74 protein-coding genes and 2 tRNA genes (1 of these 76 only partly in view) are annotated in these 53,064 nt (G+C 40.9%); 68 read left to right on the top strand and 8 right to left on the bottom strand.

The features are described from left to right. The 3 genes in view from tuf to M1575_02530 are tightly spaced (at most 52 nt apart) and all read left to right on the top strand, a layout consistent with a single transcriptional unit that may run on beyond the window. Positions 1-930, top strand: the 3' portion of a protein-coding gene (gene tuf / locus M1575_02540) for an elongation factor Tu (GenBank protein MCL5095581.1). The gene continues 264 nt to the left of window position 1, outside the view; the window shows 930 of its 1,194 coding nt (coding positions 265-1,194); its start codon lies beyond the left edge, outside the window; it ends in the stop codon at positions 928-930. A gap of 32 nt (positions 931-962) precedes the next feature. Next, positions 963-1,271: a 30S ribosomal protein S10 gene (rpsJ, locus tag M1575_02535; protein ID MCL5095580.1), complete on the top strand. Its 309-nt coding sequence runs from the start codon at positions 963-965 to the stop codon at positions 1,269-1,271. 52 nt (positions 1,272-1,323) lie between these two features. Continuing rightward, positions 1,324-1,671, top strand: a complete 348-nt coding sequence (locus M1575_02530; GenBank protein MCL5095579.1) for a nucleotide pyrophosphohydrolase — start codon at positions 1,324-1,326, stop codon at positions 1,669-1,671. Positions 1,672-1,689: 18 nt separating this feature from the next. On the opposite strand, the gene M1575_02525 is transcribed toward M1575_02530, so the two are convergent. Next, the gene (locus M1575_02525; protein MCL5095578.1) at positions 1,690-2,730 is read right to left on the bottom strand and encodes an LCP family protein; all 1,041 of its coding nucleotides are present in this window, start codon (positions 2,728-2,730) and stop codon (positions 1,690-1,692) included. Positions 2,731-2,814: 84 nt separating this feature from the next. Between M1575_02525 and M1575_02520 the strand changes: the two genes are divergently transcribed. From M1575_02520 to rpsI, 35 genes are all read left to right on the top strand, one after another. Then, positions 2,815-3,522 (top strand): hypothetical protein, encoded by a 708-nt coding sequence (locus M1575_02520; protein ID MCL5095577.1) that lies wholly within the window; start codon positions 2,815-2,817, stop codon positions 3,520-3,522. Positions 3,523-3,590: 68 nt separating this feature from the next. Next, positions 3,591-4,274: a hypothetical protein gene (locus M1575_02515; GenBank protein MCL5095576.1), complete on the top strand. Its 684-nt coding sequence runs from the start codon at positions 3,591-3,593 to the stop codon at positions 4,272-4,274. A gap of 42 nt (positions 4,275-4,316) precedes the next feature. Next, positions 4,317-5,714 (top strand): hypothetical protein, encoded by a 1,398-nt coding sequence (locus tag M1575_02510; GenBank protein MCL5095575.1) that lies wholly within the window; start codon positions 4,317-4,319, stop codon positions 5,712-5,714. Between the two features lie 163 nt (positions 5,715-5,877). Continuing rightward, complete coding sequence (gene rplC / locus M1575_02505; GenBank protein ID MCL5095574.1) at positions 5,878-6,315, top strand: 50S ribosomal protein L3; 438 nt, start codon at positions 5,878-5,880, stop codon at positions 6,313-6,315. Then, on the top strand, positions 6,312-7,043 hold the full coding sequence (gene rplD, locus M1575_02500; GenBank protein MCL5095573.1) for a 50S ribosomal protein L4: 732 nt from the start codon (positions 6,312-6,314) through the stop codon (positions 7,041-7,043). The genes rplC and rplD overlap by 4 nt, the downstream gene beginning before the upstream one ends. Then, complete coding sequence (gene rplW / locus M1575_02495) at positions 7,022-7,366, top strand: 50S ribosomal protein L23 (protein ID MCL5095572.1); 345 nt, start codon at positions 7,022-7,024, stop codon at positions 7,364-7,366. Before rplD ends, rplW begins: the two co-directional genes overlap by 22 nt. Next, positions 7,366-8,103: a 50S ribosomal protein L2 gene (gene rplB, locus M1575_02490; protein ID MCL5095571.1), complete on the top strand. Its 738-nt coding sequence runs from the start codon at positions 7,366-7,368 to the stop codon at positions 8,101-8,103. The genes rplW and rplB overlap by 1 nt, the downstream gene beginning before the upstream one ends. Before the next feature lie 3 nt (positions 8,104-8,106). Then, complete coding sequence (rpsS, locus tag M1575_02485) at positions 8,107-8,391, top strand: 30S ribosomal protein S19 (GenBank protein MCL5095570.1); 285 nt, start codon at positions 8,107-8,109, stop codon at positions 8,389-8,391. A gap of 7 nt (positions 8,392-8,398) precedes the next feature. After that, complete coding sequence (gene rplV, locus M1575_02480) at positions 8,399-8,779, top strand: 50S ribosomal protein L22 (GenBank protein MCL5095569.1); 381 nt, start codon at positions 8,399-8,401, stop codon at positions 8,777-8,779. Continuing rightward, on the top strand, positions 8,757-9,419 hold the full coding sequence (gene rpsC, locus M1575_02475) for a 30S ribosomal protein S3 (protein ID MCL5095568.1): 663 nt from the start codon (positions 8,757-8,759) through the stop codon (positions 9,417-9,419). Before rplV ends, rpsC begins: the two co-directional genes overlap by 23 nt. Positions 9,420-9,422: 3 nt before the next feature. After that, on the top strand, positions 9,423-9,830 hold the full coding sequence (rplP, locus tag M1575_02470) for a 50S ribosomal protein L16 (protein MCL5095567.1): 408 nt from the start codon (positions 9,423-9,425) through the stop codon (positions 9,828-9,830). Then, positions 9,817-10,029: a 50S ribosomal protein L29 gene (gene rpmC, locus M1575_02465; GenBank protein MCL5095566.1), complete on the top strand. Its 213-nt coding sequence runs from the start codon at positions 9,817-9,819 to the stop codon at positions 10,027-10,029. The genes rplP and rpmC overlap by 14 nt, the downstream gene beginning before the upstream one ends. Further along, on the top strand, positions 10,026-10,262 hold the full coding sequence (gene rpsQ, locus M1575_02460; GenBank protein ID MCL5095565.1) for a 30S ribosomal protein S17: 237 nt from the start codon (positions 10,026-10,028) through the stop codon (positions 10,260-10,262). The genes rpmC and rpsQ overlap by 4 nt, the downstream gene beginning before the upstream one ends. After that, entirely contained in the window at positions 10,259-10,630 is a 372-nt protein-coding gene (gene rplN / locus M1575_02455) for a 50S ribosomal protein L14 (GenBank protein MCL5095564.1), read from the top strand. Before rpsQ ends, rplN begins: the two co-directional genes overlap by 4 nt. Positions 10,631-10,632: 2 nt before the next feature. After that, the gene (rplX, locus tag M1575_02450) at positions 10,633-10,959 is read left to right on the top strand and encodes a 50S ribosomal protein L24 (GenBank protein ID MCL5095563.1); all 327 of its coding nucleotides are present in this window, start codon (positions 10,633-10,635) and stop codon (positions 10,957-10,959) included. Further along, on the top strand, positions 10,959-11,459 hold the full coding sequence (rplE, locus tag M1575_02445; protein MCL5095562.1) for a 50S ribosomal protein L5: 501 nt from the start codon (positions 10,959-10,961) through the stop codon (positions 11,457-11,459). Before rplX ends, rplE begins: the two co-directional genes overlap by 1 nt. 45 nt (positions 11,460-11,504) lie before the next feature. Then, positions 11,505-11,690, top strand: coding sequence for a type Z 30S ribosomal protein S14 (locus M1575_02440; GenBank protein MCL5095561.1), 186 nt, complete (start codon positions 11,505-11,507; stop codon positions 11,688-11,690). Positions 11,691-11,696: 6 nt separating this feature from the next. Further along, positions 11,697-12,095 (top strand): 30S ribosomal protein S8, encoded by a 399-nt coding sequence (gene rpsH, locus M1575_02435; GenBank protein MCL5095560.1) that lies wholly within the window; start codon positions 11,697-11,699, stop codon positions 12,093-12,095. Positions 12,096-12,100: 5 nt separating this feature from the next. Next, positions 12,101-12,658 carry a 50S ribosomal protein L6 gene (gene rplF, locus M1575_02430; protein MCL5095559.1) on the top strand — a complete coding sequence of 186 codons (558 nt, stop codon included), beginning with the start codon at positions 12,101-12,103 and terminating at the stop codon, positions 12,656-12,658. A gap of 3 nt (positions 12,659-12,661) precedes the next feature. Beyond that, entirely contained in the window at positions 12,662-12,946 is a 285-nt protein-coding gene (gene rplR, locus M1575_02425) for a 50S ribosomal protein L18 (GenBank protein MCL5095558.1), read from the top strand. A gap of 47 nt (positions 12,947-12,993) precedes the next feature. Next, positions 12,994-13,440 carry a 30S ribosomal protein S5 gene (gene rpsE / locus M1575_02420; protein MCL5095557.1) on the top strand — a complete coding sequence of 149 codons (447 nt, stop codon included), beginning with the start codon at positions 12,994-12,996 and terminating at the stop codon, positions 13,438-13,440. After that, positions 13,427-13,867 (top strand): 50S ribosomal protein L15, encoded by a 441-nt coding sequence (gene rplO, locus M1575_02415; GenBank protein ID MCL5095556.1) that lies wholly within the window; start codon positions 13,427-13,429, stop codon positions 13,865-13,867. Before rpsE ends, rplO begins: the two co-directional genes overlap by 14 nt. Next, positions 13,864-15,153, top strand: a complete 1,290-nt coding sequence (secY, locus tag M1575_02410) for a preprotein translocase subunit SecY (GenBank protein ID MCL5095555.1) — start codon at positions 13,864-13,866, stop codon at positions 15,151-15,153. Before rplO ends, secY begins: the two co-directional genes overlap by 4 nt. Before the next feature lie 4 nt (positions 15,154-15,157). Beyond that, positions 15,158-15,730, top strand: coding sequence for a nucleoside monophosphate kinase (locus M1575_02405; GenBank protein ID MCL5095554.1), 573 nt, complete (start codon positions 15,158-15,160; stop codon positions 15,728-15,730). Beyond that, positions 15,727-16,386 (top strand): (d)CMP kinase, encoded by a 660-nt coding sequence (gene cmk, locus M1575_02400; GenBank protein MCL5095553.1) that lies wholly within the window; start codon positions 15,727-15,729, stop codon positions 16,384-16,386. The genes M1575_02405 and cmk overlap by 4 nt, the downstream gene beginning before the upstream one ends. After that, positions 16,383-17,141 carry a type I methionyl aminopeptidase gene (gene map, locus M1575_02395; GenBank protein MCL5095552.1) on the top strand — a complete coding sequence of 253 codons (759 nt, stop codon included), beginning with the start codon at positions 16,383-16,385 and terminating at the stop codon, positions 17,139-17,141. Before cmk ends, map begins: the two co-directional genes overlap by 4 nt. Before the next feature lie 31 nt (positions 17,142-17,172). Continuing rightward, entirely contained in the window at positions 17,173-17,391 is a 219-nt protein-coding gene (infA, locus tag M1575_02390) for a translation initiation factor IF-1 (GenBank protein MCL5095551.1), read from the top strand. A gap of 2 nt (positions 17,392-17,393) precedes the next feature. Continuing rightward, positions 17,394-17,507, top strand: a complete 114-nt coding sequence (gene rpmJ, locus M1575_02385; GenBank protein MCL5095550.1) for a 50S ribosomal protein L36 — start codon at positions 17,394-17,396, stop codon at positions 17,505-17,507. 2 nt (positions 17,508-17,509) lie between these two features. Further along, on the top strand, positions 17,510-17,935 hold the full coding sequence (gene rpsM / locus M1575_02380; GenBank protein MCL5095549.1) for a 30S ribosomal protein S13: 426 nt from the start codon (positions 17,510-17,512) through the stop codon (positions 17,933-17,935). Next, positions 17,936-18,307, top strand: coding sequence for a 30S ribosomal protein S11 (gene rpsK, locus M1575_02375; GenBank protein ID MCL5095548.1), 372 nt, complete (start codon positions 17,936-17,938; stop codon positions 18,305-18,307). Between the two features lie 4 nt (positions 18,308-18,311). After that, the gene (gene rpsD, locus M1575_02370; protein ID MCL5095547.1) at positions 18,312-18,935 is read left to right on the top strand and encodes a 30S ribosomal protein S4; all 624 of its coding nucleotides are present in this window, start codon (positions 18,312-18,314) and stop codon (positions 18,933-18,935) included. An 18-nt stretch (positions 18,936-18,953) separates the two neighbouring features. Then, the gene (locus M1575_02365) at positions 18,954-19,871 is read left to right on the top strand and encodes a DNA-directed RNA polymerase subunit alpha (protein ID MCL5095546.1); all 918 of its coding nucleotides are present in this window, start codon (positions 18,954-18,956) and stop codon (positions 19,869-19,871) included. 12 nt (positions 19,872-19,883) lie between these two features. Next, the gene (rplQ, locus tag M1575_02360) at positions 19,884-20,300 is read left to right on the top strand and encodes a 50S ribosomal protein L17 (protein MCL5095545.1); all 417 of its coding nucleotides are present in this window, start codon (positions 19,884-19,886) and stop codon (positions 20,298-20,300) included. After that, on the top strand, positions 20,297-20,710 hold the full coding sequence (rplM, locus tag M1575_02355) for a 50S ribosomal protein L13 (protein MCL5095544.1): 414 nt from the start codon (positions 20,297-20,299) through the stop codon (positions 20,708-20,710). Before rplQ ends, rplM begins: the two co-directional genes overlap by 4 nt. 3 nt (positions 20,711-20,713) lie before the next feature. Continuing rightward, entirely contained in the window at positions 20,714-21,178 is a 465-nt protein-coding gene (gene rpsI / locus M1575_02350) for a 30S ribosomal protein S9 (protein MCL5095543.1), read from the top strand. A gap of 184 nt (positions 21,179-21,362) precedes the next feature. Here the strand turns inward: rpsI and M1575_02345 are convergent. After that, positions 21,363-21,433 (bottom strand) — tRNA-Pro (locus M1575_02345). A gap of 45 nt (positions 21,434-21,478) precedes the next feature. On the opposite strand from M1575_02345, the gene recA reads away from it, so the two are divergent. The 8 genes from recA to M1575_02305 all read left to right on the top strand — a co-directional run bounded on the left by recA (position 21,479) and on the right by M1575_02305 (position 28,897). After that, positions 21,479-22,510 carry a recombinase RecA gene (gene recA / locus M1575_02340; protein ID MCL5095542.1) on the top strand — a complete coding sequence of 344 codons (1,032 nt, stop codon included), beginning with the start codon at positions 21,479-21,481 and terminating at the stop codon, positions 22,508-22,510. A 6-nt stretch (positions 22,511-22,516) separates the two neighbouring features. Next, entirely contained in the window at positions 22,517-23,167 is a 651-nt protein-coding gene (locus M1575_02335) for a RecX family transcriptional regulator (protein ID MCL5095541.1), read from the top strand. A 163-nt stretch (positions 23,168-23,330) separates the two neighbouring features. Then, positions 23,331-24,776: a ribonuclease Y gene (gene rny / locus M1575_02330; GenBank protein MCL5095540.1), complete on the top strand. Its 1,446-nt coding sequence runs from the start codon at positions 23,331-23,333 to the stop codon at positions 24,774-24,776. Positions 24,777-24,933: 157 nt separating this feature from the next. Then, positions 24,934-25,206 (top strand): HU family DNA-binding protein, encoded by a 273-nt coding sequence (locus tag M1575_02325; GenBank protein MCL5095539.1) that lies wholly within the window; start codon positions 24,934-24,936, stop codon positions 25,204-25,206. A gap of 89 nt (positions 25,207-25,295) precedes the next feature. Then, positions 25,296-26,267: an ABC transporter ATP-binding protein gene (locus M1575_02320; protein ID MCL5095538.1), complete on the top strand. Its 972-nt coding sequence runs from the start codon at positions 25,296-25,298 to the stop codon at positions 26,265-26,267. Between the two features lie 7 nt (positions 26,268-26,274). Continuing rightward, a complete protein-coding gene (locus M1575_02315) occupies positions 26,275-27,081 on the top strand; it encodes an ABC-2 family transporter protein (GenBank protein ID MCL5095537.1) in 807 nt (268 codons plus the stop codon). Between the two features lie 3 nt (positions 27,082-27,084). After that, complete coding sequence (locus tag M1575_02310) at positions 27,085-27,876, top strand: ABC-2 family transporter protein (protein MCL5095536.1); 792 nt, start codon at positions 27,085-27,087, stop codon at positions 27,874-27,876. 4 nt (positions 27,877-27,880) lie between these two features. Continuing rightward, the gene (locus tag M1575_02305; protein ID MCL5095535.1) at positions 27,881-28,897 is read left to right on the top strand and encodes a MiaB/RimO family radical SAM methylthiotransferase; all 1,017 of its coding nucleotides are present in this window, start codon (positions 27,881-27,883) and stop codon (positions 28,895-28,897) included. A gap of 1 nt (position 28,898) precedes the next feature. Here the strand turns inward: M1575_02305 and M1575_02300 are convergent, their stop codons facing one another. Continuing rightward, positions 28,899-29,273, bottom strand: coding sequence for a desulfoferrodoxin (locus M1575_02300; GenBank protein ID MCL5095534.1), 375 nt, complete (start codon positions 29,271-29,273; stop codon positions 28,899-28,901). 43 nt (positions 29,274-29,316) lie between these two features. On the opposite strand from M1575_02300, the gene M1575_02295 reads away from it, so the two are divergent. The 5 genes from M1575_02295 to M1575_02275 all read left to right on the top strand — a co-directional run bounded on the left by M1575_02295 (position 29,317) and on the right by M1575_02275 (position 34,604). Continuing rightward, on the top strand, positions 29,317-29,826 hold the full coding sequence (locus M1575_02295) for a hypothetical protein (protein ID MCL5095533.1): 510 nt from the start codon (positions 29,317-29,319) through the stop codon (positions 29,824-29,826). Beyond that, a complete protein-coding gene (locus tag M1575_02290) occupies positions 29,811-30,779 on the top strand; it encodes a tRNA (adenosine(37)-N6)-dimethylallyltransferase MiaA (protein ID MCL5095532.1) in 969 nt (322 codons plus the stop codon). Before M1575_02295 ends, M1575_02290 begins: the two co-directional genes overlap by 16 nt. A gap of 5 nt (positions 30,780-30,784) precedes the next feature. Then, positions 30,785-31,753 (top strand): AI-2E family transporter, encoded by a 969-nt coding sequence (locus M1575_02285; protein ID MCL5095531.1) that lies wholly within the window; start codon positions 30,785-30,787, stop codon positions 31,751-31,753. Between the two features lie 638 nt (positions 31,754-32,391). Next, positions 32,392-33,021 carry a class I SAM-dependent methyltransferase gene (locus M1575_02280; protein ID MCL5095530.1) on the top strand — a complete coding sequence of 210 codons (630 nt, stop codon included), beginning with the start codon at positions 32,392-32,394 and terminating at the stop codon, positions 33,019-33,021. A gap of 50 nt (positions 33,022-33,071) precedes the next feature. Next, positions 33,072-34,604 carry a YifB family Mg chelatase-like AAA ATPase gene (locus M1575_02275; protein MCL5095529.1) on the top strand — a complete coding sequence of 511 codons (1,533 nt, stop codon included), beginning with the start codon at positions 33,072-33,074 and terminating at the stop codon, positions 34,602-34,604. Between the two features lie 79 nt (positions 34,605-34,683). Here the strand turns inward: M1575_02275 and M1575_02270 are convergent, their stop codons facing one another. Both M1575_02270 and M1575_02265 read right to left on the bottom strand, forming a co-directional pair. Further along, a complete protein-coding gene (locus M1575_02270; protein ID MCL5095528.1) occupies positions 34,684-34,827 on the bottom strand; it encodes a DUF5679 domain-containing protein in 144 nt (47 codons plus the stop codon). Between the two features lie 131 nt (positions 34,828-34,958). Continuing rightward, positions 34,959-35,276, bottom strand: coding sequence for a hypothetical protein (locus tag M1575_02265; protein MCL5095527.1), 318 nt, complete (start codon positions 35,274-35,276; stop codon positions 34,959-34,961). Positions 35,277-35,376: 100 nt separating this feature from the next. Here M1575_02265 and M1575_02260 point away from each other — a divergent pair, with 100 nt between their 5' ends. Genes M1575_02260 through secF form a run of 6 tightly spaced genes read left to right on the top strand, consistent with a single transcriptional unit; the run spans position 35,377 to position 40,164 of the window. Then, positions 35,377-35,853 carry a DUF4446 family protein gene (locus M1575_02260; GenBank protein ID MCL5095526.1) on the top strand — a complete coding sequence of 159 codons (477 nt, stop codon included), beginning with the start codon at positions 35,377-35,379 and terminating at the stop codon, positions 35,851-35,853. A 14-nt stretch (positions 35,854-35,867) separates the two neighbouring features. Then, positions 35,868-37,040 (top strand): DUF3048 domain-containing protein, encoded by a 1,173-nt coding sequence (locus M1575_02255; protein MCL5095525.1) that lies wholly within the window; start codon positions 35,868-35,870, stop codon positions 37,038-37,040. A 43-nt stretch (positions 37,041-37,083) separates the two neighbouring features. Continuing rightward, positions 37,084-37,659, top strand: coding sequence for a hypothetical protein (locus M1575_02250; GenBank protein MCL5095524.1), 576 nt, complete (start codon positions 37,084-37,086; stop codon positions 37,657-37,659). Further along, positions 37,660-37,860: an AbrB/MazE/SpoVT family DNA-binding domain-containing protein gene (locus M1575_02245; protein ID MCL5095523.1), complete on the top strand. Its 201-nt coding sequence runs from the start codon at positions 37,660-37,662 to the stop codon at positions 37,858-37,860. Positions 37,861-37,903: 43 nt separating this feature from the next. After that, on the top strand, positions 37,904-39,274 hold the full coding sequence (gene secD, locus M1575_02240) for a protein translocase subunit SecD (protein ID MCL5095522.1): 1,371 nt from the start codon (positions 37,904-37,906) through the stop codon (positions 39,272-39,274). 8 nt (positions 39,275-39,282) lie between these two features. Next, positions 39,283-40,164 (top strand): protein translocase subunit SecF, encoded by an 882-nt coding sequence (gene secF / locus M1575_02235; GenBank protein MCL5095521.1) that lies wholly within the window; start codon positions 39,283-39,285, stop codon positions 40,162-40,164. Here the strand turns inward: secF and M1575_02230 are convergent. Beyond that, the gene (locus M1575_02230) at positions 40,153-41,487 is read right to left on the bottom strand and encodes an HD domain-containing protein (protein ID MCL5095520.1); all 1,335 of its coding nucleotides are present in this window, start codon (positions 41,485-41,487) and stop codon (positions 40,153-40,155) included. The genes secF and M1575_02230 overlap by 12 nt on opposite strands. 26 nt (positions 41,488-41,513) lie before the next feature. Here M1575_02230 and recJ point away from each other — a divergent pair, with 26 nt between their 5' ends. After that, complete coding sequence (recJ, locus tag M1575_02225) at positions 41,514-43,187, top strand: single-stranded-DNA-specific exonuclease RecJ (GenBank protein MCL5095519.1); 1,674 nt, start codon at positions 41,514-41,516, stop codon at positions 43,185-43,187. Here the strand turns inward: recJ and M1575_02220 are convergent. Beyond that, positions 43,184-43,723 carry a hypothetical protein gene (locus tag M1575_02220; protein ID MCL5095518.1) on the bottom strand — a complete coding sequence of 180 codons (540 nt, stop codon included), beginning with the start codon at positions 43,721-43,723 and terminating at the stop codon, positions 43,184-43,186. The two genes, recJ and M1575_02220, sit on opposite strands and share 4 nt — an antisense overlap. Before the next feature lie 93 nt (positions 43,724-43,816). Between M1575_02220 and aspS the strand changes: the two genes are divergently transcribed. Together aspS and M1575_02210 are read left to right on the top strand one after the other, a co-directional pair. Continuing rightward, positions 43,817-45,142 (top strand): aspartate--tRNA(Asn) ligase, encoded by a 1,326-nt coding sequence (gene aspS, locus M1575_02215; protein MCL5095517.1) that lies wholly within the window; start codon positions 43,817-43,819, stop codon positions 45,140-45,142. A 2-nt stretch (positions 45,143-45,144) separates the two neighbouring features. Continuing rightward, complete coding sequence (locus M1575_02210; GenBank protein ID MCL5095516.1) at positions 45,145-46,098, top strand: D-alanyl-D-alanine carboxypeptidase; 954 nt, start codon at positions 45,145-45,147, stop codon at positions 46,096-46,098. Here the strand turns inward: M1575_02210 and M1575_02205 are convergent. Further along, entirely contained in the window at positions 46,073-47,134 is a 1,062-nt protein-coding gene (locus M1575_02205; protein ID MCL5095515.1) for a hypothetical protein, read from the bottom strand. The two genes, M1575_02210 and M1575_02205, sit on opposite strands and share 26 nt — an antisense overlap. 49 nt (positions 47,135-47,183) lie before the next feature. On the opposite strand from M1575_02205, the gene gltX reads away from it, so the two are divergent. From gltX to M1575_02165, 8 genes are all read left to right on the top strand, one after another. After that, positions 47,184-48,611 (top strand): glutamate--tRNA ligase, encoded by a 1,428-nt coding sequence (gene gltX / locus M1575_02200; protein ID MCL5095514.1) that lies wholly within the window; start codon positions 47,184-47,186, stop codon positions 48,609-48,611. A 4-nt stretch (positions 48,612-48,615) separates the two neighbouring features. Next, positions 48,616-48,957 (top strand): DUF5674 family protein, encoded by a 342-nt coding sequence (locus tag M1575_02195; GenBank protein MCL5095513.1) that lies wholly within the window; start codon positions 48,616-48,618, stop codon positions 48,955-48,957. Then, positions 48,954-49,292 carry a hypothetical protein gene (locus M1575_02190; GenBank protein MCL5095512.1) on the top strand — a complete coding sequence of 113 codons (339 nt, stop codon included), beginning with the start codon at positions 48,954-48,956 and terminating at the stop codon, positions 49,290-49,292. Before M1575_02195 ends, M1575_02190 begins: the two co-directional genes overlap by 4 nt. Before the next feature lie 76 nt (positions 49,293-49,368). Continuing rightward, positions 49,369-49,439 (top strand) — tRNA-Gln (locus M1575_02185). A gap of 78 nt (positions 49,440-49,517) precedes the next feature. Continuing rightward, positions 49,518-50,093, top strand: a complete 576-nt coding sequence (locus tag M1575_02180) for a hypothetical protein (GenBank protein ID MCL5095511.1) — start codon at positions 49,518-49,520, stop codon at positions 50,091-50,093. Positions 50,094-50,126: 33 nt separating this feature from the next. Then, the gene (locus M1575_02175) at positions 50,127-50,915 is read left to right on the top strand and encodes a methyltransferase domain-containing protein (protein MCL5095510.1); all 789 of its coding nucleotides are present in this window, start codon (positions 50,127-50,129) and stop codon (positions 50,913-50,915) included. 15 nt (positions 50,916-50,930) lie between these two features. Further along, positions 50,931-51,449, top strand: coding sequence for a hypothetical protein (locus tag M1575_02170; protein MCL5095509.1), 519 nt, complete (start codon positions 50,931-50,933; stop codon positions 51,447-51,449). Positions 51,450-51,688: 239 nt separating this feature from the next. Then, positions 51,689-52,879 carry a DEAD/DEAH box helicase gene (locus M1575_02165; GenBank protein MCL5095508.1) on the top strand — a complete coding sequence of 397 codons (1,191 nt, stop codon included), beginning with the start codon at positions 51,689-51,691 and terminating at the stop codon, positions 52,877-52,879. The last annotated feature ends 185 nt before the right edge of the window (positions 52,880-53,064 follow it).

Genomic DNA, 53,064 nt, shown 5'->3' with positions numbered 1-53,064 from the left:
GCTGACTATGTTAAAAACATGATCACGGGCGCGGCGCAAATGGACGGAGCGATTTTGGTTGTTTCGGCTCCAGACGGACCAATGCCGCAAACCAGGGAACATGTGCTTTTGGCCAGGCAGGTTAATATTCCGGCGATTGTCGTTTTCTTGAATAAATGTGACATGGTTTCTGACCCCGAACTTTTAGATTTGGTCGAAATGGAAGTTAGAGAACTTTTGACCAAATATCAGTTTCCGGGAGATAAAGTTCCCATTATCCGTGGTTCAGCGGCCAAGGCTCTTGAAGGAGATCCAAAAGCTGAAGAGCAGATTGTGGAACTCATGAAAGCCGTTGATGAGAATATTCCGACACCGGTTCGAGATTTAGATAAGCCCTTTATGATGGCCGTTGAAGATGTTTTCTCGATCAAAGGTCGAGGCACGGTGGTGACCGGCCGGGTCGATCGGGGGAAAGTCAAGGTTAATGAGGAAATTGAGATCGTCGGGATAAGACCCACGAAAAAAACAGTCGTTACCGGCGTCGAAATGTTTCGGAAAGTCCTTGATGAAGGCCAAGCCGGAGATAATATTGGCTTACTTCTTCGAGGCATTGAAAAGGACGATGTGGAGCGCGGTCAAGTTTTAGCCAAACCAGGTTCCATTACGCCCCACACTGAATTCGAGGCAGAAGTTTACGTCTTAACGAAAGAAGAGGGAGGTCGACACACCCCGTTTTTTACCGGTTACAGACCTCAATTTTATCTTAGAACGACAGATGTGACTGGCGAAGCAACTTTACCTAAAGGGGTCGAAATGGTAATGCCGGGAGATAATATTAAGATGACGGTTAAATTAATCGTCCCGGTAGCTCTGGAAGAAGGTTTACGCTTTGCTATCCGCGAAGGCGGTCACACTGTGGGTGCCGGAGCTGTTTCGAAAATCATCGCCTAAAACTAGATACCAGCAAAAGATTTGTAATTAGTATGCCTAAAGGCAGAATTAGAGTACGTTTAAAAGCCTATGACAGCCGGGTAATCGACGGTTGTTGTCAGCAAATTTTAGATACGGCCATCAGGACCGGAGCTAAGGTCGTGGGGCCAATTCCCTTGCCTTCAGACAAACAGCATTTTTCCGTTAACAAGTCTCCTTTTACCGACAAAGACAGTCGTGAAGATTTTATGATCAGAACGCACAAGAGGCTGATTGATATTTTAGAGCCGACCGATAAAACGATTGATCAATTAGCCCATCTTGATCTTCCGGCCGGGGTGGATATCGAAATCAAAATGTAATTTCTCCCGGTCTTTTCCAAAGGCCAACGACTAAAGACTAATATCTAAACCCATGTCTGATATTAAAAAATTAACCGAAGAAGTTGTCAAATTTAGAAATGAAAGGAAGTGGCAACAATTCCATAAACCTAAGGATATGGCGATTTCTTTAGCTTTGGAGGCGGCTGAAGTTTTAGAACATTTTCAGTGGAAGACAGAAGAAGAAGTCGAACAATATTTAAAAAACCACCGGGAGCACATTGCGGATGAGCTGTCTGATGTTTTATGGTGGGTGCTTTTAATGAGCCACGATTTAGAAATTGATATTTATGAGGCTTTTTTGAGAAAAAAGAAAAAAAACGAAGAAAAATACCCCATTGAAAAATCCCGCGGCACTCACCAAAAATACACGGAACTTTAAAAAGTGATAGGTTGACAACTATAATTCTTTTTTAATAAACTCCTGAAACTTACTCCAATCATTCTCGCCCGCTTTGGGCATCAGAATAAATTGACCACCCGTTCCTTTGCCTGTTTTTAAAACGTTTTCTTCCGAAGGGAGAATCTGGTTAATTTGATATTCGTTTGGATCAATAATTAAACCCGCCACCGCTTTGGCGGTTTCTAAATCCAGATCGGTTTTTAAAAGTTTAATGAATTTGCCAAACCATTTGTCAACGCTTTTTAAAGCCTCAAGAGAAAGAAGCTTATCTTTAATGCCGATTAAAATCACCTGCTGTCTTCTCCCTCTGGCAAAATCCGTTCCGTCTTGAGCCGAATGGCGCGAACGGCTAAATTTAAGAGCGGTTTGGCCGTCAACGTGAACAAGTCCCTTGTCAAAATGAAGATGTTCAAAACGGCAGGGAAATTGTTTTTCCAGTTCGAAACCGGAAAGCTTGGCCGAAAGACTGGCGACTTCTTCCGGGGTTTTTTCACAAATCTCAAGTTCTTTGCCTTTAACAGGATAGAAATAATCATCAAAAGTCTTTTGAACCTGAAGATCGAGGCCGCCGAGTAAATCAACCACTTGGGTAAAGCCGTTAAAGTCAATAATAAGAGCGTAGCGAACAGGCAAGCCCGTAATCATACTGACGATCTTTTCAACGCCTTTAAGACCGCTTTTGGCATAAGCCTCATTAATTTTCATTTTGTCTGAATTATCAGCTGAATTTGCCCAAAGATCGCGGGGGATAAAAATAAGCCCGACCGTTTTTTTAACGGTATTTAAATGAAGGAGATTCATCGAGTCGGTGAGACTCCCGCCGGGATGACCGACATCTCCTTGTCCCAAAAGCAAAACATTGTATTCCCCTTCGGGAACCGGAGAGGAAAAAGGATTGAGAGAAAGAAGATTAGTAGTTGGCCTTGATGACAGGGGGCTGACTATCGGACGGTTTTTTTGAGCGAGAAAACAAGTCAAAGCAGAAATAAGGGAAATAAGGAAAATGATCGTAAAAAGCCAAAGATATTTGTTCTTCACCTCTTAATTATGCCACAAAAGTAATTCTTTTACCTCTTTTATGGTTCTTTTGAATGGCCGGTTTTGTGCTATAATACGGCCTATATGACAAGCCAAGAGGGCGTAAGAATTGAAAATCTTCCCGGTTTTGATCCCATTTGGTTTGAGTATGGTAGTAAGATCATGGCCCTAAGTCGAATCATTGATCAGACCGGTCCGCAAACCGAAACCGGCAAAAAATTAGTGGAACTGGAAGCCCAAACTCTTCTTTTTAGGTACTACCGAAGATTAATTCCTGTTTATGGGGTTTTGATAGCTTTGATAGAATCAGAACTCGCAGAGATTATCGATAAAAAAACTCAAGACAAAGTTCAACCCAAAACCTACTTTTTTGATGATCCCGTTAACCAAAGAGTGGCGTTAAGAGCCTTCGGTTTGGTGATCGAAAGAGCCATTAAAGTTCCCTGTTCGCTTTCGGACCCTAGTTGTTATCAAGATTATCGAAGATTTTTTGAGGAAATCGAGGGCGGTTTAATTTTAAGAAGAGACGAAGGAGATAGTCGTTGCCAACCGAGTTTGGATTTTCGTATCGAAACTGCCTATAAACCCGACGATTTTTTGGGAGAAATGGCCGGCATCTTCAGCGAATGTGTTAATACGCAAATACAAAAAGGATCAAAACACACGCTGGCTTTTTCGATGAATGATTTGTCGGTTAATATTTATGAGATAAGAAATCAAATCCGCGATGAAATGAGAAAATTAGGTCAGGACCAAAGGCTGGAAATAACGAGGGCCATCAGAGCGATTTAACTTGAGAAAACTCTTCGTTTCAAAATTTGACAAAACTTCTTTTTTAGGTGCATACTGGAATTGAGAAGATGACCAAAAGAGCCAAACAGCAAAATTTTTACCTAAGTTTTATAATGATTAGTCTAATCATTCTGCTCGTGGGGATGGCGGCAGGCGTAGAGTTGGTCCAACAAAAAACCGGTTTAAATATTGCCGCGATTGCCAATTCGGTTCCGAAGGGCACCCGTTATAATCTTGATCTTTTAGGTGTTCCTAAGGGTAAATCTCCGAAAATAACCGTCAGTGAAAACCAAAGGATTTTTCTTCCCCTGACTTCTGCGTGTGAAATAAAAATGGCCGAAGGTGTTTATGCGGCCACGAAGACCAATTGTAATAATGGTGTTGTCAGCTTGCAAATGCCCAATCCGACCAATTCCCAATCAGGCGGGGTTACGACCTATGCGGTTTGGGCAAAGGCCTTAGGTCGGCCGGGTGGAGCTTCCAAAGCCACCAAATGTGTTGACGACCCAATCACGAAAGAACTTTATTGTTCTTTATACACGCTTGTTCAGATCAAAAATAAAGGGCAAAACTTAACGACCGATATCACCGATCAACTTTTATTTATCTATGCCGATACGATAGGCAAGGGTCAGATTAAAAGAATGTCTTTATTTGACGATAAACTTAAGGATTTTTATTGGCGCTACGATGCCGACGGTTTAAAGCTAGCCCAGCTTCGGTTCTACGAAACCCCTCCCTCGGTTAAGTAAATTTGGACAAAGCCGGCTTTAAAAGTGATAAAATTGAAAACGATGAAACGTGTTGTTTCTTTTCTTTCCCTTTTTTTCTTTTTTTTCTTCACCGCGCCTGCTTTGGCTTCACCAAATAATAAAGTCGGTATTCATATCACACAATTCGAAGATCTGGCAAAAGCTTCGGAATTAGTTAATTCCTCGGGAGGCGATTGGGGCTATGTCACCTTGGTCATTCAGGAGACTGATCGAGTTGAGGATAAATGGCAGAAATTTTTTAATGCTTGCCGGGAAAAGCACCTGATACCATTAGTGAGAATTGCCACCCATTTAAAAGGTGATATCTGGGAAAAACCAAGCGAGGAAAGTCTTGGAGAATGGGTTGATTTTTTAGACAAACTTAATTGGCCGGTTAAAGACCGGTATGTCATCATTTTCAATGAACCCAACCATAATAAAGAATGGGGCAATCAAGCCAGCCCCGAAGAATACGGTTTGATCCTGGAGCGGGCCGTCACTTTTTTTAAAGAGAAAAACCCCGATTTTCAAATTTTAAATGCCGGTTTGGATCAGGCCGCGGCTGACAGTTTAACCACGATTGAAGAAAGAAGATTTTTAAAGGAAGTCAACGAGCAGTTTCCGGGGATTTTTTCCCATCTTGACGGTTGGGTTTCCCATTCTTATCCCAATCACGGTTATGTTGGTAAACCCTGGGAAACCGGCCGCACCTCAATTAAAGGCTATGACTGGGAATTGTCCGTCTTAAAAGATTATCTTGGTTTAGAGAAGAATTTACCGGTTTTTATTACCGAAACCGGTTGGCCGCATCTTGTTGATGATCAAAATTCTTTCAAAAATGATAAATTCTATGAAGCGCCATTAGCGGCCGAATACTTAAAGTTTGCCTTTGAAAAAGTCTGGCTACCTGACGAAAAGGTGAAAGCAATAACCCCGTTTATTTTGAATTACCCTTATTATCCTTTTGCCAATTTTTCCTGGTTTAATCTTTTGGGTAATCCTTATCCCCAATATGAAGAGATTAAAAATCTTCCCAAAACTCAAGGCGAACCAGAGCAGGAACAGAAGTGGGAACAAGTCGGAATCGGCTTGCCGCCTTTTTTGACGACAAATTTTCTTTTTCAAGGGAAAGTCATTTTAAAAAATACCGGTCAGTCAATTTGGGGAGAAAAACCGTTAATTATTACCAGCCAAGCTTCGGGCTTACGTTTGAGCGACCTGGTCTTGCCTTCCGGTCAATTGATTAAACCGGGAGAAACAGTGACCTTGGATTTTACCCTAGAAGGGCCGATTCTGGCCGGCGATTTTAGTTTTTCCTGGGAGGGCTTGCCGAAAAACAATCTAAAGGTCTTTGAAGTTCCCGGCTTAACCGCAAAGGAAGACAGCTTTATAAACAGCCTCTTAAAAAGAATCTTCAAGCTTTGGTATAGCCTTTACTGACTCTTGCATTTTCGTGATTTTTCCTCTATAATATCCTCAAAATCTAATATGGAGGTGATCAAACCGACCAGAATTTAAGATTTGCAGACTGGCACAGGTGATTCTCTAAAAGCGAAAGGTGCAGTCGGCACCTTTTTTGGTGCTTTAAAAAATATTAAAGAAAATGACGACAAAAATTATTGGTAGAAAATTAACACAAACGCAAAATTTTACCGAGGATGGGAAAAGAATTCCCGTGACCTTAATTGCGGTTGACAATCAAGAAAAACTTGATGAAATTTTGCAAATCGGTGACAAGGTCAAGGTTACCGGTCTTTCGAAAGGAAAAGGCTTCGCCGGTGTCGTTAAAAGATGGCGATTTGCCGGAGGTCCGAGAACGCACGGACAATCCGATCGGGAACGGGCACCGGGGTCCATCGGCCAAACAACTACGCCGGGCAGAGTTTACAAGGGGAAAAGAATGGCCGGCCGAATGGGCAAAGACAGAATTACCGTCAGGGGTTTAAAAATTGTCGCCATTGATAATGAACAAAAAATCTTAACTATTAAAGGGTTAATTCCGGGGAACAAAAAAGGGAAAGTCACGATTGTAAAATTATGATTACCAAAACCAAAAAAGCCGTCAAAAAAGTTACCGTGACCAAAGCTGAAAAAGCTTTGGGTTTGTCGAAAATTGGTCCGGAAGCTTCGGTTTTTGACCTGAACGGCCGCGTTACCGGGAAAATAAACTTATTAAAAGAGATTTTTGCCGCCAAAGTTAATGACAAACTTTTAGCTCAGGCGGTAAGAGTTTATTTAGCCAACCAAAGGCAAGGGACGGCCTCAACAAAAACCAGGGGTGAAGTTGCCGGTTCGACCAGGAAAATCTATCGGCAAAAAGGGACCGGTCGGGCTCGCCATGGTTCTTTAAAGGCGCCGATTTATGTCGGCGGCGGCATCGTTTTTGGCCCTAAACCAAGAGATTATTCTTTAAAATTGCCGAAACAAATGAAGAGAGAAGCCCTTTTTTCGGCCTTATCATCGAAATTTGCTAAAGGTGAGCTTTTAATCATTGCGGGTTTTGAAAAATTGGAAGCCAAAACCAAGGAACTGGCAAAAACTCTTAAGAACTTAAACTTAGAATTTAAAAACGGTAAACTTAACCAAAAAATTCTTCTTGTTAGTCAGCCCCAAACTAATCTTCTTCGCGCCAGCCGCAATCTTAAAAATTTAAAAACTTTACCGACCGATCTTTTAAATGCCTATTTAGTTTTGACCTGCGATAAAGTCATTTTAACCAAAGAAGCGGTTTCTAAAATTGAGGAAATATGGATAGAGAAGAAATTATAATCAGACCGATTATTTCAGAAAAATCCTTAAATCAAGCTGGCAAAAGTTGCTATACTTTTGAAGTCGTTTTAGAGGCTTCTAAACCAGAGATCAAACAAGCGGTTGAGAAAGCTTTTAAGGTGAAAGTTTTAAAAGTTAAAACCGCCAGAGTTAAGGGTAAAACAAGGCGTGTCGGTAAAAAATTAAAGACCCAAAAAACCAGTGCTTGGAAAAAAGCCTTTATTTGGCTGCCGACCGATCAAAAAATTGATTTATTTGAGGTTCAGGGGACTGAAGATTTGCCTAAACCAGAAGTTAAAGATAAAAAAGAGGTTAAGAAATGATGAAAAGTTTAATCAAAATTCTTAAAAGAAGCGGCGGGCGGGGTAGCCACGGACAAGTTTCTGTCAGGCATATTGGTGGTCGGCAAAAACGCTTTTTACGCCAGATTGACTTTAAAAGAGAGAAAATTGGCATGCCGGCCAGAGTTTTGGCGATTGAATATGACCCCAACCGGACTGCTAATATTGCCCTGGTGGGTTATAATGATGGAGAAAGGCGCTATATTTTGGCGCCTGACGGTTTAAAAATTGGGGAAATTTTAGTTTCCGGTCCGGAAGCAGAATTAAAGATTGGTAATACCCTTCCGCTTTCAAAAATTCCGATGGGAACACAAATTCATAACGTTGAATTTGTGCCCGGTAAAGGAGCGCAAATTATCAGATCTGCCGGAACAGCGGCTATGGTTTTGGCTCAGGAAGATGAATTTGCGCAAATTAAATTGCCTTCCGGACAGGTGAGGCGAATTAATAAAAATTGTTTAGCCACGATCGGTCAGGTCGGTCTTTTAGATTGGAAACTTAAAAAATTTGGGAAGGCCGGAGCCAAACGTTGGCGGGGAATTCGGCCGACGGTTCGGGGAGTTGCCCAAAATCCTGATTCCCATCCGCATGGTGGCGGTGAAGGTCGTTCGGGTATTGGTATGCCAGGGCCTAAAACCTTTGCCGGAAGACCAGCGGTAGGTAAAACCAGAAAAAAAGGCAAATATTCCGATAAATATATCGTTCATACGGCGAGGTAATTTATGTCAAGATCAACAAAAAAAGGTCCCTATATTGACGAAAAATTAGTAAAAAAAGTTATGGCTCAAAAAGAGACGGGACAAAAGGAGTCCATCAAAACCTGGGCCAGATCCAGTCAAATCCCGCCAGAATTTGTGGGGCATAAATTTTTGGTTCATAACGGGAGAGACTTTAAAGAAGTTTTTGTTTCTGAAGCCATGGTCGGACACCGCTTGGGTGAATTTTCGTCCACGCGCGTTTTCCATGGTCATGGGCAAGTGACGAAAAGAACTTTAACAAAAACTTAAAAAATTTATGACCGAAATTGTCGCTTTATCAAAATACGTTCATTTGTCACCTAAAAAAATTCGTTTGGTGGCTGACGCGATTGTGGCTTTGAAACCGGAAATAGCCCTGCAGCATTTAAAATTGATGAATAAATCAGCCAGTTTACCTTTATTTTTAACTTTAAAATCAGCGATCGCCAATGCGGAAAATAATCTTAAGCTAGATAAAAATAAATTAACGATTAAAACGATTGAAGTGACCGGTGGCCCATTTTTAAAACGTTTCCGGGCCGTTTCCCGAGGTACGGCTCATCAATACAAAAGACGGACCAGCCACATCAAGATCGTTTTGGAGGATCAAGAAGTCTTGACGAAAGGAGAAAAAAGTGGGACAAAAGATAAATCCTAAAGTCTTCAGATTGGGAAATTTGTTTACCTGGAGTTCCCGTTGGTTTGCTGACGACAAACAATATAAAGACTTAATTTTACAGGATGTAAAAATCCGTAAAGCTTTAGTTACCAAACTTAGAACGGCGGGAATTTCCCAAATAGAGATTGAAAGATCAATTAATAAAATTGATATTACCCTACATGTTTCTCGCCCCGGTGTGGTTATCGGCCGAGGCGGGGCTGGTTTAGAAGAAGTCAAAAAATTTCTTGGCAACTTGCTTGTCCCAACGAATAAAGAAGATCAAAAATCACCATCAAAATTAAAATTAGAAATTAAGGTTGAGCCAATTAAGGAAGCAAATTTAGATGCTTATTTAGTGGCGCAAAACATTGCTGAGCAATTAGCCAAAAGATTGCCGCAAAGAAGGGTTGCTAACGTGACCATGGATAAAGTGATGTCGGCTGGAGCCAAGGGAATTAAAATTGTTCTTTCCGGAAGAATCGGCGGGGCGGACATCTCTCGAAGAGAGACTTATAAAACCGGGATGATGCCCTTATCAACTTTAAGAGAGAATATTGATTTTGCAAGCTATCCATCCTTAACCCGTTCGGGTTATATCGGCGTTAAGGTCTGGATTTGTAAAAATAGTTTAAAATAATTTATGTTAGTACCTAAAAGAGCTAAATTTCGCAAACAATTCAGGGGCAAAAGGAGGGGGATGTCGATGCGGTGTAATCAAATCGATTTTGGCGATTATGGGATCAAAAGCAAGGCCGCCGGTTGGTTAACCAGCCGCCAAATTGAGGCCGCCAGACGAGCCTTAACGCATTTTACCCAAAAAGGAGGCCGGATTTGGATTAGGGTTTTTCCTGATAAGCCGATTACTAAAAAACCAGCCGAAACCAGAATGGGAAGCGGCAAAGGAGATGTCGCCGATTACGTTGCCGTTGTCAGACCCGGAAGAGTTTTATTTGAAATGGCCGGAGTAACTCACGAAGTTGCTAAGGAAGCCATGAGAATGGCAGCGGCCAAGTTGCCGTTAAAAACAGAATTTTATGAAAAGAAATAAATTAAAAGAAGCCAGGCAAAAAAATTTATCAGAATTATCTAAAGACTTGATGGAAATCAAGGAAAGGTTGTTAAAGACAAAATTGGAAATTTTAACCGGTAAATTAAAAAATACCAGAAGTTTAAAAAACTTAAGAAGGGAAAAGGCCCAAACAGAGACTTTAATTGCGGAAAAAAATGATCAAGGAGAAAAAGCATGACGAAAATTTTAACCGGTAAGGTCATAAGGGCAGATAAATCCAAAAAAACAGTCACGGTCGAAACGGAATTCTTAAGACCGCACCCTTTATATAAAAAACTGGTCAAGAAAAACAAAAAAATCCTGGCTCACCTTGATGACAAAGAGGTGGTTGTCGGTAATATCGTGAGAATCGGCGAGACACGACCGCTTTCTAAAAGAAAACATTTCAAAATCCTGGAGGTTATAAGATGATCCAATTACGGACAGTTTTGAAACCAGCCGACAATACCGGTGCGGAAAGCTTAATTTTAATTCATGTTTTTGGTGGCAATAAAAAAATTGCCACCATCGGTTCAATTATTACCTGTGTTGTCAGGGGGGCGTCTCCAACCGGTGTCGTTAAGGACAGCGAGTTGGTTAAGGCTGTCGTGGTCAGGACGAAAAAAGAAGTCGGGAGAGAAGATGGTTCTTATATCAGATTTGATGACAATGCGGCCGTGATTATTGACAATCCTCAGGATAAAAATCCGAGAGGAACAAGAATTTTTGGCCCGATTGCTCGTGAACTTAAAGAATTGGGTTTTAACAAAATAATTTCCATGGCTTTGGAGGTTTATTAAAAATGAAATTTAAAAAGGGTGATGAAATCATCGTAACCATAGGTAAAGATAAGGGCAAAAAAGGAAAAATTGAAAAAGTTTTTCCCAAAAGTCAAAAGGTTTTGGTGACCGGAATTAATCTTTATAAAAAACATTTGAAACCACAGGGACAAGGGAAACCGGGCGGAATTATTGATATTACCAAACCTTTGGATACGGCGAAAATTGCCCTTATCTGTTTGCGTTGCGGTAAGCCTACCCGCGTTGGTTATCAAATTGAAGAGGGCAATAAGAAAGAAAATCTTTCCAAATTAAGAATCTGTCGAAAGTGCAAAGGAGTGATTAGATAATGAATCCGTTGGCTAAACCAAAACTTAAAAAAATCATTCTTAATGTCGGTTTAAAAGAAGCCATGGTGGATAAAAAGGCTTTAGATTCGATGAGTGAACAACTCAAGCAAATTACTGGTCAGAAACCGATGACGACTTATGCCCGAAAGGCCATTGCGGCTTTTAAATTAAGAAAAGGCGAACCGATCGGTTTGAAAGTTACCTTAAGAAGCAAAAGGATGAATGATTTCTTACAAAAATTAGTGGCGATTGTTTTACCCAGGGTCAGAGATTTTAAGGGTATTCCCGAGTCCGGTTTTGACGGCAAGGGTAACTATACGTTGGGAATTAACGAAATCATCATTTTTCCCGAAATCGATTATGCCAAAATTGATAAAATTAGAGGTTTAGAGTTAACCTTGGTGACAACCGCTAAAGATAACAAAGAAGCAAAAAGTCTTTTAGAAGAATTTGGAATGCCCTTCGGTCGCCAGTCGGCGCGACCTCAGGGTAAACCGTAATGAGAGCAAGAAATTTATCGCTAAGAGAGCGAAAGGAGTCAAAGAATGGCTAAGGTTTCCAATATTGTTAAATTTAAAAAACCGCAAAAATATTCGGTTAGAGATCATCACCGTTGTCAGCTTTGTGGCCGATCGAGAGCTTACATGCGGAAATTTGGTCTTTGCCGATTATGTTTTCGGGAACTAGCTAATAAAGGAGAACTACCGGGAGTGACTAAAGCTTCCTGGTAAAAAAATATGTCAATTGATCCAATTGCTAATTTTATTTCCAGCATCAAAAACGGTTATCTGGCTAAAAAAGCCGAAGTCAAAGTTCCGGCTTCAAAATTTAAAGAAAATTTGGCCAAGGTTTTAGTCAAGGAAGGATTTTTAGAAAACGTCAAAACCGAAAAAATAAAGAATCAATTTGTGGAAAATCTTATTTTGACGTTAAAATATGAAGGCAAGAAGCCGGTTTTAACCGATATCCAAAGAGTCAGCAAACCGGGTTTAAGAGTTTATTTGGGAAAAACCAAAATTCCTAAAGTTTTGGGTGGTTTAGGGATTGTCGTTATGTCTACACCCGAAGGTTTGATGACCGGTCAAGAAGCTAAGACCAAGAATTTAGGCGGAGAAGCGATTTGTAAAATTTGGTAAAAAATATGTCAAGAATAGGCAAGTTACCCATCACGATACCTTCGGATGTTAACCTTAAAAAAGAGGGAGAGAAATTAATGGTTTCCGGTCCCAAAGGAGAAGTCAAGCTTTTCCTGCCATCTTTAGTTGAGGTTACCATTAACAACGGACAGGTTATTTGTAAAACAGACAAGAACCAGGCCAATCTTTGGGGTTTAACCAGAACTTTAATTGCCAACGCTGTTTTGGGTGTTTCTCAAGGTTGGACAAAAACCTTAGAATTAGTTGGGGTGGGTTACCGAGCTTCGGTTGAAGGCGACACCCTCGTTCTCACGGTGGGTTTTTCGCATCCGGTTAAAGTTCAAGCGCCGACGGGTATTTCTTTCAGCGTTTCGGAAAATAAAATTCAAGTTTCGGGAGCCGATAAACAGCTCGTGGGCGAGGTGGCCGTTAAAATTCGCCGGATTCGTCCGCCCGAACCCTACAAAGGCAAGGGCATTAAATACCAGGAAGAGAAAATCAGAAGAAAATTGGGTAAAGTCGCCAAGACTCTAGGGGCTGCCGGTGGTAGCGGAGGTAAATAAAAAATGAAAAGACTAAGACTCTCAGTTTTTCGCTCAAATAAATATATCTACGCCCAAGTTATTGACGATCAGGCGGGGAAAACCTTAGCGGCCGTAAGTGGCCATGATCTTAAGGAAGACTTTAAAGGGACAAAAACGGCAAAAGCGAAAGAATTAGGCAAAATTTTAGCTAAAAAAGCTTTTGCTAAAAAAGCCAGTGAAGTTTTTTTTGATCGGGGAAAATGCAAATATCATGGTCGTGTTAAAGCCTTAGCTGAAGGAGCAAGAGAAGGAGGTCTAAAATTCTAAACTATAAAGGAGTCAAGAGCAATAATTGGTCTACCTCTAATCAAAATATGGAACAGGAATTTGAGGAAAAAGTGGTTCAGGTTAATCGCGTTTCCAAAAAGACGAAGGGCGGAAATAAAATCGGCTTTTCCGTGATTGTGGTCGTTGGCGATAAAAAGGGTCGGGTTGGCGTTGGCCTGGGTAAAGCACCCGAAGTTTCCAATGCCGTTCAAAAAGGCGTGGCTTACGGGAAAAAACATTTAATTACCGTGCCTTTAAGAGGAACGACAATTCCTCATGAAATCAGAATTAAAAGAGGTGCCGCTTTGGTTTTGCTGAAACCAGCTCCAGCCGGCACAGGGGTTATTGCCGGCGGAGCCGTTCGGGTTGTCGTTGAAGCGGCGGGGATTAAAGACATCGTTTCTAAAGTTTTAGGCAGTGATAATCAAGCCTCTAACGTTTACGCGACCCTTGAGGCTTTAAAAAAACTAAGGAGGATTAATGAAACTGAATGATTTACCTAAAATAACCGCCAGATCAAAAAAAAGACTTGGTCGTGGTCATGGTTCTGGACGAGGTAAAACCGCCGGGCGCGGGACTAAGGGGCAAAAAGCCAGAGGTAAAATAAAAATGGGTTTTGAGGGCGGTCAATTACCCTTAATTAAAAGATTGCCGTTAAAAAGAGGTAAGAGCAGAAATAAGTCGCTGAAGATTGACCCCATTATTATTAATGTTAAATATTTAAATCTTTTGACTAAAGGAAGCGTCGTTGATTTGGAAGCCTTGATTAAAGCGAATATTCTCAAAAAAGAGGAGGCCAAGGCCTTCGGGGTTAAAATTCTAGGCGACGGAGAAGTAAAAATTCCTTTAATTGTTAAACTTCCCTGTTCCGGGGGCGCCAAAGAAAAGATTCTTAAAGCCGGAGGTAAAATTGAAGCATGAATAAAATCTTAGGGCCGATTATTAATGCTTTTAAAATTCCCGATTTACGAAGAAAAATTCTTTTCACCGTAGCCATTTTCGTTGTTTTTAGAATTTTCGCTCATGTTCCTATTCCCGGAGTTGATCTGGTGGCCTTACGCAGACTTTTTACGCAAAATCAGCTTTTAGGGCTTTTGGATATTTTTTCAGGAGGAACATTGGCTAATTTTTCCGTTATGGCCCTAGGACTTAATCCCTATATCAACGCGACGATTATTTTACAACTTTTACAGATTGTCTTTCCCAAACTAGAAGAATTAGCCAAGGAAGGAGAATACGGCAGACAAAAAATCAATCAGTATTCCCGCTTTTTAACCGTTCCTTTGGCTTTACTTCAGGCGATCGGGATGTACGCTTTATTGCGCAATCAAAAAATTATCGGCAATTTGTCACCACAGCTTTTAATAGGACTAATCACAACCATGATTGCCGGGACGATCCTTTTAATGTGGTTGGGAGAACTTATTTCGGAAAATGGGATCGGTAACGGGATTTCTATGTTGATTTTTGCCGGGATTGTAGGAAGACTTCCCATTGCTTTAGGGCAAACAGTTTCGGTAACTTCGGCAGAAAACATAACCAATATCATTGTTTTTTCCTTAATGGCCGTGGTGGTTATTGCCGGAATTGTTGTCGTTAATGAGGGGACAAGACAAATTTCCGTGGCTTATGCCAAAAGGATTAGAGGTGGTAAAATGTATGGTGGCGGTTCAACTCATTTGCCTTTACGGGTTAATCAGGCCGGAGTTATTCCCATTATTTTTGCCATTTCTTTAATTCTTTTGCCTTCCATGTTTGCCAGTTTTTTAGAACAGACACCAAATCAAACGGTGTCAACGATAGCCAGAACCGTCGCCAATCTGTTTGATCCTTCGGGTCTCGTTTATAATCTGACTTACTTTATCCTGGTTATCGGTTTTACGTATTTTTATACGGCGGTAACTTTTAATCCGCAAAAAATTGCCTCGGAGATTCAAAAATACGGTGGTTTTATCCCCGGGATTAGACCAGGCACTCCAACGGCCAATTACTTAAACTATATTTTAACCAGGATTACCCTGGCCGGAGCGATTTTTCTTGGTCTAATTGCCGTTTTACCATCTTTGGCCAGAGGTACGACCGGGATTACGACACTGATGTTGGGTGGTACGGGAATTTTGATTGTTGTTTCCGTTATTTTAGAGACAACCAAACAACTTGAATCCATGTTAGTCATGAGAAGCTATGACGGCTTCTTAAAGGAGTAGTTTTATGCATATCGTTTTTTACGGACCGGAGGGATCAGGTAAAGGAACCCAGGCGAAACTTTTGGCCGAAAAGCTTAATTTGCCGATTTTAACCTCCGGTGATTTGGTTAGAGAAGCGGCCGCCACTGACAAGGGCTTAATTGGCGCCGCCTGTCTTAGGTCGCTCTCTGAAGGGAAGTATGTCCCCGACAGTGAAATGTTTGTTCTTTGGAAAAATAAACTTAAAAAAACCAAAGACGGCTGGATTATTGACGGTTTTCCCAGAAACTTACGCCAGGCCAAATTTTTGGTTAACAAAATTGATAAATACGGTTATAAGATTGAAAAGGCGATTTATCTTAAGATTTCACCTTCGGAATCGATGGGAAGACTTTTGAAAAGAGGCCGACCTTTGCATGCCGGAAGCAACGAGCTTCATGATTCACCAGAACGGATAAAACAAAGACTGGAAATGTATTATCAGGGTGAAAAAGCGGTTTTGGATTTTTTCCAAAAGCTGGGGATTTTGGAAGAAATTAACGGGGAAAGGTCGGTTGAAGAAATCAGCCAGGATATCTTATCCCGCCTGAAAAAATGAAGAAACTTTTGCAGATTGCCATTGATGGTCCGGTTGGGGCAGGAAAATCAACGATTGCCAAAATTTTAGCCGACAAATTAGGGATAATCTATATTGATACCGGAGCCATGTATCGGGCCACTGCCTTTTTGGCAACGGCTCAAAAAATTGACTTAAAAGATGAAAAGAAAGTCGTTGCTCTTTTAAAAAAAGCGAAGATCGAATTTGAGAAATCACGTCTTTTTCTTAATGGCCAGGACATCTCTTCGGTTATCAGGAAACCGGAGATGGGATGGGGAGCATCGGTGGTGGCCACGTTGCCTCAAGTTAGAAAGCTTTTGGTTGAAAAACAAAAAAAATTAGCCAAAGGTGAAAGCGTGGTGATGGAAGGCAGGGATATTACGACCCGTGTTTTGCCATTGGCCAATCTTAAGATTTATCTGACCGCAGATCAAGAAGAAAGAGCGGAAAGAAAATATAAAGAATTTAAGAATAAGGGTATCGAAAAGTCTTTTGGTTGTGTTTTAGAAGAGACGATTAAAAGAGACACTCAAGATACGGAAAGGAAAACAGATCCTTTAAAAGTTGTTGATGATGCTTGGGTTTTGGACACGACCAACTTAAGTATTCCTGAAGTCGTTAGCAAAATTTTGCAAAGAACCAAGGGGATGAAATGATTTCTCTTAAAACCAAAGAAGAGATGGAAATCATGAAAAAAGGGGGTCAAATTTTAGCCGGCGTGATGGAGAAAGTTAAAAGAAATGTTCGGCCGGGGGTAAGCACTTTAGAACTAGATCGTTTGGCCGACAAACTGATCAGCCAAAAGGGCGAACCGTCTTTTAAAAAGGTGCGAGACTATAAATGGGCCAGTTGTATGTGCGTTAATGACATCGTGGTTCATGGAATACCTGGCGACTACAAGTTAAAAGAAGGCGACCTTTTAGGGATTGATATCGGGATGCTTTATCAGGGGTTTCATAGCGATATGGCCCAAACGGTTATCGTTGGCGAACAAAAAGAAAAGAACAAATTAAAATTTTTGAAAACAGGACAAAAGGCACTGGAAAAAGCCATAAACCAGGCTTTGGTCGGTAAGCATATCGGTCATCTTTCCGCGATTATTCAGGAAACCGTGGAAAAGGAAGGTTATTCATCGGTGAGAGCCTTAACCGGTCACGGTATCGGCAAAAATTTACATGAAGAACCGGCAATTCCTTGTTTTTTGGAAGACAAAGTCGAGAAGACGCCAAAACTTAAAGAAGGGATGACGTTGGCGGTTGAGATTATCTATAATCAAGGGAAAGCGCAGGTCGTTTACCGAAATGACGATGGCTGGACAATTCAGACGGAAGACGGCAAGCTTTCCGGTTTATTCGAGGATACCATCGCGATCACGGCCAAAGGGCCGATAGTATTGACGCAAACGTCTTAATTTAGTAAAATACACTGTCTTTAAAAAAAGTATGGCAGATCAACAAAAAATCGAGGTTGAGGGGGAAGTCACCGAAGCCTTACCTAATACTTTGTTTCGGGTCAAACTTGGAGACGGCAAGATTATTTTATGCTATTTAGCCGGAAAAATGAGGATTAATTATATTAGAATTATGCCGGGTGATAGGGTTAAAGTCGAAATGACACCCTATGACGAAAATAAAGGAAGAATCATTTATCGTTTTAAATAATTATGAAAGTCGCAGCCTCAATTAAAAAAAGATGTCAAAAATGTCGCGTGGTTAAACGTAAGGGGCGGCTTTACGTAACTTGCGATAATCCTAAACATAAACAAAGACAAGGATAAAGATGGCAAGAATTGCCGGTATTGATTTACCAGATAAAAAAAGAATTGATTACAGCTTAACCAAAATTTATGGAATCGGCTGGTCAAATGTCGGGCCTATTTTGGCTTCGGCCAAAGTCGAACCCGCCAAAAGGACTCATGAATTGACGGAAGAAGAGATCAGTCGTTTGCAAAAAGTTGTTGATACCTACAAAATTGAAGGCGATTTACGTCGGGAGATACAGGAAAATCTTAAAAGATTAAGAGAAATTGGTGCCTATAGAGGCGTGCGTCACAGTCGGAATTTACCGGTTCGTGGACAACGGACCAGAAGTAATGCCCGGACAAAGCGGGGCAAAAGAGTGACGATTGGGGCGATTAAGAAAGAAATGGCAGCCAGGACAAGTTCCGCGCCTACAGGTTCAGCAACAAAAGAGGTAAGTAAATAAATGGCTATAAAAAAAATCAAACAAGTTGGTTCCAGGGGTCGTGTTTATGTTACCGCGACCTTTAATAATACCCTGGTGACGATGACCGACGACTCCGGTAATACCGTTTGTTGGGGATCATCTGGGGCCTCGGGTTTTAAGGGAGCCCGGAAATCGACACCCTATGCCGCGACCACGGCCGTTGAATTAGTAGCGCGAAAAGCTCAGATTGCTGGTATTCGTGAAGTTGAGGTTTATATCAAAGGTCCGGGAGCCGGTAGAGATGCCGCCCTACGGGCTTTAAAATCGGTCGGTTTACAGATCAGTTTAATTGCCGACGTGACACCGATTCCTCATAACGGTGTCAGGCCGAAGAAAAAAAGGAGAGTCTAATTAAATGGGAAGATATACGGGTCCAAAAAATAGACTGGCTAGGCGCGAAGGACAAGACCTTGGCTTAAAAACCGTAGGCAGTAAGGCTCATGCTTCCTTGCTGCGCCGTATTAATATTGCTCCGGGAATTCATGGTCAACAAAGAAAAAGAAGAAAACCATCGGAATTTGGTCTGCAACTTCGGGAAAAACAAAAAGCGAAAAGAATTTATGGTCTTTTAGAGAAACAATTCAGACGTTATTTTACCATAGCCCGAAAGAAGAAAGCCAGCACCGGGGAGTCTTTGCTCCAGGCGCTAGAAACCAGGCTTGACAATGTTGTTTACCGTTTAAATTTAGTTCCGACCAGGGCGGCAGCCAGACAACTGGTTTCACACGGGCATATTCAGGTTAACGGTCGTAAAGTTAATATTCCGTCCTATGCGGTCAAAAAAGATGATATTATCACTCTTTCTGATAAGGCGTTGAAAATTCCGGTTATTACGAAACTTTTAGAAGATAAAAATCCCAATTTGCCTTCCTGGTTGACACGAAAAGGACCGGTGGGTAAAGTTTTAAATATTCCCAAAAGAGACAATATTGAAACGGAAATTGACGAACAACAAATAGTCGAATCTTATTCAAGATAAAAATGAAAGGAGCTTTTTATGTTTGAACCAAATTTTAAGATCAAGGCTCAAGAAGAACGGGATGACTATGGTAAGTTTATCATCGAACCTTTAGATCAGGGTTTTGGCCATACCTTAGGCAATGCTCTGCGTCGGATTTTGCTTTCGTCCTTGCCCGGAGCGGCGGTGACGACAATTAAGATCGAAGGGGTCAAGCATCAATTTTCGACGATTCCCGGTTTATCAGAGGACGTGGTCGAGTTTATTTTAAACGTCAAAAAGATAAGATTTAAGCTGTCAAAAAATGAATTGGTTAAAGTGACTTTATCGGCTCGCGGTCCTGGTAAAATTACCGCCGGTGATTTAAAGCTGACGTCGGGTCTTGAAGTTGCCAATAAAGATCTTTATTTAGGCACACTCGCTGACAGTAAAAGTAAAATTGAAGCGGAAATGACTGTTGAACCCGGTTTTGGTTTTCTGCCTGCCGAAGAACAAAAAACCGGGGCCGTGGGGATTATTCCTCTCGATGCAACCTTCAGTCCTGTTTTGCGGGTCAATTATAAAGTCGAAGCGACGCGTGTCGGCCGCATGACTAATCTTGATAAGCTCATTTTAGAAGTTTGGACCGATAAAACCATTGATCCTTTGTCAGCGGTCAGAAGCACGGCCAAAATATTGGTTTCTTATTTCTTACAAATTTATGAACCCAAAGCCGTACCGACAGAAGGAGTGGCCGTGACCCCGGCCGTTTCCGATGAGATTCTTAAAATGACGATTGAAGAGTTAGATTTACCGACGAGAATCAGCAATGCCTTTAAAAACGGGGGGATCGAAACCGTCGGACAGCTTTTGGGTACGCCAAAAAAAGAACTGATGAAAATTAAGAATTTGGGAGGTAAATCGATTACGACCGTTGAAGAAAAATTAAGAGAAAAAGGCGTGGCCTTATCTGTTTAACTTGTTGACTTTATGAAAAAAGCACAGGAATTTCATCTTTGGCGTAATTTAATTTATTCGTTGGTTCTTTTTGGCCAAATCAAAACAACCAGGTCAAGAGCCAAAGCGATTTCCGGGCTTATTGATAAATTGGTTAACAAACTTAAAAAAGGGACGGTGGCCGGCAAAAGAGAAGTTTTAAAGATAATTCCGCAAAAAGAAGCCGTTAATAAATTAACCACGGAAATTTTGCCGAAATTATCTTCAAGAAAAAGCGGCTATACGCGGATTTTGCGTCTTGGAGAACGAAGCGGCGACGACGCGGCTATGGTTTTAATCCAATGGGTAGAAGATTTAAAAACAGAAGTTTTGGAAAAGCCAGCCGTGGTCAAAAAAGCCGTGGCTAAACCTAAAAAAGCGACAGGGAAAAAGGAGAAAATTCAGAAATGATTAAAGCTACCAGTCAGAGTGAAATTAAACAAGCTTGGCATTTAATTGATGCCCAGGATCAAATCCTGGGTCGGTTGGTCACAAAAATTGCGGCGCTTTTAATGGGGAAAAACAAACCCTACTTCGTTCGTTATCTTGACTGTGGCGATTATGTTGTCGTTGTTAATGCTAAACAGATTAAAGTTACCGGCCAAAAAGAAAAGCAAAAACTCTATTATCGTTATTCCGGTTATCCGGGAGGCTTAAGAAACCGGAGTTTGGGAGAAATGCGTCAAGTTATGCCGGAAAAAATTATTTATGAAGCCGTTAAGGGAATGTTGCCGCAAAACAAATTAAGAGACAGAATGTTGACCCGACTTTATGTTTACCAGGAAAGCGAACACCCATATAAAGATAAATTTAAAAGTTAATATATGCCAAGAAAGAAAAAAGAAGAAATAACCAAAGAAGTAAAAACGACCAGCAAAGTTGCGCCGAGCAAGATCTCTTTTTATCAGGCGATTGGCCGACGTAAAGAATCAACCGCCAGAGTCAGGCTTACGGTTGGCGGCAAAGGGGAAATTACGATTAATAACCGGCCGGCGCCTGAGTATTTTTCCGGCGAGATAGCTAAATTTGCCTATCTTCAACCGTTTCAGTTGACGGACAATCTGGGCAGATTTGAGGTCACGGTCAAGGTTGAGGGCGGCGGGATGACAGGGCAATTGGGCGCCGTTATTCACGGTATCGCCAGAGCCATTGAGAAAATTGACAAAGAAAAATATCGGCCGCTTCTTAAAAAAGCCGGACTTCTTAAACGTGATCCTCGGAAAAAGCAAAGAATAAAAGCCGGTTTTGCCGGTAAATCAAGAGCCAAAAAACAGTCTCCGAAGAGATAAAAACATTTCAGTAAAGAAATTAAAATATTATTGATTATTTACTATATTGCTTTAAAGTAATATAGTGGAGTCAGATTTCTTCTGTTAATAAAATTTTGGCCGCGTGGTATTTTGGGGCGACTAATTTTTTCGCCCAATCTCCTTCCAATTTTTGTCTTACAGCAAAGCTTTGTGAGTCAAAGTGTCGGGGAGCGGAGAATCGAACTCCGGCTGCTAGACCCCCAGCCTAGCGCGCTACCATTACGCCACTCCCCGATAATGCTTGTATTTTAACAATAATTGTGATAAAAGAAAAGCACGATGGCAGAAGACGAGAAACTGACGGCCATTAAACTGGCCATGGAGCAGATCGAAAAACAATACGGTAAGGGTTCGATCATGCGTTTAGGTGAAACAGCTGCCAAAACCCCGACCGATGTTGTTTCCACCGGCGCGTTGGCTTTAGACATTGCCCTAGGCGTTGGCGGACTTCCCAGAGGTCGGATTATCGAAATCTTCGGGCCTGAAGCTTCCGGGAAAACAACGCTGGCCTTAGCGACGATTGCGCAAGCCCAAAAAAACGGCGGCACGGCGGCTTTTATTGATGCCGAACATGCTTTAGATCCGGGTTGGGCAAAAATAATCGGTGTTGACCTGGATAATCTTTTAATTTCTCAACCGGATACGGGTGAACAGGCCTTAGAAATTGCCGAAACTTTGATAAGAAGCGGCGGAGTGGATGTCGTCGTTATTGATTCCGTCGCCGCCCTGGTACCCCGGGCCGAGATTGAAGGAGAAATGGGTGATTCCATCATCGGCGTTCAGGCAAGACTCATGTCTCAGGCTTTACGTAAATTAACGGGTGTTATTTCCAAATCAAAAACAATTGCCATTTTCACCAATCAGTTGCGTCAAAAAATCGGAATTATGTTCGGTAATCCGGAAACAACTCCCGGTGGTTTGGCTTTAAAATTCTATTCTTCTGTCCGGCTTGACAGTCGGAAAATTGAAACTTTAAAAGACGGCGACCGGGCAATTGGCAGTCGTCACCGGGTGAAAGTCGTTAAAAATAAAGTGGCGCCGCCTTTTAGAACCGCCGAATTCGATATTTTAAATGACGGTATTTCTTATGAGGGGAATCTTTTAGATGTCGGGCTTGAATTTGGTATTCTCCAAAAAAGCGGGGCTTTCATAAAATTCGGTCAACACATGTTGGGCCAGGGCAAAGAAGCCACAAGAATTTTCTTAAAAGAATCTCCCAAAATTGCCAAAGAAATTTTAGAGGCAATCTGGAAACAGGTTAAAAGCGGGAAACCGATTCCCAAAGAGATCGGTGGCGAAGAAGCCGAATAATTTTTCATGCCACAGATAACCGATATCCGTCATCAAACCCGCCTCTATCGAAGCTACGGCGGACAAAAACGCTTTAACATTTTTCTTGATGGTCAATACGCTTTTAGTCTTTCGGCCGAATCCTTAATTAAGGCGGGTTTAAAAATCGACGATCATTTATCCTTGCCAGAAATCGATAGATTAATTAAAGAAAATGAGTTTATCAAAGTCTATGAGCGGGTTTTAAAATTTCTTTCTTTCCGCCCCCGTTCGGAAAAAGAACTGGAAGATTATTTCCATCGTCAGGCAGTCGGTGAAAAAACCAAAAAAATGGTTTGGGCCAAATTAAAACATTTGGGTTTTGTCAACGACAAAGAATTTGCCAAATGGTGGATTGAGCAGCGCGCTGCTTTTCGGCCAAAAGGCAGAAAAGTTCTTGAGATGGAACTTCGGCAAAAAGGGATCTCTCGGGAAATCATAGAACATGAAACACAAAACATGAAACACCTATTTAAAGAAGATGATTTAGCAAAAAAAGCGGTTAGTAAAAAGATAAAGGTTTGGGAAAATTATCCTCAAGAAGAAATCAGGAAAAAACTTAGCGCTTATCTTTTGCGTCGTGGTTTTGCCTGGGAAACCATTGAAAAAGTAATTGACGAAATTAAAGAAAAAGAGTAAGATAACTTAAGTTAACAATTGATAAATGTGAGAAAGCAGAGATTTAAGCGTTAAATATGAATATTTTAACCCATAAACTTCATATTAAACTTACAACTAGCGTTTAAAACCACCTTAATTTGGTGGGTCTCTCTCCTCTAACATTTATCAAGAAAGGTAAAGTATGTCATTTTTAGATAATCTTAAAGAGATTTTTTTAAAACCCAAAAAGAAAAAGATCGAGCCTCTACCACAGACGCCACAGGTTTCACCGGTTACCCAAAACCGCGCCCAGGAAATTATCACCGAAGCCCGCGAAGAGGCTTTAAAAATTCGCCGAGAGGCCCAGGAAGAAGCCAATAAACTGCGGAATCAAGAAGCCGAGATGGCCAGGAAAATGGGGGCTTTAGAAGAAAAAGAAAAATATTTAGTCAGTAAAGACGAAGAGCTGAAAAGCCGCTTAGGAGAGATTGATAAGGTTAAACAGGACCAGGTTGCGAAATTGGAACGGGCGGCCGGTCTGACCAGGGAAGAAGCCAAAAATCTTATTTTAGCGGCTTTAGAAGAAAGACTTAAGGAAGATATTGCCAAGAGGATTAAGGAAGCCGAAGCCAAGGCTAAAGAAGAAGCTGACAATAAAGCCCGGGAAATTCTCGTGGAGGCGATGCGACATGGAGCCACAGATTACGTTGCCGAATACACCGTTTCCACGGTTAAACTTGGCGATGAAGAGCTTAAAGGCAGAATCATCGGTAAGGAAGGCAGAAACATCAGGGCGTTTGAGGTTGCGACCGGGGTTGATGTTGATTTAGACGAGGAAGGCGTGATCAGACTTTCTTCATTTGATCCGATCAGAAGAGAGGTGGCCAAAGTCGCTTTAGAAAAACTGATGGCTGACGGCCGAATTCAGCCGGGGAGAATTGAGGAATTGGTAACTCGGGTTAAACAAGATCTTGAAAAAATCATGTTTACGGAAGGCGAGAAACTCGCTCATAATGTCGGCGTCTATAATCTTCCGGCCGATAAACTTGCTCTTTTAGGACGGTTTAAATACCGTTTTTCTTACGGTCAAAATATGATCGCCCACACCTTGGAAGAAACGAAAATCGGCGTGGCTTTGGCTCAAGAAGTGGGCGCCAATATTAATATTGTCAGGCTTGGTTGTTTACTGCATGATATTGGTAAGGTGATTACCGAAGAAGAGGGCACTCATGTTAGTTTGGCCGTTGATCTTTTGAAGAAGAACGGTATGCCCGAAGCTGTCATCGCCTGTGTTGAAGAGCATCACGAGGATAAGCCTTTTTCGAGTATCGAATCAATGATTGTTTATATTGCCGATGCCATTTCCGGCGCCAGACCGGGGGCCAGGTACGAAGATTACGAAGAGTATTTGAAAAGATTAACCGATCTTGAAGCGATTGCGAAAACAAAAGAGGGAGTTAAGGAAGCTTATGCTTTTCAGGCCGGTCGGGAAATTAGGGTTATTGTTGACCCCGGCGTTTTAGACGACGCGGCGGCCACGGTTTTAGCGCAAAAGATTAAAGACGAGATTGAAAAGAAATTAACCTATCCGGGGCAAGTCAAAGTCACCGTTATCCGCGAATTGCGCATTACCGAAACAGCCAAATAAGAAACGTAATCTATGAGAATTTGGCGACGGGATGCTCTATCTAGTTTGTTATATTTAATACTCCTTGACAAGACGCGAAGAATCCTCTACATTGTTGGCGGAAGGCTTTAACTACAGCCTAAAACCAAATTTATCTGCCTAAAGGAGGTGAATCTTCATGACTAAAGCTGATTTAATCGAACACGTCGCCAAGAAAGTTAATCTTACCAATAAAGCAGCCAGAGAAGCCGTCGCCGCCGTTTTTGGTGGAGTGGCTGATACTTTAAAGAAAGGCGAGAAAGTCGTTATCACCGGATTCGGGACTTTTTCCGTTCGTTCTCGAGCCGCCAGAAAGGGACGAAATCCCCAAACTGGAGCGGCGATTGATATTCCGGCCAGAAAAACTCCTGGTTTTACCGCCGGCAAAGCCTTAAAAAAAGTTGTCAGGTAAGATTTAGTTAATTGATAATTAAAGAGAGGTTTCCCTGAATGGGAGCTTCTCTTTTTGGTATAATGAGACCAATTAGAAATTAGAAATTTATGATGATTGCCGTTTCTCATCTTAAAAAAAATTATCAGGTCTGGCAAAAAGAGGCCGGTCTTTTAGGTTCTTTTAAATCTTTGCTTAACCGTCAGTCTTTAGACGTTAAAGCCGTTGACGATCTTTCCTTTTCGATTAAAGAGGGAGAATTAGTGGGTTTTATCGGTCCAAACGGAGCCGGCAAAACAACGACTTTAAAAGTCTTATCAGGACTTTTATACCCTACCAGCGGTGAAGTTTCAGTGGCCGGTTTTACCCCTTATGAGCGCCAGACGGAATTTTTAAAAAACATCAGCCTGGTTATGGGTCAAAAAAATCAACTCTGGTGGGATTTACCGCCAATGGAAACCTTTCTTTTAAATAAAGAAATTTACCAAATTCCCGATGCCCAATTTGAAAAGACCTTGACTGATTTAACCAGACTTTTAGAGATTAAAGATTTATTAAAAGTCCCCACCAGAAGATTATCTTTGGGTGAACGCATGAAATGCGAATTAGTTGCGGCCCTTCTCCATTCGCCCAAAGTTTTATTTTTAGATGAACCGACGATTGGTTTGGATGTTATTTCTCAAAAAAAGATTCGTGATTTTTTAGCTGACTATAACCGGCTTTACAAAGCGACCATTATTTTAACCAGCCATTATATGGGGGATGTTCAAGAATTAGCCGAAAGAGTTGTCATTATTGATAAAGGAAAGCTTATCTATGATGGGAATTTGCAGAAATTAGTCGAAAAATATGCCGGCTATAAACTTTTGTCAGTTATCTTCAGTCACGATATTGATGCGAAAAAACTGCAAAAAATCGGAGAAATAAAAAAATATGAATATCCTAAAGCTCTGATTTCCGTTCCTCGGGGAGTCATTTCCTTGGCGGCTTCGGAACTCTTACGGGACTTTCCCGTCGCCGATCTTTTAATCGAAGAACCGGCCATTGAAGATATTATTCGTCAGGTCTTCTCTCATAAATAATCTTTTTATGAAAAAATACTGGTTAACGATCAAAAATACTTGGGCTGAATACGCAATGTACCGGCTTAATTTTTTAGTTTGGAGACTTCGAAGTTTTATCGGTTTTATTACCATTTATTTTTTTTGGTTGGCCATTTTTGGCGGTCAAACGAGTCTTTTCGGCTGGCAACAAAGGACGATTTTAACTTATATTATCGGGGTTGCTTTTGTTCGATCGCTTATTTTTTCATCACGGACAATTGATGTGGGTTCGGAAATAAATCAGGGAAATTTAACCAATTATCTTCTTAAGCCCTTGAATTTTTTGGTTTATTGGTTTTCCCGCGACCTTGCCGACAAGCTTTTAAATATTTTTTTTGTCAGTATAGAACTAACCTTATTTTTCTTGATCGTTAAGCCGCCGTTTTTCTTACAGACCAATCTCTTGTTGTTGATGACTTTTATTTTATCTTTAATGCTTTCAACCATTCTTTATTTTTTCATTAATTTGTTTTTAGGACTGATTGCCTTTTGGACGCCGGAATCATGGTCCGGCGTTTGGGGTCCGAGATTTGTTTTTTCTATTTTCCTGGAATTTTTTGCCGGCACAATTTTTCCTCTGGACATGTTGCCAAAGCCTTTATTTAATTTTCTTCAACTGACTCCTTTCCCGTATCTTCTTTATTTTCCCTTAAAAATCTATTTAGGCCAGGTAAATTTCATCCAAATTGTCTTCGGTTTTAGTCTTGGTTTTGCCTGGTTAGGGATTTGGTTTATTATTGTTAATAAAACATGGAGGGCGGGACTTAAAGTTTATGGAGCCGAAGGAAGATAAAAGATGAAAAATCTTAAAAGATATTTACGTGTTTGGTTAAAATTAACGGCCTATTCTTTTATGACGATGTTAACCTCACGTTTCAGTTTCGGTCTTTTTTTTGTAGGCAAGGCCCTGCGCTTCACCTTCTTCTTTGTTTTTTTGCTCTTTTTACTTTCCAAAACAAAAGTTTTGGCCGGTTATAATTTATATCAGGCCGCCCTTTTTGTCTTAACTTATAATTTAATCGATACTGGCGTTCAACTTCTTTTCCGAGAGGTTTATCGTTTTAGACCCTTGGTTGTTTCCGGCAATTTTGATTTGGTTTTAGCCAAACCCATTAATCCTTTGTTTCGGGTTTTAGCCGGTGGTGCCGACGTTGTCGATCTTTTAATGTTTGTCCCTTTTGCTTTTGCCACGATTTATTTAGCCGGTAAAATCGGCGGGATCACGTTATGGGGAGTAATTTTTTATCTTCTTTTAATTGCCAACGCTTTTTTAATTGCCGCCGCTTTTCATATTGCGGTTTTAGCTTTGGGGATCTTAACGACGGAAATAGATAATTCGATTATGCTCTATCGTGACGTAACGAGAATGGCCATGATTCCCATTGATGTTTATAAGGAACCTTTACGTTTCTTGATAACCTATATTTTGCCGGTCGGGATTATGATGGCTTTTCCGGCTAAAGCCCTAATGGGTCTTTTGTCGGGTTGGGGAATTTTGGTGGCTTTTTTAATCGGTATTTTTCTTTTTATTTTAAGTTTAAAACTTTGGCATTTTGCCCTGGGGCAATATTCTTCCGCCTCAAGTTAACCTTATGAAATATTTTATTAAGACTTTCGGTTGTCAGATGAACGAGGCCGATTCGGAAAGAATAGCCGCCGGATATGAATCTCGTGGTTGGCAAAAAGCGGAGTCTATTGATGGAGCAGATGAAATTGTGATTAATACCTGTTCGGTTCGTGAATCGGCCGAACATCGGGTTTTGGGATTAGTAAATAATCTCATTAAAAAAAAGAAAAAGAAGCAAAAAATCATTCTTACGGGTTGCATGCTCTATCACGGCATAACTTCTTTAAAAAAGAAACTGCCAGGGGTTGATGAGTTTATCAAAATCTCCGATCTAATTCACAATTCTCAATTCACAATTCACAATTCAAAAACGTCTGCTTTTGTTTCCATCATGGAGGGTTGTAATAATTTTTGTACTTATTGCGTCGTTCCTTACAGCCGCGGCCGAGAAATTTCAAAACCATTGGAAGAAATTATTTGTGAAGTCGAAGAATTAACAAGGCGGGGAAATAAAGAAATAATGCTTCTCGGTCAAAATGTTAATGCTTATGGTCGAGACCTTCAAAATACAAAAGCAACTTTTGCCAATTTATTGCGTACTTTAAATGATTTATCCGGTTTAGAGAAAATTTCCTTTATGACTTCTAATCCTTGGGATCTGACCGACGAAATTATTGAAGCCTTAAAACTTCCCAAAATAGACCGCTACTTGCATTTACCCGTGCAGTCCGGAGATGATGAAATTTTGAAGATGATGAATCGTCATTATAAGACTTCTGATTATTTAAATTTAGTCAAAAAAATCAAAAAACAAATTCCCAAGATGCAAATCGGTACTGATATTATTGTGGGATTTCCTGGTGAAACAGAGGAGCAATTTTTGAATACTTTTAAATTATGCAAGAAAGTTGGCTTTGTTAAAGCCTATATAGCGATGTATTCACCCCGTCCGCAAACGGCGGCTTTTAAATTTAAAGATGATGTTTCGCATCAAGAAAAAAAGCGGCGTTTCCGAATTTTAGACAAATTAATTAACATCTAAATTAGGCTTGCCAAAGCCCGTGAATATTACAATAGTCTCTGACCGTTATTTTTTCCGCCTTTAGATAAAATTCCGCTTCCGGCCCATCGCCCGGTTTTAAGAAATGGCGCAACGTTTCGCCATCAGCGATAACCTCGATCCAGAGAATGTAATGATTTTCTTCCATCGGATGCGGGACGGAACCGATTTTGACCTTAATCCCATTAGCGGTTTTCTCCACCACGGGAACATGTTTCTCCGCTCCTTCATCTTGGGTTTTTTCCTGAAGGAGTTCCATTGGCTGCCCGCAGCAAACTAATTGTCCGCCACCGGCGTATAAAACAGTGACGATATTGCCACAAACGTTACAGCGGTAAATTTGATTTTTGGTGATCATCTTGCTTTCTCCTTTGGATTTTAGTATATCATATAGAAGAAAGATGGAAAATAATATTTTTAAACCACCATATTTTCTTTATGAAAAATTTGTCAAAAAACAAAAAGAAGGCGTGCCTTTTGTTATTTTCTTTTTCTTTTTAATAACTTTTATTTTAGCCAGAACCTGGGTTTATCTATCGCTTTTGGGTTTGGTACCGGAGTCAATCACCAGAAACGTTAGGGGAGTTCATATTCATCATTTTGCCTGGGGGATACTTTTAAACAGTGTTATCGGTTATTCGGTCATGGTTTTGCCATATCATTATGTTCAGGCCTGGAAAATTAAACTGGCGGCTTTCTTCGGCATCGGTTTAGCTTTGACTTTTGATGAGTTTGGGATGTGGCTCATGCTTGACGATGAATATTTTATTCGCCGAAGTTATGATGCCATTATTATCGTCAGTATGATTTTATTTAATATAACCTATTTTGCCAATTTATGGAAACGCCTATGTTTTTTGATTTTAAAAGATTTAAAGAGATTTAAACAATGGTTATGGATAAAATTTTAGTTATTTGCGGACCGACGGCAACGGGTAAAACCAAACTGGCCCTAGAATTAGCCAAAAAATTTAACGGTGAAATCATTTCGGCCGATTCCAGACAAGTTTATCAGGGGATGGATATCGGTACAGGAAAAGACCTGCCGCAAGGTAGCCAGTATCAAGGATCAAGTATTAAGTATAACGATAAAAAATTAGGCTTTTGGAAAACGGCAATGGGAGGAGCAATTTGGTTATTAGACGTGGTTAGACCCGATTGTCAATTTACGGTGGCTGACTATATAAGGTGTGCCCATTTAGTCAGAGAGGATATTCTTAAAAGAGGGAAGCTGCCGATTTTAGTTGGCGGGGGAGGATTATACATCAAGTCATTTTTAGACGGTCTTGGCACTTTAGGCATCGGTCCCGACTGGGAATTTCGTCAGCGCTTAGAAAAAGTAAGCTTAAAAACTTTACAGGACAGGTTAAAAAAAATTAACCCGGGAAAATGGGAAACGATGAATGAGTCAGATAAAAAAAACCCAAGACGCTTGATAAGGGCTTTGGAAATAGCTAGGCACAAAAAACCCATAAAATTAAATAATAAACCTCAAAAGTTAGACTCTTTACTTATCGGCTTAACGGCTCCCCATAAATTTCTCTACGCGCAAATTGATCGGCGAGTGATTGCCAGAGAAAAGCAAGGATTAGAAAGGGAAATCAGAGATCTTCTAAAACGGGGTTTGTCATGGACAAATTCTGTCTTGGGGACAACGCTTGGTTATCGTGAATGGCAGCCGTATTTTGCCGGAGAAATGACGAAAAAGGAAGTCATTATTAAATGGCAATTGGCCGAACATGGGTATGCGAGAAGACAGTTAACATGGCTTAAAAAAGAAAAAAGAATTAAATGGTTTGCCATAACTTGCCCGAACTTTAGTAGACAAATAGAAAAAACGATTAGCTCATGGTATAATGCATAGTTGTTATGCCGACAAGAATTGAGATTTCCTATAAAACGATTCTTTTTACCGCCGTATTGTTGCTCCTGCTTTGGTTTTTGTGGCAAATTATCGATATTATTTTAATCTTATTTTTAGCCTTTATTTTAATGTCGGCTCTTCGTCCTTTGGTCCAAAAACTGGAAAAAATAGGCGTGCCACGTCTCTTGTCTATTTTAGTCATTTATCTTACTTTTCTTATTTCTCTTGGAGCTTTAGGCGGGGCTATTTTTCCGCTTTTAATCAATCAAACCCTGCGGTTTTGGGAAAAGATTCCGGAGTTGGCCAGTAGAATCCTTACCTTTTTGCCCTTAAATTTTGAGTTCATGACACAACAGTTAACTCCGGTGAGCGGGGACATTCTTCGCGTGACCGTGGGTTTATTTTCCAATATCTTTACCCTTGTAACGTTTCTTATCTTTACCTTTTATTTGCTTTTGGAAAGGGAGGATCTGGAAAAAACCTTTGTCAGTTTTTTAGGCCAAGATTCGGGCAAAAAATTAGTCCTACTTCTGGGTAAAATCGAGGAAAGGTTAGGGTCTTGGGTTCGGGGGCAGCTGCTTCTCATGTTTCTTATCGGTTTGGTGACCTATATCGGTTTAGTGGCTTTGGGGATTGATTATGCACTTCCTTTGGCTATTACCGCCGGAATTTTAGAAATTGTTCCTTTTGCTGGACCGATTTTATCAGGTATTCCGGCCGTTTTGGTCGCTTTAGTCACCTCGCCGGCCCTGGCTTTGGCGGTCGTGGCTTTGTATTTTATTATTCATCAATCGGAAGGAAACTTAATCGTGCCGACCGTGATGAGAAAAGCGGTTGGCCTTTCGCCGATTGTGACCCTTTTAGCCTTAATGATCGGCGGCAAACTGGCCGGAATTTTTGGGGCTCTTTTGGCTGTGCCGACGGTGGTAATACTTCAGGTGATTCTTCAGGAAGTAACCGCAGAAAAAAAATAAAATTGCTTGGGAAGTCCGTAAGCCAGATTCTGTTTTAGATGATCATCTATCTCAAGGCGATGATGGCTCGTCTTGCCCGCCTTTCGGCGCGGTGCCTTCGTTCTTCGAGCCTCCCCAAAGTCTGGGTCTTTATCGGCTCAGTCGGAAGTTACAGCAGGTGGGATTGCCCGTTTCACCCCGCCAATTGGCGGACTCGTCTCTGTTGCTCTCGGATTCTGTCAATTCAAAATCCGCTTCCGCAAAGCGGAAGACCAGCGCTTACGCGTCGGAGCTTACGCTCCGTCCCTTGCTTTGTGCTGTCTGGACTTTCCTTCCCGCCAAAGGCGGGGCAATCATCCGACTTCCCAAGCGGCTATATTTTAACATAAATTAGTCTTAAACCAAAAACCCCCTTTTCGCAATTTTATGGCGTCGGATTTTGACCGGGAGAGTTTGTGATGATTAGATTTAGCAGAAAGCTTAAAATTGGCGAAGAAAAGAATTTTTTTGGCAAAAAGTTAAAAATTATTGATTTGGCTGGCTTTTTTGGTTTTTATGTTAAAATAGCGTCATGATTGTTAGAGAAGCTTGTCCTTTTATTAGTGTGGGAGAATTTGGATTATCAACTAACCGTGCATTGACTTCCGATTATAGCGAGGGTGGCAAGTCGGGGATTTTTATGTCTTCTTAATTTAAAATGGAAAGACCTAATTGGCAGGAAAATCCTTAATGTTTGTGTTGGCGGTGGTAATGCTGTTAGCCAGGCCATGATTGAGGGTTTGGATTATACGGGGATAGATATTTTGCCGACTTTGGAAACTGGTGGTAATCTTAGCTGGAGAAAAAAACAGCTGGCAAAGATAGCGGCTCGATTTCCGGGAAGAATTATTGCTGCGGACGCCGTCATTTCTTTACCTTTTAAGGATAATTGTTTTGACCTGGTTATTTCCTCAATGGGGATGCCTTTATATGCCCAAAACGGCAAAGAAGCCGCCTGGTCTATTTTAGAAATGATTCGCGTTTCAAAAGGAAAAGTTGTTTTTTCGGGAGGATGGCCGGGTGAAGGTGATGAAGATCCAGAAGGATTTGTCTTTATTGGAGGAGAAGATAACTTTGCAGCCTTTCCTTTAAAAGGACTTCTTGACTTAGTTGCCAAAGTTGGCATCACTTATACACGTCAAGCCTACGAGGATATGACTTCTTTTTGGCGGAGTATCCATCTGGATGTTTCGCAAAAAGACATAACCAGTTTTTTAAACTTACGGCAAGAGATTCTAAAAGAGTATTAAATCTTGAAAGTCGTCTTGAGATTCTCATTTTTATTTGAGACAATTAAATCATGTTGGCGAAGGTTTTTTCCGGGGCGACGGTGGGTTTGGAAAGTGTACCGATTGAGGTTGAGGTTGATATTGCCTCGCAGGGTCTGCCTTCTTTTACCATCGTCGGTCTTCCCGATAAGGCGGTTGAGGAAGCCAAAGAAAGAGTAAGAAGCGCTTTAAAAAATTCCGGTGCCGATTTTCCGCCGAAGCGAATCACCGTAAATTTGGCCCCCGCCGATTTACCCAAAGAAGGCCCGGGTTTTGACTTGCCCATAGCTTTGGGTCTTTTAATCGCCTCCGGTCAACTAACCGCTGATTTGACGAAAACTTTAGTTTTAGGCGAGCTTTCGCTTGACGGCAGTCTGCGTCATACCAACGGTGTTTTGCCGATGACGATTCTGGCTAAAGAAAAAAAATTTGATCAGGTTTTTCTGCCCAGCGTCAACAGCCTTGAGGCAGCCGTGGTTAATGGTATCAAAGTTATGCCCGTGGTTTCTCTTCTGCAGCTTTTTCATCATTTAACAACCGACGAAAAAATCACGTCGCAAAAACATCTTACTTTTGCCAAATTAAAAACCGGTGTTCTGGCGGAGTTTGATTTTGCCGATATTAAAGGGCAAGAACACGTTAAACGGGCCTTGGAAATTGCCGCCGCCGGCGGGCACAATATCTTTATGAGAGGTGTTCCGGGCGCCGGAAAGACGATGCTTTCCCGGGCTCTTCCGGGCATTTTGCCGGACTTAACCGAAGAAGAAGCTTTGGAAGTGACAAAAATTTATTCGATCACCGGCAATCTGCCGCCGGGTGAATCGATCATTAAAAATCGTCCTTTCCGGGCGCCGCATCATACGACTTCCCGCATCGGTTTAATCGGCGGTGGTACTCATCCCATGCCCGGAGAAATTTCTTTAGCCCATCGGGGCATTTTATTTTTGGACGAATTTTCGGAATTCCCCAGAGGCGTCTTGGAAGCTTTGCGTCAGCCCATTGAAGATGGGATTGTGACGATTTCCCGGGCGGCCGGCCAGGTCAGTTTTCCGGCGAAATTTATTTTAGTCGCCGCCGCCAATCCCTGTCCCTGCGGTTATTTGGGCGATCCCGTCAAAACCTGTCTTTGTTTGCCCGGACAAATTATCCGCTATCAAAAAAGAATTTCCGGACCGATTATGGACAGAATTGATTTACATCTTGAGGTTCCGGCCGTCAAGATAGAAAAACTAACGGAAAACTCAAAATTTAAAACGGAAAACTCAAAAGAGATTAAAAAAAGAGTCCAAAAAGCCAGAGACCAACAAACGAAAAGATTCAAAGGAATAAATCTTAAAAATAATGCGGAAATGGGAACTAAAGAAGTCAAGCAATTTTGTGAATTATCCACCGAGTGCCTTAATCTTTTACGTCAGGCCGTCATGCAAATGAATTTGTCCGCCAGGAGTTACTATCGAATTATCAAATTAGGAAGAACCATTGCCGATTTGGAAAGTGAAAAAGAAATTTCGGCGACGCATATCGCCGAAGCTTTGCAATATCGGCCTAAAGAACAACTTCTTTAAAAACCCAAAACCCGACCAAAAAATAAAAGGTCGGGTTTTTTAATTTTCTTTAAAAGATCTCCTAAAGAAATTAAGAGATTTACGCGGCGCCTATCTTATACATACCCGTACCGCAGACCGGACACTTGCCTTTTAAAGCTGGTTTGCCATTTTTCATCGTGACTGGTTGTGCGTTCGGATCATCTCTTTTGGCGCGGCATTTAACACAATACATACTGGCCATAAATTTCTTCACCTCCCTTCAAATGGGACAAAACCTAGCGGTTTTTTCCCAACGATTTTCCCTAAATTGATACGGCAAGCGGCACTCTCTAACCAACGCTTGCCGCAGATTATATCTTGTTACTCTGTGAACTATTTAAAAATATGTAATAATTTATTTCCGCCAAGTTCTGTCAACCAATATACTATAATTTCAAAGCTGATTGCAAGTCCGGTCAACAAAAAAGTTTTTTTAAGGTCTCTTATAATGTCTGCCGTTGACGGCATTGTTATCGTTGATGTCTTTGGAGAAGATATTGGTTGGTCGGGTAAACGATAGCCTGAATTAATCTTTTGATCTACCCGAAGATCGGTAATTCTTGGTTCCGTTTCCGGGCCTTGAGCTTTTGTGGTTTCAAGTTTTCTACGCAATTCGGCAATAATTTTTTCTTGTCTGGTTTTTTTAGGCACGAAAAAAGATATAGCATATTTGTGATCATAAAGTCAAATAAAACAACTGAATTAATGTCTTGACAAAAAAGTAGGAAGTTAATACAATGGCTGAGCAACGATGGTGTTCAATTTAAACCAACAAGCAGTTTTCTTTATTCTGTCAGTTTTCTTTGTCTGGCTTGGGATTCTCTCTTTTCTCTATTTCAAATTAAAAAAACATTATAATCGGTTGATTGCCAGAACAAATAAAAAAAATCTAAGCGAAATTCTCGAAAAGATTTTGAAAGACATGGAAATTTCAAAACAGCAGATTGAGGAATTAAAGAAAAAAACGGAATTACAGAAAATTGAAAGTTTAACTCATATTCAGAAGGTCGGTCTTTTGCGTTTCAATCCTTTTAACGAGGTCGGCAGCGACCAGAGTTTTGTTTTAGCCCTTTTAAACGGAGAAAATGACGGTGTGGTTTTAACCTCTCTTCATGGTCGGACAGGAACCAGATGGTACGGAAAAACGATCAGCAAGGGACAGGGAAAGGAACATGAGCTTTCCCATGAAGAAAAAGAAACAATTAGAATAGCTGAAAAGATTTCTTAAACAAAGGAGTAAAAATGGAAAAAAAGAAACTAGTTTTATCAATCGTGACGGGTTTAGTCCTTTATTTAGTTTCGACCGGTCTTTCTTACGCCGTTTTTAATTCTTTAAAAACCAGAGGCGCTCAAGAAGTGGCCTCGCCGTTGGCTGACAAAGCGACCGGTTTTAAATTTGATATTTCCGGGCCAAAAACGGAAACCTGTATTTTAAACGGCGCTAAATTCACGAAAAATGAAAAAGATGTTTGGGAGACGCGCCGGCCCCTGGCGGTCATGATTGAAAATCACGTCGAAGCCAGACCCCAATCGGGCTTAGCCAGAGCCGATATTATTTATGAAGCCGTTGCCGAAGGTGGGATTACCAGATTTATGGGCGTTTTTTATTGCGCTGTCGCGGCGAAAAATTTAACCATGGGTCCGGTTCGTTCCGCTCGGACTTATTTCGTTGATTGGGTCTCCGAATATGACGCTTTATATAATCATGTCGGTGGCGCCGGCCGGTGTAATGACCCGACGGTTGATCCTCGGGCTAAAGCCCTTTGTCAAATTGATCAATATGGGATTAAAGATTTAGACCAGTTCGGGATTGGTTTCCCCGATTGTTACCGTAATCCCGACCGGCTTAATCACCCGGTCGCGACCGAACACCAAATGATCTGTCTTTCCGATAATTTATATGACATCGCCAAGGAAAAAAAGTGGACGAATGTTGATGAGGACGGAATTGCCTGGAATAAATCTTTTGAACCCTGGAAATTTAAAGACGATGCCAAGGAAGCCGATCGGCCGGCCACTTTTTCTGCCGAATTTGCCGCCTGGAAGGGTTACGAAAAAGAATATGGTGTCCGTTGGGAATATAATAAGTCGGAAAACAGCTATAAACGTTTTAATGGCGGTGTTCCTCATAATGATTTAGAAGAAAATCAGCAATTAACAGCCAAAAATATTGTTTTGCAGTTTACCAAAGAAACCGACGGCGTTGATGAACACGCTCATGTTCTTTACGAGACGATTGGAAGCGGCAAGGCAGCAATTTTACTCGACGGCCAGAAAATTGAAGGAACCTGGCAGAAAAAATCCAGAACCGCCAGAACGAAATTTTATGACAGTAAGGGTAAGGAAATTGAATTTAATCGAGGGCAAATTTGGCTCGAGGTTTTAGCCACAGGGACAGAAATTAAATATCAATAATTTTTTCCGCCAAGAATGGCGGACTGCCCGAAAAGGAGAGTCTATGCTTGAGGATTTAATTATCTCTCGCGTTCGGGTTAAACTTCTTGAACTTTTTTTAGGAAGTCCCGGTAAAATTTTCCATGTTAGAGAAATGGTCAGACAGACCGACGAGGAAATCAATGCCGTAAGAAGGGAATTGGCTCATATGGAGAAGGCGAGCATGGTTTCTAAAGAGCCCCGTGCCAACAGGCTTTATTATACTTTTCGCCGCGATTATCCTCTTTATTTCGAGCTCTTAGAATTGGTGGCCAAAACCAAAGGCTTGGGTTTTGATCTTCTTAAAAACAGAGCCAAACTGGGCAGAGTTAAATTTGCGATGTTATCCGGAAATTTTATCCGCGGCACGCAAGCTACCGGAGAAAAAGTTGACCTTTTGGTTGTCGGCAACATCGTTTTACCGGAATTGGCCCAAATTGTTCGGAGTGAAGAGGCCAGGCGCGACAAGGAAATTAATTATACGGTGATGACCGAAGACGAGTTTGAATTTCGCAAGAAAAGACGCGATCCTTTTATCACCGATATTCTAAGCGGGTTACGCGTTATGATCATAGGTGATGAGGAGGAGTTGATTTCCTAAATGGTCCAAAAAATCTTAAAAACCGGAAACAGTCTGGCGGTCGTGGTGCCGGCGGATTTTGGTAAAAGTTTGGGCATTAAAGCCGGCGAGAGCGTTAAAGTTTTTGCCCGGCCGGAAAAAGCCGAAATTTTGTATAAATTTTTCGGAGCTCAACAATTGCCTCTTTCCGAAAATATTCTCTCTTTGAGAAAAAAAACTTAAATTTTATCTTTGACATCTCTTTTAGATATTATATAATGCCCTCATGAGACCACAAAGGCTTTTACTTTTAATTATCTTCTTGACGGTTTTGTCTTTTTTTATTGATTTACCTAAAAACTATCCTTTGAAACTGACTTTGGGTCAATTTAAAATTGACCAGGTTATTTCCGCCCCTGATTTTAATTTTGCTTTGGGCAGTTTTAAAATCAGTAAAGAAATCTATACCCATTTGGGTTTGGATCTTCAGGGAGGAACTCATTTAATTCTTGAAGCGGACATGAAAGAGATTAAGGATCAAGATCGGAATCAGGCTTTGGATTCTGCCAGATCGGTGATCGAACGCCGGGTTAATTTTTATGGTTTGACTGAACCCGTTGTTCAGTCGGCTAAAGTCGGCGAAAGTTTTCGAATCATTGTCGAGCTTCCCGGAATTAAAGAGAAAGACAGGGCGATAGCGGAGATCGGTCAAACCGCCAAATTGGAGTTTCGTGAATGGATTTCGACCCAGAGTGCCGATTTTTCCCTTAACAATACCAAGGAAACCGGAATTACCGGCAAAGATTTGAAAAGAGCTGCGATTGAATTTGATCCCAATGACGGTAATCCTTATGTGGCGATTGAATTTACCGATGAAGGCGGCAAAAAATTCAGTGATTTAACCACGAGACTGGTTAATCAAAGAATGCCGATCTTTCTTGATGAAAAGATTATTTCTGATCCGACGGTTCAGGAACCCATTACCGGCGGTAAGGGCAGAATTACCGGTCAGTTTACGACGGATGAGGCTAAAAAACTGGCCCGACAACTTAATGCCGGAGCTTTGCCGGTGCCGATTAAAGTTTTGGAAGAGCGATCGGTGGGCGCAACCCTGGGACAGGAATCGGTGCAAAAAAGTCTCCGCGCCGGCGCTCTTGGTTTAGGCATGGTCATGGTCTTTATGTGGTTGTATTATGGCTCTTTGGGTTTTTTAGCGGATGTCGCTTTGATGATTTACGGTCTTTTATCGTTGGCGATATTTAAAATAATACCCATCACTCTAACTTTGCCCGGGATTGCCGGTTTTATTTTATCAATCGGGATGGCCGTTGATGCCAATATTTTAATTTTCGAAAGAATGAAGGAAGAATTAAGAAGCGGAAAACAGTGGCAGATAGCCATGGAATTGGGTTTTGGCCGGGCCTGGGATTCAATCAGGGATGCTAATTTTACGACTCTTTTAACCTGTTTTATACTTTTTAACCCCATGGGTTGGGGTTTTTTACCTTCATTTGGTATGGTTAGGGGTTTTGCTCTTAATTTGGCCGTCGGTGTTTTGCTGAGTTTATTTACGGGGATTATTGTCACCAGAACTTTAATCCGCGTCTTTTTTAAAGGGAGCTGGAAAGGCTTTATGTCTTCCCAGGTACAAAAATGATTCCTTTTATGCGTTATAAATGGGTCTATCTTTTAATCTCAAGTTTGGTTTTAGTTCCCGGTCTTTTTTCTCTTTTCAAATGGGGTTTTAAACCCTCAATTGATTTTGTCGGCGGAACCCTAATGGAAATAACCAATGTTCAATGCCAGGACGCTGGGGTGGCTGCTAAAGTGAGACAAATTTTTTCGGAAAATAATGTTGATTTAGGAACTCTTCAGTCGTCAGGAGAAAAAACTTGTTTGCTAAGATTAAAAACGATAACTTCGGAGCAAAATGAAAAGATCATAGAAGTTTTGAAAAAAGAATATCCTCCAATTCAGCAAACGAGATTTGAGACCGTCGGCCCGATTTTAGGTCAGGAACTTTTACAAAAAACCTTTATTGCGGCGATCTTAGCCATTTTGGGTATTCTCTCTTACGTGGCTTATGCTTTTAAAAATTTAAAATTCGGCGTTTCCGCGATTTTGGCGCTTTTCCATGATGTTTTGGTTATGGTGGGAATTTTTTCCCTTTTGGGACATTTTTGGAAAGTTGAAATCGACACGCTTTTTGTAACGGCGGTTTTAACCACCATGAGCTTTTCTGTTCACGATACGATTGTCGTTTTTGATAGAATCAGGGAAACTTTAAGGAAAAATCCCGGGGGCGATTTTGAAACCATGACAAATAAAGCGGTCACGGAAACGATGGGAAGGTCTTTAAATAATTCTCTAACGATTGTTTTTATGCTTTTGGCGCTTTTGCTTTTGGGCGGACAAACAACGAAATTTTTTATCTTGGCTCTTTTGGTTGGAACGATTTCCGGCACTTATTCCTCGCCCTTTGTGGCCACCCCGATTCTGGTTCTCTGGCAAAAATGGGAAGAGAGAAAAAGAAAGTTAAGAGGTTAAGTTTTTAATTTTCTTTAATAAAGAACTTCTTTCGTTGGGTTCACCTTTTTCGACGACTTCATTAAATAACATATTTAAAATTTCTCCGACCTTTGGACCGGAGTCAAGATTTAAAATTTCCATAACATCATGGCCGTCAACTTTCAGATCGGCGACGGTAAAAGGCTGTTTTTGAACCTCATCCAGGCGTTTTATAAAAAGCTTTAATCTCCAAGAAGTTTCTCTGGCGCCGCCGCCCAAGCGATCGCCGATGCGTAAATCCAACATGTCTTTAAGATTCTCTTTTCCGACCCTTCTTATAAACCGGCGCAACGCCGAATCGGTTTGTTTCTCATCAACGGAAAATTGATGCCAGCGGACCATGGTAACTAAACGGTCACGGTCTTTTTTTGAAAGCTTAAGTCTGTCTGCCAGATGGCGGGCCAAAGAAGCGCCGATAACTTCATGATTGTAAAAAGTAATTAAACCTTTTTCGTCTTGTTTAAAAGTGGCTGGTTTACCGATATCGTGAATTAAAGTCGCCAGGCGAACCAACGGATCTTGAGACGGACAAAATTTAAGCGACAGGAAAGAATGCGTGCCGACATCATAAAGATGGTGTCTTCCGGGTGAAACCTGGTTAACGCCAAAGCCTTTTTCAACTTCCGGCAAAATTTTCTGCAAAAGACCGGCGTTTTTTAAAAGCGCAATGCCGTCGGCCGAATGATCGGTCGCTAAAATTTTCAAGAGTTCTTCCTTGACTCTTTCAGAAGATATTTCTCTAATTAAGGCAGCGTTAGCGACAATCGCCGCAAAAGTTTCCGCTTCAAGCAAAAACTCCAGTTCGGTCGCAATTCTTATGGCGCGCATCAGTCTTAACGCGTCTTCGGCAAAGCGTTGGTTGGGGTTGCCGACAGTACGGATAATTTTATCTTTAAGATCTTTTTGGCCGTTATAGGGATCAATGAAATTTTTGCCGTCAAAGGCGATGGCGCCAACGGTAAAGTCCCGTCTTCCCAAATCTTCTAGCAAAGTTTGGCCCCATAAGACTTTTTCCGGATGACGATGATCCTTGTAATTACTTTCCGTCCGAAAAGTCGTGATTTCGTAAATTTCGCCGTTTTCTAAGGCGACACCGACGGTACCAAACGCATTGTCATAAAACCCGTCGGGGTAAATTTTTAAAATCTCCGAAGGAACAGCGCTAGTCGTAAAATCCCAATTTTTTGTGGGTCTTCCCATAAGAAGATCTCTGACCGAACCGCCGACGGCATAAGTTTCGAAACCGGCTTTTTTCATGGTCGTCAGGACTTTTTGCGCTGAAGGTGGAAGTTTATAGGTCATAATGTTATTATATCAAAGATAAATATATGAAAAAATGGCAAGGGCTTGATCGGGGAAGTTGTCAACAAAATAAGACCCCGGAAGAAATTTTAAAAATTCTTCTTCGGAATCGTTTTTTAAAAACGAAAAAAGAAATCAATGATTTCTTAAATCCTCCTCAACCTTCAGGTTTGGATTTTAGAAGCTTGGGAATTAAGCCTCTGCAAATGAAGAAAGCCGTTTTAAGAATCAAAAAGGCCATAGAAAAGCAGGAGTCGGTCGTGGTTTATGGCGATTATGATGCCGACGGCGTTTGCGGGGCTGCCATTTTGTGGGAAACCCTATATAGATTGGGGGCGAAAGTCATGCCCTATATTCCGCATCGGGTTGAAGAAGGCTACGGACTTTCCCAAAAAGGCATTGACTTTCTTAAGCAGGAATATAATGTTGACTTAATCTTAACCGTTGATCATGGAATCGGCAGTCTGGAGAAAATCGAATACTGCCAAAAACTGGGCATAGACGTCATTATCACCGATCATCACGTGGCTTCGAAAAAACGGCCGAAAGCTTTGGCCATTGTTCATACGACCAATCTTTGCGGGACAGGAGTGGCCTGGATGTTGGCGCGTGAAATCGTTAAAGATAAACTTGAAATCGAAGATTACCTTGATCTGGTAGCGATAGCAACCGTCGCCGACATGGTTTCCTTAACAGGGACGAATCGGATCTTGGTTAAATATGGTTTGGAAAAATTAAGGAAAACCCAAAGATTAGGCCTTAACGCCTTAATCAAAGAGGCGCAGATAAACAAAGAAAAAATCAGCGTTTATGATATCAGCCACGTTTTGGCGCCAAGACTAAACGCCATGGGCAGATTAACCCACGCCCTGGATGCTTTAAGACTTTTATGTACGAAAGATGAGGATAAGGCCAGAAGTTTAGCTCGGGAATTAGAAGTCACTAATCGTGACCGGCAAAAACTAATGGAGGAAACGATTCTTCACGCCGAAGATTTATTAAAAAAACAAATGGGGATAAGTCCTTTAGAAGCCCATCTTCTTTATATTTCCCACCGGTCTTATAACCAGGGAATCATCGGTTTGGTCGCCGGAAGATTGGTCGAAAAATTTTACCGGCCTTCAATCGTCATCGCCGAAGGCGAAGTCTACAGCAAGGGATCGGCCAGATCGATTAACGGTTTTAATATTATCGAAACCATCCGGAAAGCCGAGGATCTTTTAATTGATGCCGGCGGACACCCGATGGCGGCCGGTTTTACCATTAAAACGAAACACTTGGAACTTTTTAAAAAACGTTTAACCGAAATTGCCGACCAGGAGCTGGATGAGGAAAAATTAACCAGAGTTTTAAAGTTTGATTGCGAGATAAATCTCAAAGTCTTAAGTTTTGAACTTTTTGAAAAATTGACCCAATTTGCGCCTTTCGGTTTAGGCAATCCCGAACCGGTTTTTGTCAGCCGTTGTGTCTTAGTTAAGGAAGCCAAAAAAATCGGCGCCGACGGCAAACATTTAAGATTACTCATAACTCAAAACTCGCTACCCATAACCATTTCGGCGGTTGCTTTTGGTTTAGGTGATTTTTTTACCAAACTTTCCAGGGAGCAAAAAATTGACATTGCCTATACTTTATCCGTTGACGAGTGGCAAGGACAAAAAAAATTGGATCTTAAAATCAAAGACATCAAATTAGAAGACTAATCTCCGGAAGTCGTTTGCAACTTTCGACGTAAATAATCGATACCGCCAAGAGGTTCGTGCATGGCCCGTATATGACGAGATTCTAAAGCAAAAGTATATTCACAAGCGCCCAAAGCTTCAGCAATTACTTTTAAATCAGCGTCGGTTAAGACTTGATCTGGATTTTGATAAATAACGCCGGCTTCTTCGGCTTTTTTCCTGTCTTCTTCGGTCAGAGTCGAAAGCGTTAAAATGCTATGGCCCCTATAGGAACGAAGAGATGCAGAAAAATAACAACAGTCAGGACATATATGATGAATGGTCGCGTCTAAAAAGGCATGAGAAGGAAGACCTCTGCTGGGTGAAAAAGCAATCACCAGGGATTGTTCTTCGTTGGTCGGAATCCCTAATCCGACAATCGCATTTCTGGGAATTTTCCAATCTTTAGGCCAAGGACAAACAAGATGATCTTTAGCACCGTCAACTTTAAAGAGAAGGTAGCCGCGTCTCTTTTCTTCCTCGATCTTTCTTGATTGGCTAGAAATTTCTATGGTCATCTTTATTAAAAAACCTCCTTTGAGGAGGCATGATGATATTTATCATAGCCTTTACTTATTGTCAAATCAAACCCAGAGTCCTATAATCGGGCTATGGAAAGAACCAAAATTTCTGAAACCCCAAAACTTATAGGTCAAAAAGTCAAACTTTACGGTTGGGTCAATACCCACAGGGATCACGGTAAGATTATTTTTATTGATCTTCGTGACCGAAGCGGTCTTGTTCAGGTCGTCGGCGGTTCGGAATTAAAAGAACTAAGACCAGAAGACGTGGTTGAGGTCATCGGGTTGGTTAAGGAAAGACCAACGAATATGGTTAACGCAAAAATCCAAACCGGCAAAGTTGAAGTTGAAGTCAAAGAAGTAAAAATTTTAACCAAGGCTGAAGAATTGCCGTTTGATATGGGACAGGAAGAATTAAAGGTCAGTCTGCCGACTCTTTTAGATTTTCGTTCTTTAAGTTTGCGTCATCCAAAAAACAGGGCCATTTTTAAAGTTCAGGAAACAATTATCGAAGGCTTTAGGGAATTTTTAAGAAAACAGGGATTTACGGAAATTCAGGTTCCCACGATCGTTCCGTCGGCCACCGAGGGCGGCGCCCAAGTTTTTAAAATAAAATATTTTGAACACGAGGCGTACTTAGCTCAATCTCCGCAGCTTTATAAACAAATCATGGTGGGAATTTTTGAAAGAGTTTTTACTTTGGCTCATGCCTACAGAGCCGAACCGTCAATAACCACCCGTCACATGACCGAATATCTCGGGCTGGACGCGGAAATGGGATTCATCGAATCTTTTGAAGACATCATGGATATGGTAGAACTGTTAATGAGGGCTATTTTCCAAAAAGTGGAAGAAGAAAATAAAGAGGAACTTAAATTGTTTTCCGCGACCCTGCCGAAACTTTCAAGTAAGATTCCCAGAATTAAAATGAGAGAGGCGCAGGAAATTATTTTTAAAAGAACAGGCAAAGATAATAGACATGAACCTGATTTGGAACCGGAAGACGAAAAAGAAATCTGCCGCTTCGCGCTTGAAGAACACGGGTCGGATTTAATTTTTATCACCCATTACCCGACGAAAAAACGGCCGTTTTATACCTTTCCCGATGAGGAAGATCCGGAATTTACCAATAGTTTTGATTTGTTAGGCAGGGGTCTGGAATGGGTTACCGGTGGGAGGAGAATCAATGATTATCAAATGCTTTTAGACCATGTTAGAAAATGGGGGAATAAACCTGAGGATTTTGATCTTTATCTGCAAGCCTTTAAATATGGGATACCGCCCGAAGGGGGGTTTTGTTTAGGGGCAGAAAGAATAACGATGCAGATTTTAGGTTTGGAAAATGTCCGTCTGGCCAGTCTTTTCCCCAGAGACATGGAAAGAATAGACAGAAGACTCAACGAGAAGAAAAAATAGTCATGGCGAAAAAAAATTCTCTTCACGAGATTTCAAAAATTTCTCTGCTCTTATTAAGTTTAATTCTTTTGTTTTTTTTATTGTTGCCGGGACAGAATATTTATCAAAAAAAAGAAAAAGAAAAAATTCCGCCGCTTCTCGATTTTCCACTGACTATCCCAACGCCAGCTCCATACCCCATGAATTTAAGTGGCGTTTTGTCTCCTCAACTGTCTGCCGAAGCCATTTTGGTTATTGATTTACCTTCGCAAATTGTTCTTTTGCAAAAAAATCCTCAAATGAGACTGGCGCCGGCCTCAACGACCAAATTAATGACCGCCTTGGTTGCTCTTGATCAATATAAACTGGATGACGTTTTGTTAGTTGAGAAAGTTATAAGTGAAGGGAAGACTATGGATTTGGCTGTCGGTGACAAACTAACGGTGGAAAATCTTCTTTATGGCCTTTTAGTGCACTCGGCCAATGACGCCGCTTTTGTTTTGGCCCAAAATTATCCCGGCGGCGATGAGCGTTTTATGGAAAAAATGAACCAAAAAGCCCGAGAATTTTCTTTAGAAGATACTCATTTTACTAATCCGGCCGGTTTCGAAGAAAACGCCCATTACACTTCGGCGCGCGATTTGGCCCGCCTGGCGACAATCGCTCTAAACAACCCGACGGTCGCGAAAATTGTCGGTACGCCGGCGATTACGGTTCACGACGTCGGTTTTACCAGATTTTATAAACTGGAAAACGTCAACGCGCTTTTAGGGAAAATTCCCGGTGTTTTAGGGGTTAAAACCGGCTGGACTGAAAACGCCGGTGAGTGTTTGATTACGGCTCTTAATAAAAACGGAAAAAAGATTTTAATCGTGGTTTTGGGAAGCCAGGATCGTTTCGGAGAAACAAACACGCTGATTAATTGGGTCTTTGGTAATTTTACCTGGCAGATTATTGAGCCGTCCAGGAAGGACTGACGGCAGGGATAAAGGCAAGGAAATTACCGTCGCCTTCAAAAACGAAAATCGGCTGAAGAAAATTTTGGTACTCTTCAGGGTAGAAATAGGCCAGATAGATTTTTCTCACAATGACGTTTTGTTTGTCATCCGGCGGCCGCACGATGAAACCGCCGCCATTTCGTAGCTCTTCCCAAGCCTGAGCCGATGTTTTCAAAGGATAAGTGGCCGATTGTTCTTCCTCGATTTTCCAAAAAATATAGTTTAGTTCAAGAAATCTTTTTTTAGTTTGTTTGCTTCCGGAGAAAATCAGATTAATTAATTCTTGAGGATATTTGACGGAAAGAAGTTTTAAACCCAATAAATCTTCTCTTCCCAAATCAATTCTGACCGCGTCAGCGTTTGCCAAACTCGTTGTCGGAAGAAGATTGTTGTCCATAAGCTGATAGTAGCTGACTTTATTTTCACCTTTTTCCAGGGGAGTGGAAAAAAGCCCTAAATTTTGCAGATAATTTGTGGTTTCGTTCATGGCCTTTGTTTGGTTGGGCAGATTTTTTTCCGTAAAGACTGACAGGTCGGACCCGTAATCGTAAGATAATTTAAAATTGCCGTTGACAATATCAACCCTTAAGATTCTTTGCGGGATTTCGTTGTCCTGCCACCGATAAAGATTTTGATTTTCGGCCTGGGGTTCAGCGGTAAAACCCATTTTTTGGGCGAATTGTTGAGTCCTGTTTAAAGAAAGCAAATTCGGAGAAGGTTTAGGCATGAAAAAGACCGTTCCTGTTGAAGAAGCGATCGGTGTTTTGCCGTCAATAGTTTCCAGTTTAAAATTAAGTTTAGGAGAGGAAGGGTCACTTTCGACAGCGGGAAATTTCAAGGCCGGTAATTTGCCGAAAGAAACCGTCGGCGGCGGCGGGGCCGGAGGATGAATTTTTTTCCAGGCTGTAAGAGTCAGATCAAGGAAAATTTTAAAAATAAAAAGTAAAACCAGGGCAATCAAGCCCCAATTAATGGCTTTTCTGGTGTAATAAGCTGTTTCGGTTAAGGTTGTCATTGGGCAGCAAATTGAGTATAGCATCCTCTTATGTTAAAATTCAATCTGTATGGTACGCGTCAGAATCGCGCCGTCGCCGACCGGCGAAGACTTACATATCGGCAATGTCTACACGGCTTTAATCAATTTTGCTTTTGCCAAACAAAATAAGGGTAAATTTTTAATCAGAATTGAAGATACCGACAGGACACGTTTGGTTTCCGGTTCGGAAGAAAGAATTTTGGATTCTCTTTGCTGGTTAGGGTTGGCTTATGATGAAGGACCGGATATCGGTGGTCCTTATGCGCCCTATCGGCAGTCAGACAGGCTAAAAATTTATAAAAATTATGCCGAGGAACTGGTGAGGGTGGGGGCGGCTTATTATTGTTTTTGCGATACCAAAACTTTGGAGGAAATGCGTGAAATTCAACAAAAACGCGGCGAGGTGCCCCGATATGATCAAAGGTGCCGCTCCTTAAAAAACGAGGAAATACGGCAAAAATTAAAACACAAAACGCCCTACGTTATCAGACTTAAAGTTCCTCAGGCCGGACAGACAAAATTTACTGATTTGATCAGGGGTGAAATTACTTTTGAAAACGGCCTAATTGATGATCAGGTTCTTTTAAAATCGGATGGTTTTCCGACCTATCATTTAGGGGTGGTTACGGATGATCACTTAATGAAGATAACCCATATTATTCGGGCCGAAGAATGGATTTCCTCAACACCGAAACATATTTTAATTTATAAGGCTTTGGGTTGGGAGTTGCCTTTTTTTGCCCATCTGCCGCTTCTTCGCAATCCTGACCACTCAAAACTTTCCAAAAGGCACAATCCGGTTTGGCTTTCCTGGTATCGCGAGCAGGGCTATCTGCCCGAGGCCATACTTAATTACCTGGCGCTGATGGGCTGGGCGCACCCGGAAGCCAAGGAAATTTTCACTTTAGAGGAATTTATTAAGAAATTAAAACTCGAGAAAATTCAAACAACCGGTCCGGTTTTTGATCTGCAAAAATTAGACTGGGTAAACGGCGTCTATTTAAGACAAAAACCAATTCGTCAGCTGGCCAAGCAAATCTTTGAATTCTATCTTAAAAAATACCCGGAAGAGAAGATTGCCCAAATTCTGCCGTTAGTTGTCGAGCGCATGAAAAAACTCACCGATTTTGAGAATTTCACCGACTTTTTCTTCAAAAAACCTGCGGTTGATCCGACTTTACTTTTATCGGGAAAAACTAAAGAAGAAGTGGAAACCCCTTTAAATCTGTTTCTTTTTAAAATTGACAAATTAAAATCATGGAAAAAGCAGGATTTGGAAAAAGAAGGCCGGGGAGTAGCGAAAGAATTAAGTCTTAAAGACGGTGATCTTTTTATGATTTTAAGAATTGCCTTAACCGGAAAAACGGTGACCCCGCCTCTTTTTGAAACGATGGAGGTTTTGGGCAAGACAGAAACTCTCGATCGTCTCCAAGTAAGCCTTGAGAAAATAAAGTAAATTTATGAAGATTTTTACTAAAAAAATAACCCTTGAAGAGTTAAAAAAAATGGCCGAGAAGACGTTTGGAGATTTAGTTAAAGTTGTGGTTGATGTCGAAAAAGAAATAATCGCCGTTGACGGAGAACTACATGCGGATGAAGAGACTTTACTTATAAATAGTGGTTCCAAACAGGAAAATTTATGGGGAATAAACCTTTATCCGAAAAAAACAGGAGAAGATTTCATTGAGTTTGATTCAATGATTAATCTACGACCAGCTTACGGCAATAACAGCAGGGGAATTGATGATTTAAAAATTAGAGAAAAAATTATCAAGATAGTTGATAATTTAATTATAAAATGACTTTTCAACACCTATCTCTTGCTTCTGGAAAATGGAATAACCTGGACTTAATTGAACAGATGGCCAATATCGGGAGCGAGGTTTTTCGAGCGATCTCTTGGCGGGCAAAAGGCGATAATGAGACGGCAAAAGGGGCCTTTATTAGGGCGCTAGAGCTTTTTGATTTAACTGTTTCTGACCCTTCCAATAGAAACCGCCTAAAAGAAATTTTGCGGGCAAGGGAATTATTTTGCGATTTTTTTATTGGTAATAACCGATACTTTCAAACAGACGGACAATGGCAAAAATATTTCTCTCAGTTTAATTATCTTGTTCAGAAAAGAAGAACTGGTTAGTCGCTATATTACTTTAAAGCAATATAGTAGCTGACAAAAACCCCAAATTGTGTTAAAATTAGCCTTGTAAATCTATTTCGGGGTCGTCTAACGGTAGGACAGTAGCCTCTGAAGCTACTAGTCTTGGTTCGAATCCAAGCCCCGAAACACTTCGCCGGCTCAGTTTATTCCTCAAAAGACAGAAAAGCTTTACCTGTGATATAATCCCCCAACTGCCCGGAAATTATGGAAAAAGCCGTTTATATTATTCCGGGCTACCGTCATCTGCCGACGCATCAAGCCTACCGGCAAATTGCCAAAATGCTTAAAAACCAAGGTTATCTTCCCGTGCCCGTGACAATCCCTTGGCAACAAACGACCATTGCCGAAAATACCGCTTATTTTTTACACGAATTGAAGAAAAAAAGATTGGGAAAGAAAATTGGCAAGCAATATCTTCTCGGATTTTCTTACGGAGCCATGATCGCTTTTATTACCTCAACCAAGGTTAAAACTGACGGCTTAATTCTTTGTTCCTTATCACCCTATTTTGAAGAAGATTTGCAAAAAGAACAAAACCCACATGATCAGGATTTTGTGAATTTAAAGTGTTTAAGTTTAGCCAAACGGATTAAAGCCCAAAAAATCTTTATGCTATATGGAGGGAAAGAAGATAAGTCGTTGAAAAACAGGGTGCGTGAAGCTTTTGGCGAGATTTTAAATCGCCATAAATATTTGTTGCCCATCGCCAGGGCGGAACACAATATTGGAGACAAAAGATATTTGCATAAAATTTATGAGGTAATTCAACAGTTGAATTAGACAAATAACTGACAATTGAGATAAACTGGATTGGTGAAGGACTACGCCCAAATCAACAAGCAATGGTGGAATAATGTTACGCCGATACATTTAAGATCCAAACTTTACGATTTGGCCGGTTTTAAAAAGAGAAAAAGCAGTTTAACCGTTATTGAAAAAGAGGAAATGGGAGATGTTCGCGGTCAAAGCCTTCTGCATCTTATGTGTCATTTCGGTCTAGACACACTTTCCTGGTCTCGAAAAGGGGCCATGGTTACCGGCGTTGATTTTTCTTCGAAATCAATAGAAACCGCCAGAAAATTAAGTCAAGAGTTTCATCTTCCGGCAACTTTTATTCTTTCAGATATTTATAATTTACCCAATGTTTTGGAGAAAAAATTCGATATTATTTTTGCCTCTTACGGAGTTTTATGCTGGCTTAAAAATCTAAAAAAATGGGCAAAAATTATTAATCATTTTCTAAAACCCGGCGGGATCTTTTACCTGGTCGAACTTCATCCTTTCACCAATATTTTAAGCGATGACTTTAAAATTTCTTATAAATATTTTGACAAAGGCCCGGATATTGATGATTCTCCCGGTACTTATGCAGATTGGCAGGCCAAAATTAAAGGCAAGACCTATCTTTGGAGTTACACGCTAAGCGATGTCATTAACGCGCTTTTAAGTGAAGGGTTGAAAATCAAATATGTTCATGAATTTCCTTTTACGATGTATGATCAGTTTTCGGGCTTGATGAAGCAAAATAAGCAGGGACAGTACGTCTTTAAAGATAAAAAGATTGAGATACCACTGTTGTTTTCCTTAATGGCAAGCAAATAATACTGGTGAGATAATATGGCAACAATTATCCAAGCTACTATTGGCCAACTATTATTGGGGACGTCTGTATTGGCCATACTTTTGAGTGTTATTCAGTGGTTATTAGCAAACTGGATAAAAATACGCCTAGAGCAATCAATTCGACACGAATACGATAAAAAACTTGAAGACTATAGATTTTCCCAGCTTCAAAGACAAAAGGCGGAAACAATAGCAACTTTTTTCGCGAAATGGATAAAATACAGAGGCCACGAAAAAGACTTTTTAGATGAAAAAGAACTTATTAACTACTATGAAGAACTGAATAAAATGTCATTGGAACTATCGCTATGGATAAAAGACGAACAACTTTTAAATGAAATTATGTCGAGGACGCAAATGAATGAAAAGGCATCAGATACCAAAGCTATTGTTGGAATGGTTAGAAAAATGATACTCGAAATAAAAAGAGATAAATTTAACTCCCAAAATATTACGCTTTGGCCAAGTTCAGAGGAAACGAATAGATTATTTAAACTTGATAAAAAAGGATAGTAATGCCTTAGCCCGGTTCGCTCGGGAGGGCCGGTTTGCTTTATGAGCTTTTTCGTAGTATAATAGGTTTTACCCTTGCAGATTGAGAGAAGAAATCTGCTTAAATGTAACTATATTTTGTTTCGTTAGAAAAAAGATACCTCAAGTTTATTAACTCTTTTTTGTATCTTTTCTCCGTAACCTTATATCTTTCTTATTTAGGCAGTTTTGTTCTTTCAATTGCTTTTAAAATTTAAAAAATGTACGGACAACTTAGAAAACAGGCATACCAAAGACAAAATTTTAACCGGTTTAACGGCAGTCAAAATCGTGGGATAAGAAAGATAAAAGCCTTTAATCCGATTGATTTAATAAACAATTCCGAAATCAATGAAAAAAAGCCGGAATACCTTATCTCCCACTCCTTTGCCGATTTTCCAATCTCTGCCGACTTAAAAAGAAATATCTTTGAAAAAGGGTACAAATCACCCACTCCTATTCAGGATCAGGCCATTGAACCGATCCTTAATGGTAAAGATTTGGTTGGAATCGCCAATACCGGAACAGGCAAAACAGCGGCATTTTTAATCCCTCTTATAGATAAGGTCTTAAAAGACAGAAGTCAGAAAATCTTAATATTGACACCAACGCGCGAGCTGGCAACCCAAATTAGGGATGAATTTTCCGCTTTTTCCAGAGGTCTTAATATAGACTGCGCGCTTTGTATCGGAGGGGCGAACATGTCAAGGCAAAAGAACGATCTTCGGAGGAATCCCAGTTTTGTCATCGGCACGCCGGGGAGAATTCAAGATTTTCTTCGTTCCAGAAATCTCAGTCTTTTTGATTTTGGTTCAGTTGTCCTTGATGAGGCGGATCGTATGGTTGATATTGGGTTTATTCATGACATCGAGAATATTATTTCCTTTCTTCCCAAAGTGCGTCAGTCGCTTTTTTTCTCAGCGACCATTGACGGCAAAGTAAGGGAAGTTTTGAGTAGTTTTGTTCAAAATCCGGTTACGGTTTCCGTTAAAACAAAAGAAACGGCCGAGAATATCGAGCAAAACACCATTAGGGTTACGGATCACAGCCGGAAGATTGACCAACTCCACGATCTTCTTATTAAAGAAGGCTTTGAGAAAGTCCTTGTTTTTGGTCGGACAAAGCATGGCGTGCAAAAGCTTTCCGATGAGCTGGTCAGAAGAGGTTTTAAAGCCGACGCCATCCATGGCAACAAAAGGCAAAATCAAAGAATTAAAACTTTGGAAAAATTCAAAAGAAGCGAGATCCAAATTCTTTTGGCCACAGACGTTGCCTCCAGAGGCTTAGATATTCCTAACGTCAGTCACGTTATTAACTATGATTTGCCGGAGTCATACGAAGCGTATATCCATAGGATTGGCAGAACCGGAAGGTTAGACAAAAAAGGCGTTGCCCTGACCTTCATTGATTAAAATTCCTTTTTCAGAGTTGGGTTGGAACAAGAAGAGATTCTTTTAAAAAAAAGCTTATTGTCTAGGCTCCGATAGATCCAGAACGGTTTGACAACTAATGAATGGTCGCTATAGTGGCTCATATATGCGAGCCTACAAAATCGTTCCCGGGTCTTATGTTTCTCTAGCTTCATTATCCAAAGATG

It is taken from the genome of Patescibacteria group bacterium, from assembly GCA_023473585.1.
In the GTDB taxonomy this organism is placed as follows: domain Bacteria; phylum Patescibacteriota; class Microgenomatia; order JAMCYU01; family JAMCYU01; genus JAMCYU01.
This window is presented reverse-complemented; position numbering and strand designations above follow the sequence as displayed.

Excerpts from the sequence above, each read along its gene's own strand:
- rplM (MCL5095544.1), top strand. The coding sequence starts at position 20,297 with ATGATTAAAGCTACCAGTCAGAGTGAAATTAAACAAGCTTGGCATTTA.
- M1575_02310 (MCL5095536.1), top strand. The coding sequence starts at position 27,085 with ATGAAAAATCTTAAAAGATATTTACGTGTTTGGTTAAAATTAACGGCC.
- M1575_02230 (MCL5095520.1), bottom strand. The coding sequence starts at position 41,487 with ATGACCTATAAACTTCCACCTTCAGCGCAAAAAGTCCTGACGACCATG.
- recA (MCL5095542.1), top strand. The coding sequence starts at position 21,479 with ATGGCAGAAGACGAGAAACTGACGGCCATTAAACTGGCCATGGAGCAG.
- rpsS (MCL5095570.1), top strand. The coding sequence starts at position 8,107 with ATGTCAAGATCAACAAAAAAAGGTCCCTATATTGACGAAAAATTAGTA.
- rplV (MCL5095569.1), top strand. The coding sequence starts at position 8,399 with ATGACCGAAATTGTCGCTTTATCAAAATACGTTCATTTGTCACCTAAA.
- map (MCL5095552.1), top strand. The coding sequence starts at position 16,383 with ATGATTTCTCTTAAAACCAAAGAAGAGATGGAAATCATGAAAAAAGGG.
- M1575_02510 (MCL5095575.1), top strand. The coding sequence starts at position 4,317 with ATGAAACGTGTTGTTTCTTTTCTTTCCCTTTTTTTCTTTTTTTTCTTC.
- rpsJ (MCL5095580.1), top strand. The coding sequence starts at position 963 with ATGCCTAAAGGCAGAATTAGAGTACGTTTAAAAGCCTATGACAGCCGG.
- M1575_02365 (MCL5095546.1), top strand. The coding sequence starts at position 18,954 with ATGTTTGAACCAAATTTTAAGATCAAGGCTCAAGAAGAACGGGATGAC.
- gltX (MCL5095514.1), top strand. The coding sequence starts at position 47,184 with ATGGTACGCGTCAGAATCGCGCCGTCGCCGACCGGCGAAGACTTACAT.
- M1575_02205 (MCL5095515.1), bottom strand. The coding sequence starts at position 47,134 with ATGACAACCTTAACCGAAACAGCTTATTACACCAGAAAAGCCATTAAT.
- rplF (MCL5095559.1), top strand. The coding sequence starts at position 12,101 with ATGTCAAGAATAGGCAAGTTACCCATCACGATACCTTCGGATGTTAAC.
- M1575_02255 (MCL5095525.1), top strand. The coding sequence starts at position 35,868 with ATGGAAAAAAAGAAACTAGTTTTATCAATCGTGACGGGTTTAGTCCTT.
- M1575_02515 (MCL5095576.1), top strand. The coding sequence starts at position 3,591 with ATGACCAAAAGAGCCAAACAGCAAAATTTTTACCTAAGTTTTATAATG.
- M1575_02275 (MCL5095529.1), top strand. The coding sequence starts at position 33,072 with ATGTTGGCGAAGGTTTTTTCCGGGGCGACGGTGGGTTTGGAAAGTGTA.
- rplX (MCL5095563.1), top strand. The coding sequence starts at position 10,633 with ATGAAATTTAAAAAGGGTGATGAAATCATCGTAACCATAGGTAAAGAT.
- rpsE (MCL5095557.1), top strand. The coding sequence starts at position 12,994 with ATGGAACAGGAATTTGAGGAAAAAGTGGTTCAGGTTAATCGCGTTTCC.
- rplW (MCL5095572.1), top strand. The coding sequence starts at position 7,022 with ATGGATAGAGAAGAAATTATAATCAGACCGATTATTTCAGAAAAATCC.
- M1575_02290 (MCL5095532.1), top strand. The coding sequence starts at position 29,811 with ATGGATAAAATTTTAGTTATTTGCGGACCGACGGCAACGGGTAAAACC.
- rpsI (MCL5095543.1), top strand. The coding sequence starts at position 20,714 with ATGCCAAGAAAGAAAAAAGAAGAAATAACCAAAGAAGTAAAAACGACC.
- M1575_02405 (MCL5095554.1), top strand. The coding sequence starts at position 15,158 with ATGCATATCGTTTTTTACGGACCGGAGGGATCAGGTAAAGGAACCCAG.
- M1575_02305 (MCL5095535.1), top strand. The coding sequence starts at position 27,881 with ATGAAATATTTTATTAAGACTTTCGGTTGTCAGATGAACGAGGCCGAT.
- M1575_02270 (MCL5095528.1), bottom strand. The coding sequence starts at position 34,827 with ATGGCCAGTATGTATTGTGTTAAATGCCGCGCCAAAAGAGATGATCCG.
- rplE (MCL5095562.1), top strand. The coding sequence starts at position 10,959 with ATGAATCCGTTGGCTAAACCAAAACTTAAAAAAATCATTCTTAATGTC.
- M1575_02180 (MCL5095511.1), top strand. The coding sequence starts at position 49,518 with ATGGAAAAAGCCGTTTATATTATTCCGGGCTACCGTCATCTGCCGACG.
- rpsH (MCL5095560.1), top strand. The coding sequence starts at position 11,697 with ATGTCAATTGATCCAATTGCTAATTTTATTTCCAGCATCAAAAACGGT.
- rpsK (MCL5095548.1), top strand. The coding sequence starts at position 17,936 with ATGGCTATAAAAAAAATCAAACAAGTTGGTTCCAGGGGTCGTGTTTAT.
- M1575_02195 (MCL5095513.1), top strand. The coding sequence starts at position 48,616 with ATGAAGATTTTTACTAAAAAAATAACCCTTGAAGAGTTAAAAAAAATG.
- M1575_02530 (MCL5095579.1), top strand. The coding sequence starts at position 1,324 with ATGTCTGATATTAAAAAATTAACCGAAGAAGTTGTCAAATTTAGAAAT.
- rplR (MCL5095558.1), top strand. The coding sequence starts at position 12,662 with ATGAAAAGACTAAGACTCTCAGTTTTTCGCTCAAATAAATATATCTAC.
- M1575_02250 (MCL5095524.1), top strand. The coding sequence starts at position 37,084 with ATGCTTGAGGATTTAATTATCTCTCGCGTTCGGGTTAAACTTCTTGAA.
- M1575_02300 (MCL5095534.1), bottom strand. The coding sequence starts at position 29,273 with ATGATCACCAAAAATCAAATTTACCGCTGTAACGTTTGTGGCAATATC.
- M1575_02315 (MCL5095537.1), top strand. The coding sequence starts at position 26,275 with ATGAAAAAATACTGGTTAACGATCAAAAATACTTGGGCTGAATACGCA.
- M1575_02285 (MCL5095531.1), top strand. The coding sequence starts at position 30,785 with ATGCCGACAAGAATTGAGATTTCCTATAAAACGATTCTTTTTACCGCC.
- rpsD (MCL5095547.1), top strand. The coding sequence starts at position 18,312 with ATGGGAAGATATACGGGTCCAAAAAATAGACTGGCTAGGCGCGAAGGA.
- rplN (MCL5095564.1), top strand. The coding sequence starts at position 10,259 with ATGATCCAATTACGGACAGTTTTGAAACCAGCCGACAATACCGGTGCG.
- M1575_02210 (MCL5095516.1), top strand. The coding sequence starts at position 45,145 with ATGGCGAAAAAAAATTCTCTTCACGAGATTTCAAAAATTTCTCTGCTC.
- rpsQ (MCL5095565.1), top strand. The coding sequence starts at position 10,026 with ATGACGAAAATTTTAACCGGTAAGGTCATAAGGGCAGATAAATCCAAA.
- M1575_02165 (MCL5095508.1), top strand. The coding sequence starts at position 51,689 with ATGTACGGACAACTTAGAAAACAGGCATACCAAAGACAAAATTTTAAC.
- rplQ (MCL5095545.1), top strand. The coding sequence starts at position 19,884 with ATGAAAAAAGCACAGGAATTTCATCTTTGGCGTAATTTAATTTATTCG.
- M1575_02220 (MCL5095518.1), bottom strand. The coding sequence starts at position 43,723 with ATGACCATAGAAATTTCTAGCCAATCAAGAAAGATCGAGGAAGAAAAG.
- secF (MCL5095521.1), top strand. The coding sequence starts at position 39,283 with ATGCGTTATAAATGGGTCTATCTTTTAATCTCAAGTTTGGTTTTAGTT.
- rplO (MCL5095556.1), top strand. The coding sequence starts at position 13,427 with ATGAAACTGAATGATTTACCTAAAATAACCGCCAGATCAAAAAAAAGA.
- rny (MCL5095540.1), top strand. The coding sequence starts at position 23,331 with ATGTCATTTTTAGATAATCTTAAAGAGATTTTTTTAAAACCCAAAAAG.
- M1575_02520 (MCL5095577.1), top strand. The coding sequence starts at position 2,815 with ATGACAAGCCAAGAGGGCGTAAGAATTGAAAATCTTCCCGGTTTTGAT.
- rplB (MCL5095571.1), top strand. The coding sequence starts at position 7,366 with ATGAAAAGTTTAATCAAAATTCTTAAAAGAAGCGGCGGGCGGGGTAGC.
- infA (MCL5095551.1), top strand. The coding sequence starts at position 17,173 with ATGGCAGATCAACAAAAAATCGAGGTTGAGGGGGAAGTCACCGAAGCC.
- M1575_02335 (MCL5095541.1), top strand. The coding sequence starts at position 22,517 with ATGCCACAGATAACCGATATCCGTCATCAAACCCGCCTCTATCGAAGC.
- M1575_02245 (MCL5095523.1), top strand. The coding sequence starts at position 37,660 with ATGGTCCAAAAAATCTTAAAAACCGGAAACAGTCTGGCGGTCGTGGTG.
- M1575_02260 (MCL5095526.1), top strand. The coding sequence starts at position 35,377 with ATGGTGTTCAATTTAAACCAACAAGCAGTTTTCTTTATTCTGTCAGTT.
- rplC (MCL5095574.1), top strand. The coding sequence starts at position 5,878 with ATGACGACAAAAATTATTGGTAGAAAATTAACACAAACGCAAAATTTT.
- M1575_02320 (MCL5095538.1), top strand. The coding sequence starts at position 25,296 with ATGATGATTGCCGTTTCTCATCTTAAAAAAAATTATCAGGTCTGGCAA.
- M1575_02170 (MCL5095509.1), top strand. The coding sequence starts at position 50,931 with ATGGCAACAATTATCCAAGCTACTATTGGCCAACTATTATTGGGGACG.
- M1575_02190 (MCL5095512.1), top strand. The coding sequence starts at position 48,954 with ATGACTTTTCAACACCTATCTCTTGCTTCTGGAAAATGGAATAACCTG.
- secD (MCL5095522.1), top strand. The coding sequence starts at position 37,904 with ATGAGACCACAAAGGCTTTTACTTTTAATTATCTTCTTGACGGTTTTG.
- M1575_02295 (MCL5095533.1), top strand. The coding sequence starts at position 29,317 with ATGGAAAATAATATTTTTAAACCACCATATTTTCTTTATGAAAAATTT.
- secY (MCL5095555.1), top strand. The coding sequence starts at position 13,864 with ATGAATAAAATCTTAGGGCCGATTATTAATGCTTTTAAAATTCCCGAT.
- aspS (MCL5095517.1), top strand. The coding sequence starts at position 43,817 with ATGGAAAGAACCAAAATTTCTGAAACCCCAAAACTTATAGGTCAAAAA.
- rplP (MCL5095567.1), top strand. The coding sequence starts at position 9,423 with ATGTTAGTACCTAAAAGAGCTAAATTTCGCAAACAATTCAGGGGCAAA.
- rpsM (MCL5095549.1), top strand. The coding sequence starts at position 17,510 with ATGGCAAGAATTGCCGGTATTGATTTACCAGATAAAAAAAGAATTGAT.
- M1575_02325 (MCL5095539.1), top strand. The coding sequence starts at position 24,934 with ATGACTAAAGCTGATTTAATCGAACACGTCGCCAAGAAAGTTAATCTT.
- M1575_02440 (MCL5095561.1), top strand. The coding sequence starts at position 11,505 with ATGGCTAAGGTTTCCAATATTGTTAAATTTAAAAAACCGCAAAAATAT.
- rpmJ (MCL5095550.1), top strand. The coding sequence starts at position 17,394 with ATGAAAGTCGCAGCCTCAATTAAAAAAAGATGTCAAAAATGTCGCGTG.
- rpmC (MCL5095566.1), top strand. The coding sequence starts at position 9,817 with ATGAAAAGAAATAAATTAAAAGAAGCCAGGCAAAAAAATTTATCAGAA.
- cmk (MCL5095553.1), top strand. The coding sequence starts at position 15,727 with ATGAAGAAACTTTTGCAGATTGCCATTGATGGTCCGGTTGGGGCAGGA.
- rplD (MCL5095573.1), top strand. The coding sequence starts at position 6,312 with ATGATTACCAAAACCAAAAAAGCCGTCAAAAAAGTTACCGTGACCAAA.
- recJ (MCL5095519.1), top strand. The coding sequence starts at position 41,514 with ATGAAAAAATGGCAAGGGCTTGATCGGGGAAGTTGTCAACAAAATAAG.